47 protein-coding genes and 2 pseudogenes (1 of these 49 running past the window's edge) are annotated in these 48821 nt (G+C 57.7%); 14 read left to right on the top strand and 35 right to left on the bottom strand.

The genetic code is table 11. The annotated features are described in order from the left end of the window. The 3 genes from NTD82_RS13225 to aroC all read right to left on the bottom strand — a co-directional run. Positions 1-540 (bottom strand): acireductone dioxygenase (locus NTD82_RS13225; protein WP_262129045.1); only part of this gene is annotated, 540 nt, incomplete at its 3' end. A gap of 36 nt (positions 541-576) precedes the next feature. Beyond that, on the bottom strand, positions 577-1722 hold the full coding sequence (locus NTD82_RS13220; RefSeq protein ID WP_175653689.1) for an MFS transporter: 1146 nt from the start codon (positions 1720-1722) through the stop codon (positions 577-579). Between the two features lie 37 nt (positions 1723-1759). After that, positions 1760-2851 (bottom strand): chorismate synthase, encoded by a 1092-nt coding sequence (aroC, locus tag NTD82_RS13215; protein WP_095155548.1) that lies wholly within the window; start codon positions 2849-2851, stop codon positions 1760-1762. 133 nt (positions 2852-2984) lie between these two features. Between aroC and NTD82_RS13210 the strand changes: the two genes are divergently transcribed. Both NTD82_RS13210 and NTD82_RS13205 read left to right on the top strand, forming a co-directional pair. Further along, positions 2985-3947 carry an alpha/beta hydrolase gene (locus NTD82_RS13210; protein WP_262129044.1) on the top strand — a complete coding sequence of 321 codons (963 nt, stop codon included), beginning with the start codon at positions 2985-2987 and terminating at the stop codon, positions 3945-3947. 94 nt (positions 3948-4041) lie between these two features. Next, a complete protein-coding gene (locus tag NTD82_RS13205; RefSeq protein ID WP_095155546.1) occupies positions 4042-4839 on the top strand; it encodes a hypothetical protein in 798 nt (265 codons plus the stop codon). 48 nt (positions 4840-4887) lie between these two features. Here NTD82_RS13205 and prmB read toward each other — a convergent pair whose 3' ends face one another. Then, the gene (gene prmB / locus NTD82_RS13200; RefSeq protein ID WP_262129043.1) at positions 4888-5796 is read right to left on the bottom strand and encodes a 50S ribosomal protein L3 N(5)-glutamine methyltransferase; all 909 of its coding nucleotides are present in this window, start codon (positions 5794-5796) and stop codon (positions 4888-4890) included. A gap of 187 nt (positions 5797-5983) precedes the next feature. Between prmB and NTD82_RS13195 the strand changes: the two genes are divergently transcribed. From NTD82_RS13195 to NTD82_RS13175, 5 genes are all read left to right on the top strand, one after another. Next, complete coding sequence (locus tag NTD82_RS13195) at positions 5984-6574, top strand: cysteine hydrolase family protein (RefSeq protein WP_175653694.1); 591 nt, start codon at positions 5984-5986, stop codon at positions 6572-6574. A gap of 67 nt (positions 6575-6641) precedes the next feature. After that, the gene (locus NTD82_RS13190) at positions 6642-6962 is read left to right on the top strand and encodes a hypothetical protein (RefSeq protein ID WP_262129042.1); all 321 of its coding nucleotides are present in this window, start codon (positions 6642-6644) and stop codon (positions 6960-6962) included. A gap of 53 nt (positions 6963-7015) precedes the next feature. Next, positions 7016-7573 carry a Smr/MutS family protein gene (locus NTD82_RS13185; RefSeq protein ID WP_110969306.1) on the top strand — a complete coding sequence of 186 codons (558 nt, stop codon included), beginning with the start codon at positions 7016-7018 and terminating at the stop codon, positions 7571-7573. Between the two features lie 69 nt (positions 7574-7642). Beyond that, positions 7643-8188, top strand: a complete 546-nt coding sequence (folE, locus tag NTD82_RS13180) for a GTP cyclohydrolase I FolE (RefSeq protein WP_095155541.1) — start codon at positions 7643-7645, stop codon at positions 8186-8188. A gap of 59 nt (positions 8189-8247) precedes the next feature. After that, positions 8248-8619, top strand: coding sequence for a glutathione S-transferase N-terminal domain-containing protein (locus NTD82_RS13175; protein WP_262129041.1), 372 nt, complete (start codon positions 8248-8250; stop codon positions 8617-8619). Between the two features lie 52 nt (positions 8620-8671). Here the strand turns inward: NTD82_RS13175 and NTD82_RS13170 are convergent, their stop codons facing one another. Then, positions 8672-9274 carry a glutathione S-transferase family protein gene (locus tag NTD82_RS13170; protein ID WP_095155539.1) on the bottom strand — a complete coding sequence of 201 codons (603 nt, stop codon included), beginning with the start codon at positions 9272-9274 and terminating at the stop codon, positions 8672-8674. A 146-nt stretch (positions 9275-9420) separates the two neighbouring features. Here NTD82_RS13170 and NTD82_RS13165 point away from each other — a divergent pair, with 146 nt between their 5' ends. Next, the gene (locus tag NTD82_RS13165; RefSeq protein WP_262129040.1) at positions 9421-10614 is read left to right on the top strand and encodes a benzoate/H(+) symporter BenE family transporter; all 1194 of its coding nucleotides are present in this window, start codon (positions 9421-9423) and stop codon (positions 10612-10614) included. Positions 10615-10629: 15 nt separating this feature from the next. Here NTD82_RS13165 and NTD82_RS29340 read toward each other — a convergent pair whose 3' ends face one another. From NTD82_RS29340 to NTD82_RS13155, 3 genes and pseudogenes are all read right to left on the bottom strand, one after another. After that, complete coding sequence (locus NTD82_RS29340) at positions 10630-11334, bottom strand: methyl-accepting chemotaxis protein (protein WP_410017051.1); 705 nt, start codon at positions 11332-11334, stop codon at positions 10630-10632. A gap of 207 nt (positions 11335-11541) precedes the next feature. Continuing rightward, positions 11542-11715, bottom strand: a pseudogene (locus NTD82_RS29335) (methyl-accepting chemotaxis protein); the annotation flags it as partial. 989 nt (positions 11716-12704) lie between these two features. Then, positions 12705-14117, bottom strand: coding sequence for a PLP-dependent aminotransferase family protein (locus tag NTD82_RS13155; RefSeq protein WP_262129038.1), 1413 nt, complete (start codon positions 14115-14117; stop codon positions 12705-12707). On the opposite strand from NTD82_RS13155, the gene NTD82_RS13150 reads away from it, so the two are divergent. Next, a complete protein-coding gene (locus tag NTD82_RS13150; protein WP_262129037.1) occupies positions 14116-15402 on the top strand; it encodes an MFS transporter in 1287 nt (428 codons plus the stop codon). The genes NTD82_RS13155 and NTD82_RS13150 overlap by 2 nt on opposite strands. On the opposite strand, the gene NTD82_RS13145 is transcribed toward NTD82_RS13150, so the two are convergent. Continuing rightward, positions 15395-16156, bottom strand: coding sequence for an SDR family oxidoreductase (locus tag NTD82_RS13145; protein ID WP_262129036.1), 762 nt, complete (start codon positions 16154-16156; stop codon positions 15395-15397). The genes NTD82_RS13150 and NTD82_RS13145 overlap by 8 nt on opposite strands. Positions 16157-16385: 229 nt before the next feature. On the opposite strand from NTD82_RS13145, the gene NTD82_RS13140 reads away from it, so the two are divergent. Beyond that, positions 16386-17390: an NADP-dependent oxidoreductase gene (locus NTD82_RS13140; RefSeq protein WP_262129035.1), complete on the top strand. Its 1005-nt coding sequence runs from the start codon at positions 16386-16388 to the stop codon at positions 17388-17390. Between the two features lie 193 nt (positions 17391-17583). Further along, the gene (locus tag NTD82_RS13135) at positions 17584-18666 is read left to right on the top strand and encodes an acyltransferase family protein (RefSeq protein ID WP_262129034.1); all 1083 of its coding nucleotides are present in this window, start codon (positions 17584-17586) and stop codon (positions 18664-18666) included. Between the two features lie 45 nt (positions 18667-18711). Here NTD82_RS13135 and pyrF read toward each other — a convergent pair whose 3' ends face one another. After that, complete coding sequence (gene pyrF, locus NTD82_RS13130) at positions 18712-19419, bottom strand: orotidine-5'-phosphate decarboxylase (RefSeq protein ID WP_262129033.1); 708 nt, start codon at positions 19417-19419, stop codon at positions 18712-18714. A gap of 177 nt (positions 19420-19596) precedes the next feature. Between pyrF and NTD82_RS13125 the strand changes: the two genes are divergently transcribed. Further along, positions 19597-19764 (top strand): DUF2897 family protein, encoded by a 168-nt coding sequence (locus tag NTD82_RS13125; protein ID WP_262129032.1) that lies wholly within the window; start codon positions 19597-19599, stop codon positions 19762-19764. A gap of 57 nt (positions 19765-19821) precedes the next feature. On the opposite strand, the gene NTD82_RS13120 is transcribed toward NTD82_RS13125, so the two are convergent. Together NTD82_RS13120 and NTD82_RS13115 are read right to left on the bottom strand one after the other, a co-directional pair. Further along, a complete protein-coding gene (locus tag NTD82_RS13120; RefSeq protein ID WP_262129031.1) occupies positions 19822-20139 on the bottom strand; it encodes a ComEA family DNA-binding protein in 318 nt (105 codons plus the stop codon). 207 nt (positions 20140-20346) lie between these two features. Then, positions 20347-20689, bottom strand: a pseudogene (locus NTD82_RS13115) (hypothetical protein); the annotation flags it as partial. A gap of 91 nt (positions 20690-20780) precedes the next feature. On the opposite strand from NTD82_RS13115, the gene tnpB reads away from it, so the two are divergent. Both tnpB and tnpC read left to right on the top strand, forming a co-directional pair. Then, positions 20781-21140 carry an IS66 family insertion sequence element accessory protein TnpB gene (gene tnpB / locus NTD82_RS13110; RefSeq protein WP_262129030.1) on the top strand — a complete coding sequence of 120 codons (360 nt, stop codon included), beginning with the start codon at positions 20781-20783 and terminating at the stop codon, positions 21138-21140. A gap of 18 nt (positions 21141-21158) precedes the next feature. Further along, complete coding sequence (tnpC, locus tag NTD82_RS13105; RefSeq protein ID WP_262129046.1) at positions 21159-22703, top strand: IS66 family transposase; 1545 nt, start codon at positions 21159-21161, stop codon at positions 22701-22703. Positions 22704-23039: 336 nt separating this feature from the next. On the opposite strand, the gene NTD82_RS13100 is transcribed toward tnpC, so the two are convergent. From NTD82_RS13100 to serC, 23 genes are all read right to left on the bottom strand, one after another. After that, on the bottom strand, positions 23040-25064 hold the full coding sequence (locus NTD82_RS13100) for a polysaccharide biosynthesis protein (protein WP_262129029.1): 2025 nt from the start codon (positions 25062-25064) through the stop codon (positions 23040-23042). Between the two features lie 60 nt (positions 25065-25124). Then, positions 25125-26135 carry an MraY family glycosyltransferase gene (locus NTD82_RS13095; RefSeq protein WP_095155526.1) on the bottom strand — a complete coding sequence of 337 codons (1011 nt, stop codon included), beginning with the start codon at positions 26133-26135 and terminating at the stop codon, positions 25125-25127. Then, positions 26132-27097, bottom strand: a complete 966-nt coding sequence (locus NTD82_RS13090; protein ID WP_095155525.1) for a UDP-glucose 4-epimerase family protein — start codon at positions 27095-27097, stop codon at positions 26132-26134. The genes NTD82_RS13095 and NTD82_RS13090 overlap by 4 nt, the downstream gene beginning before the upstream one ends. Continuing rightward, the gene (locus NTD82_RS13085) at positions 27097-28350 is read right to left on the bottom strand and encodes a glycosyltransferase family 4 protein (protein ID WP_262129028.1); all 1254 of its coding nucleotides are present in this window, start codon (positions 28348-28350) and stop codon (positions 27097-27099) included. Before NTD82_RS13085 ends, NTD82_RS13090 begins: the two co-directional genes overlap by 1 nt. A gap of 14 nt (positions 28351-28364) precedes the next feature. Beyond that, positions 28365-29495, bottom strand: a complete 1131-nt coding sequence (gene wecB / locus NTD82_RS13080) for a non-hydrolyzing UDP-N-acetylglucosamine 2-epimerase (protein WP_262129027.1) — start codon at positions 29493-29495, stop codon at positions 28365-28367. 22 nt (positions 29496-29517) lie between these two features. Continuing rightward, complete coding sequence (gene wbjC / locus NTD82_RS13075; protein WP_262129026.1) at positions 29518-30636, bottom strand: UDP-2-acetamido-2,6-beta-L-arabino-hexul-4-ose reductase; 1119 nt, start codon at positions 30634-30636, stop codon at positions 29518-29520. A gap of 3 nt (positions 30637-30639) precedes the next feature. Further along, complete coding sequence (locus tag NTD82_RS13070) at positions 30640-31677, bottom strand: polysaccharide biosynthesis protein (RefSeq protein ID WP_262129025.1); 1038 nt, start codon at positions 31675-31677, stop codon at positions 30640-30642. Then, the gene (locus NTD82_RS13065; protein WP_262129024.1) at positions 31674-32885 is read right to left on the bottom strand and encodes a glycosyltransferase family 4 protein; all 1212 of its coding nucleotides are present in this window, start codon (positions 32883-32885) and stop codon (positions 31674-31676) included. The genes NTD82_RS13070 and NTD82_RS13065 overlap by 4 nt, the downstream gene beginning before the upstream one ends. Before the next feature lie 3 nt (positions 32886-32888). After that, positions 32889-34088, bottom strand: a complete 1200-nt coding sequence (locus NTD82_RS13060; RefSeq protein WP_262129023.1) for an EpsG family protein — start codon at positions 34086-34088, stop codon at positions 32889-32891. Beyond that, the gene (locus NTD82_RS13055) at positions 34088-35554 is read right to left on the bottom strand and encodes a flippase (protein ID WP_262129021.1); all 1467 of its coding nucleotides are present in this window, start codon (positions 35552-35554) and stop codon (positions 34088-34090) included. The genes NTD82_RS13060 and NTD82_RS13055 overlap by 1 nt, the downstream gene beginning before the upstream one ends. Before the next feature lie 301 nt (positions 35555-35855). Then, the gene (locus tag NTD82_RS13050) at positions 35856-37181 is read right to left on the bottom strand and encodes a Wzz/FepE/Etk N-terminal domain-containing protein (RefSeq protein WP_262129019.1); all 1326 of its coding nucleotides are present in this window, start codon (positions 37179-37181) and stop codon (positions 35856-35858) included. A 192-nt stretch (positions 37182-37373) separates the two neighbouring features. Further along, the gene (locus tag NTD82_RS13045) at positions 37374-38426 is read right to left on the bottom strand and encodes an LPS O-antigen chain length determinant protein WzzB (protein ID WP_262129018.1); all 1053 of its coding nucleotides are present in this window, start codon (positions 38424-38426) and stop codon (positions 37374-37376) included. 790 nt (positions 38427-39216) lie between these two features. Then, positions 39217-39660, bottom strand: a complete 444-nt coding sequence (locus NTD82_RS13040) for a hypothetical protein (protein ID WP_262129017.1) — start codon at positions 39658-39660, stop codon at positions 39217-39219. A 738-nt stretch (positions 39661-40398) separates the two neighbouring features. Then, on the bottom strand, positions 40399-40494 hold the full coding sequence (locus NTD82_RS29330) for an MBL fold metallo-hydrolase RNA specificity domain-containing protein (RefSeq protein ID WP_410017049.1): 96 nt from the start codon (positions 40492-40494) through the stop codon (positions 40399-40401). Positions 40495-40555: 61 nt separating this feature from the next. Continuing rightward, positions 40556-40654, bottom strand: a complete 99-nt coding sequence (locus NTD82_RS29325; protein WP_410017050.1) for a hypothetical protein — start codon at positions 40652-40654, stop codon at positions 40556-40558. Between the two features lie 238 nt (positions 40655-40892). Beyond that, positions 40893-41198, bottom strand: coding sequence for an MBL fold metallo-hydrolase (locus NTD82_RS29320; protein ID WP_410017048.1), 306 nt, complete (start codon positions 41196-41198; stop codon positions 40893-40895). Between the two features lie 135 nt (positions 41199-41333). Then, positions 41334-41564 carry a lipopolysaccharide assembly protein LapA domain-containing protein gene (locus tag NTD82_RS13035; RefSeq protein ID WP_175653721.1) on the bottom strand — a complete coding sequence of 77 codons (231 nt, stop codon included), beginning with the start codon at positions 41562-41564 and terminating at the stop codon, positions 41334-41336. Between the two features lie 21 nt (positions 41565-41585). Continuing rightward, on the bottom strand, positions 41586-41885 hold the full coding sequence (gene ihfB, locus NTD82_RS13030) for an integration host factor subunit beta (protein WP_095155499.1): 300 nt from the start codon (positions 41883-41885) through the stop codon (positions 41586-41588). Positions 41886-42109: 224 nt separating this feature from the next. Further along, the gene (gene rpsA / locus NTD82_RS13025; RefSeq protein ID WP_095155498.1) at positions 42110-43783 is read right to left on the bottom strand and encodes a 30S ribosomal protein S1; all 1674 of its coding nucleotides are present in this window, start codon (positions 43781-43783) and stop codon (positions 42110-42112) included. A 122-nt stretch (positions 43784-43905) separates the two neighbouring features. Next, positions 43906-44595, bottom strand: a complete 690-nt coding sequence (cmk, locus tag NTD82_RS13020) for a (d)CMP kinase (RefSeq protein ID WP_095155497.1) — start codon at positions 44593-44595, stop codon at positions 43906-43908. Continuing rightward, entirely contained in the window at positions 44592-46832 is a 2241-nt protein-coding gene (locus tag NTD82_RS13015; RefSeq protein WP_095155496.1) for a bifunctional prephenate dehydrogenase/3-phosphoshikimate 1-carboxyvinyltransferase, read from the bottom strand. The genes cmk and NTD82_RS13015 overlap by 4 nt, the downstream gene beginning before the upstream one ends. Before the next feature lie 40 nt (positions 46833-46872). Then, entirely contained in the window at positions 46873-47967 is a 1095-nt protein-coding gene (gene pheA, locus NTD82_RS13010) for a prephenate dehydratase (RefSeq protein WP_095155495.1), read from the bottom strand. Then, positions 47967-48821, bottom strand: the 3' portion of a protein-coding gene (gene serC, locus NTD82_RS13005) for a 3-phosphoserine/phosphohydroxythreonine transaminase (protein ID WP_095155721.1). The gene runs 231 nt beyond the window's last position; 855 of the gene's 1086 nt are visible here — the last part of the coding sequence; its start codon lies off the right edge, out of view; its stop codon occupies positions 47967-47969. The genes pheA and serC overlap by 1 nt, the downstream gene beginning before the upstream one ends.

Here is a 48821-nt window from a genome sequence, read left to right as displayed (position 1 = left end):
GTCATCCAGCCCCGGATACAACCGGGCGTTCTCATCACCCGTCAGGTGCACCGCCCGTCCTTCCTCGCTTTGGAACAACCGCACCAGCACCAGGTTCGGCTGCTCGCCGATATCGAACCAGTGCGCAGTCCCCGCCGGAACGCTGACCAGAGCGCCCCGCTCCGCCACCAGCGCATACACGTAATCGCCGATTCGCAGATTCAGCAAGCCGCGCCCGCTAATGACAAAGTGCGCGCCCTTTGCCGAATGACGACGCTCGTCGATCCAGCCAGCGCGCAGTTCATCCTTCTGAGGATGCTCGGGATTGACGCTGAATACCTCCACCACCGCGCCACACTCGGTTTTCAGCGCCTGGAGCTGTTGATCCAGCAGCGCGATCACCTCCTCTGCGGCAGTCCCGGGACGAATCCGCTCGGCCACTTCCCGCTGTTCGAAGTGCACGCCCTGTTCGGCCAGTGTCGCGCCGATATCGTCATCGTGGGTCAGGACTTTGTTGGGGGTATCCGGGGTGGACTGGTGATAAACGCTGAGGATGCTCAAGGGCAACTCCTGTTCTTTCAAGACGTGATGCGGACGCTAGATAGCGTCCTCTTTCAACCGGGTCGCAATGATAACGGCTGCGGCCAGCGCCGCGACGGCGGCAATACTAAAGGTGATACCCGGGCCCAGGGCCTTCCAGCTATAACCCGCATATAGGGCACCCAAGGCGCCACCGGTGCCGGACAACGCAGCGTAGAACGCCTGGCCCTGGCCCTGTTGGCGCGCGCCGAAACTGCGCTGGACGAAGGCGATGCAGGTGGCGTGGAAACTGCCGAAGGTCGCCGCATGCAGCAGCTGGGCGAACAACAGCACCAGCAAGTGCTCGGCAAAGCTGCCCAGCAACAGCCAGCGCAGCGCCGCCAACAGGAAACTCGCCAGCAGCACCCGGCGCAATGACACCCGCGCCAGGATCCGGCTCATCACCATGAACAGCAGCACCTCGGCCAGCACTCCCAGCGCCCACAGCATGCCGATGGTGCCGCGGCTGTAGCCGAGGCTTTCCAGGTGCAGGGTCAGGAAGGTGTAGTACGGGCCGTGGCTGAGCTGCATCAGCGCCACGCAGGTGTAGAAAGCCAGCACGCCGGGGCGGGTCAGTTGCTTGAGGAAGCCGCCACCGGACGGCCGCTCGGCCTGCTCCACCGGCTGGGCGTTGGGCACCCAAAGGCTGGCAAGGACGATACCGGCCATGATGCACACCAGCGCCACCGGGTAGATATCCAGGCTCAACCACTCGAACAATCGGCCCAGGCCGACCACGGTGAGGATAAAACCGATCGATCCCCACAGCCGCACCTGGCTGTAGCGGCCGGTCTGGCCTTGCAGGTGCGCGAGGGTAATGACTTCGAACTGCGGCAGCACCGCGTGCCAGAAGAACGCATGCAAGGCCATGACCAGCGCCAGCCAGGCGTAGCTCTTGTCGACGAAGATCAGCGCGAAACTGGCCAGGGTGCACAGCGCGCCGAGGCGCACGATCAACAGGCGCTGGCCGCTGCGGTCGCCCAGCCAGCCCCACAGGTTTGGCGCCACGCAACGCATCAGCATGGGAATGGCCACCAGCTCGCCGATGCGTGCGCTGGAAAACCCGAGGTGATCGAAATACAGCGCCAGGAACGGCGCGGTAGACCCGAGCAGGGCGAAATAGAAGAGGTAGAAACTGGACAGGCGCCAGTAAGGCAACGCCACGGCTAAAAAGCCGTGGCGCGATGGGCAGTGCGGGGCATCAGAGCTGGCCCAGTACCGGGGTGCTCACACGTACGTCAGCGTTCTGCCCGCGGTGGCGCAGCAGGTGGTCCATCAACACGATCGCCATCATCGCTTCGGCGATCGGCGTGGCGCGGATCCCGACGCATGGGTCATGGCGGCCCTTGGTGATGACTTCAACCGGGTTGCCATCCTTGTCGATGGAACGGCCCGGCGTGGTGATGCTGGAGGTCGGCTTGAGCGCCAGGTGAGCGACGATCGGCTGACCCGAGGAAATGCCGCCGAGGATGCCGCCAGCGTTATTGCTGAGGAAGCCTTCGGGCGTCATCTCGTCACGGTGCTCGGTGCCGCGCTGGGCGACCGAGGCGAAGCCGGCGCCGATTTCCACGCCCTTGACCGCGTTGATGCTCATCAGCGCATGGGCCAGTTCGGCGTCCAGACGGTCGAAGATCGGCTCGCCGAGGCCCGGCATCACACCCTCGGCGACCACGGTGATCTTCGCGCCGACCGAGTCCTGGTCACGGCGCAACTGATCCATGTACGCCTCCAGTTCCGGGACCTTGTCCGGGTCCGGGCTGAAGAACGCGTTCTGCTCCACCGAGTCCCAGGTCTTGAACGGGATTTCGATCGGGCCGAGCTGGCTCATGTAGCCGCGAATGCGAATGCCCTGGCTGGCCAGGTATTTCTTGGCAATGGCACCGGCCGCCACGCGCATGGCGGTTTCGCGTGCCGAGCTGCGGCCACCGCCGCGGTAGTCGCGCTCGCCGTATTTGTGGTGATAGGTGTAGTCGGCGTGGGCCGGGCGGAACAGGTCCTTGATGGACGAGTAGTCCTTGGACTTCTGGTCGGTGTTGCGGATCAGCAGACCGATGGAGCAGCCGGTGGTGCGGCCTTCGAAGACGCCGGAGAGAATCTCGACCTCGTCGGCTTCCTGGCGCTGGGTGGTGTGGCGGCTGGTGCCGGGCTTGCGCCGGTCCAGATCGCGCTGCAGGTCTTCCAGAGAAATCTCCAGACCCGGCGGGCAGCCATCGACAATGGCGACCAACGCCGGACCATGGCTTTCGCCAGCGGTGGTGACAGTGAACAGCTTGCCGTAGGTATTGCCGGACATGCAGGACGCTCCGCGAATCAGCCTGATTTGAACAAGGCCGCCAGTATACGCAGGCTAACCATTCAGTTCATCCCTGCTGGCGAACCTTCTGCACGGGGTCAGGTCCAACCGGCATCCCCCCGCATGTAGCCCGATGATGTCGCGCCTCGCCGTCCTGCTCCTCCTGATCGTTTCCGGCTTCGCCCAGGCCGCCGCCCCCGCCGTGTTCCAGCGCCCGGTCAGCCTCGACACCGGCCAGGGCATTCTTCATGGCAGCCTGCTGCTGCCGCGCGGCGACACCCCGCCGCCGGTGGTGCTGATCATCGCTGGCTCCGGCCCCACCGACCGCGACGGCAACAACCCTGCAATCGGGCGCATCGACATTCTCAAGCGTCTGGCCCTGCAACTGGCTGCTCAGGGCATCGCCAGCGTGCGCTATGACAAGCGCGGCGTTGCCGAGAGCCTGGCGGCGACCCCGGACGAACGTCAGTTGAGCGTCGAGCGTTATGTCGCCGACGCCGTGGCCTGGAGCCACAAGATCAAGGCCGACCCACGCTTCGGCCCGCTGATCCTGCTCGGTCATAGCGAAGGCGCACTGATCGCCAGCCTGGCTGCGGAACCGGCCGGCGCCAGCGCGGTGATCGCCCTGGCCGGCAGCGGCCGGCCGGTAGACCAGGTGCTGCGCGAACAACTGGCCGAACGCCTGCCACCGGCCCAACTCAAGCAAGCGCAACAGGTGATCGATCAACTCAAGGCCGGCCAGCCGAGCAGCGATGTGCCGCCGGCACTCGCCAATACCCTGCGCCCCAGCGTGCAGCCTTATCTGATTTCGTTGTTCAGCCAAGACCCGGCGGCGGCCTTCGCACGCTTGCAGATTCCGGCGCTGATCATTCAAGGCCGCAACGACATCCAGGTCAGCCCGGCCGACGCCAAGGCCCTGCAGGCGGCCAAGCCCGATGCGCAGCTTGCGCTGATCGATGGCATGAACCACATGCTGCGCATCAGTCCGCCAGGCATGGGCCAGCAGCGCGACAGCTACACCAATCCGGCACTGCCCCTGGCCAGCGCACTGGGCGAACGGATCGTGGTTTTTGTGCGGCAGTTGACATCCGCCTGAGCAAATCGGGCTCCAGTCCTCGGCGAATCGGCCGATAAATCCGATGCAGGCGCTGTCACCGTAGACGGCCTGTTGCGCACACGAGGACCCTGTGATGACTGATGCACCCACCCAGGACGCTACCGCAGCGGCCGACGAACCGGTTGTTCCGGAAGCCGCCCCGCTGCCCTGGGCGGACCTGGCGCCCGAACATTTCCAGTTGCTGCGCCTGGCGCCGCTGCCGACCGACCGCAACAGCGGCGCGCGTCCGTTGCGTTTCGTCGAGTTCGGCCATGCCGAGCGCCACAGCAAGGAACACAGCCTGCTGCGCATGGAAATCCGTCTGCCCGGGCAAAAAGTGCGCAAAGAACAGAACGTGCTGGATATCCGTGTCGACCACGACAAGCGCCTGGTGACCATCGGCCCCGACAGCGGCTTGCAGATCGAACCACTGAACCGCGGAATAGGCCGCTTCATGCTGGCCCAGGCCGTGCAGTGGGCACAGCGCAAGTGGTCGCACTACCGGCTCGAGGGCGGCGCCCTGGCGAACAAGGACGCACTCAACGAAGACACCCGCCTGCGCCGCGACCATGTGCTGCGTAGCCACGGCGTGGAAGTCGAATACGCCGACGCCCAGCACCTCAAGGGGCGCTACGTCGAAACCCAGGTGGGCGAGCTGAAAGGCGGCTGGAATACCGACAAGCTGCAGCGGGTCGAGATCATCGAAGCGGCCAACATGTTGCAGCAGGCCGATCAGAAGTTGCAGGAGAAGGAATCGCAACTGCGCGAGCGCGACGAGCGGGTTTCCAAGTACCGGCGCGAAGACAGCGGCCTGCGGTTCACTATCACCTGCCTGGTGGCGTTCGCAGTGTTCCAGGCCGGCTTGCTGATCTGGATCGCCACCCACCGCTGAGGGCGAAACGCGGGACTGGCTGACACGCCGTCCCGCGCAACAACACCATCAGACCCGCGAAGCGAACAGCGCCTGGTGCTGGCGGCATTGCTCGGCAGTGAGCATGAACACGCCGTGACCGCCGCGCTCGAACTCCAGCCAGGCGAAATCCACTTCCGGGTACAACTGCTCGACATGCACCTGGCTGTTGCCGACCTCGACGATCAGCAAGCCCTTCTCGGTGAGGTGGTCCGCCGCCTCGGCCAGCATGCGCCGCACCAGATCCAGACCATCATTGCCACAGGCCAGGCCCAGTTCCGGTTCGTGCTGATACTCGGCCGGCATGTCGGCGAAGTCCTCGGCATCGACATACGGCGGGTTGGACAGGATCAGGTCGAAACGCTGCGCCGGAAGGCCGGCGAAGCCGTCACCCTGGACGGTGTAGACGCGTTGCTCCAGGCCATGTCGCTCAATGTTCTGGTTGGCCACTTCAAGCGCTTCGAAGGACAGGTCGGCCAGCACCACTTCGGCTTCGGGGAAGACTTCGGCGCTGACGATACCGATGCAACCTGAACCCGTGCACAGGTCGAGAATGCGCGCCGGCTCGTCGGCCAGCCACGGCTCGAAGCGCTTTTCGATCAGTTCGCCGATCGGCGAACGCGGCACCAGCACGCGTTCATCGACGATGAACGACATCCCGCAGAACCACGCCTCGCCCAGCAGGTAAGCGGTGGGCACGCGGTCTTCGATACGGCGCTTGAGCAGGCGTTGCAGCTTCACCAGTTCGTCGTCTTCCAGGCGGCAATCCAGATAGCTGTCAGCCACTTCCCAAGGCAGGTGAACCGCTCCCAGCACCAGCAACCGAGCCTCGTCCCACGCGTTGTCGGCACCATGACCGAAGAACAACTCATGCTCGTGGAAGCGGCTGACGGCCCAGCGAATGTGGTCGCGCAGTGTGCGCAGGCGGGAAGTGATCACGGCAGACTCCTTGGAAGACGACCGGCGATTCTACCAGCCTCGCGCAACAAGTGGCCGCAATTGCATCGACGGGCGATTGGCTGACATGGCTGAGAGCCACTAACCACGCCACTTGTACGCTAAGCGATTCACATAAGTGTCCAAGCAGGGGAGAATAGGTAAAAAGCCCTACCCGAAGGAGCCCCTGATGTCTGTTCCAATGACGATGTTCCACCTCAGCGGACGTGGCTATCCGCCCGCCAAACTGAGCAACGCCAGCCTGATCATTATCGATGCGCAGAAAGAGTACCTGAGCGGTCCCCTGGCGCTGTCGGGCATGGACGAGGCAGTGGCGAACATCGGCAAACTGCTCGACGCGGCGCGCAAGGCCGGTCGTCCGGTGATTCACGTGCGTCACCTGGGCACCGTCGGCGGTCTGTTCGATCCTCAGGGTGCGCGCGGCGAATTCATCCCCGGCCTGGAGCCACAGGGCGATGAAGTCATCATCGAGAAGCGCATGCCCAACGCCTTCAAGAACACCAGCCTGCATGAAACCCTGCAGAACCTCGGCCACCTGGATCTGATCGTCTGCGGCTTCATGAGCCACTCCAGCGTCAGCACCACCGTGCGCCGCGCCAAAGACTACGGCTACCGCTGCACCCTGGTCGAAGACGCCTGCGCCACCCGCGACCTGCCGTTCAAGGATGGCGTGATCCCCGCCGCGCAGATCCAGCAGACTGAAATGGCGATCATGGCCGACAACTTCGCCTGCGTGACCCCTACCAACAGTCTGATCTGACCCTTGGCGCGCGGAACCACCTCCACGACTTTCGGTCCAAAACCGGATATTCACTGAGGAAATCGGAATGAAAATATCCGACGGTTTCGACGCCAAACGCCTGCGTCCGCGCCAGCCGGGCAATTGGCGTTCGCGCCTGGCCGCGGCGTTTTCGGCCCTGCTGGCAAGCGTCGGCGTGCTGCTGGCCATGGCTGGAACCGCCAGCCTGCTGGGCCACCCCGCCGCACTGGGCGAGCTCAATGCCAACCCCGCCGCCGCCAGCCTGGTGCTCGGTGGCGGTTTGCTGGTGCTGTACCTGGGCGTGTGGCTCTGGCGCCGACGTCGCCTGCGTCTGCGCCGCGGCCGCGAACTGAACCTGTCGCCCCACCTGATGAAAAAACACGATTGACTGCAACGGCGTGTGGACTCGCGTAAACTGCGCCGCTCGCGGCGGAGACCTACATGCAAGACGACGATTTTTCCCTGTTCAAGAGCGAGGTGCGCGGCGTCAAGCCGATCAAGCATGATCGCGCCGACACCGGCAAACCCAAGACTGATCGCAAGCAACTGAACAACCTGCGGCAGAACGCGACGGTGCGCAGCGACCAGACCGTGGTTGACGGTCTGTCCGATCAGTTCGTCATCGACGTGGGCCCGGAAGACGATCTGCACTGGAGCCGCGACGGCGTCCAGGAAAGCCAGATGCGCAAGCTCAAGCTCGGCCAGATCGGCTTTGAAGGCAGCCTCGACCTGCACGGCATGACCGTCGAGAAAGCGCGCGAAACCCTCTGGGCCTTCCTCGCCGAGGCCACCCGCTTCGAAATCCGTTGCGTGCGCGTCACCCACGGCAAGGCCGTGCGCCTGGATGGCAAACGCCCCATGATCAAAAGCCACGTCAATACCTGGCTGCGCCAGCACGCCCAAGTGCTGGGCTTTACCTCGTGCCAGGCAAGACACGGCGGCACCGGCGCGGTGTATGTGATGCTGCGCCGGACCATGCTCGAAGGTCGCGACGAGTAACGCCGGACTTGCGGCGCCGCCACAGCCGCCGTACCCTTCGCGTTTGCGAAATACACCACAGGTAGATCCATGTCCCTGGAACAGAACTACACCGCAATCCTCGGCCAGCTCGGCGAGGATGTCTCCCGCGAAGGCCTGCTCGACACGCCGAAACGGGCCGCGAAGGCCATGCAGTACCTTTGCCGCGGTTACACCCAAACCCTGGAAGAAGTGACCAACGGCGCCCTGTTCAGCTCCGACAACAGCGAGATGGTCCTGGTCAAGGACATCGAGCTGTACTCGCTGTGCGAACACCACCTGCTGCCTTTCATCGGCAAGGCGCACGTCGCCTACATCCCGAGCGGCAAGGTGCTGGGCCTGTCCAAGGTGGCACGGATTGTCGACATGTATGCCCGTCGCCTGCAGATCCAGGAAAACCTGAGCCGCGAAATCGCCGAGGCGGTGCAGACGGTTACCGGCGCCCTGGGCGTCGCCGTCGTCATCGAAGCCAAGCACATGTGCATGATGATGCGCGGCGTCGAGAAGCAGAACTCGTCGATGATCACTTCGGTGATGCTCGGCGAATTCCGCGATAACGCCGCGACCCGCAGCGAGTTTCTCAGCTTGATCAAGTGATCTGGAGCGTTACGCGAGCCGACCTGTCCAGGTCGGCTTTTTCATTTTGAGGAGTTGCCATGATCGTCAAAGCACTGCGGGTCGGCCTCGGCCAGGTGATCGTCTTTCTCGACTGGATCAGCCGCCCGGCCAAACGCAAGCGTGACCCCGCCGCCCAGGCGCGGGTCGAGCAGGAAGCCCGCGGGTTGAGCCTGTACCAGTTCCACGCCTGCCCGTTCTGCGTGAAGACCCGCCGCACCCTGCACCGCCTCAACGTGCCGGTCACCCTGCGCGACGCGAAGAACAACGAACAGGATCGTCAGGCCCTGCTCACCGAAGGCGGCAAGATCAAAGTGCCGTGCCTGCGCATCGAAGAAGACGGCAAGACCACCTGGATGTACGAGTCCAAGGCGATCATCGCGTATCTGGACCAGCGTTTTTCGGCTGCCTGATCCTTTCGGGGCCTGCTGTGCAGGCCTTCGCGAGCTCGCGCCTACAAGAACGTCAGCCTTCCATCGCTACATGCCGCGGATGCTCTGCCACCCGCGCCAGCCACTCCCGCACTTTCGGATAAGCGCTCAGGTCGAAGCCGCCCTCATGCGCGACATGGGTGTAGGCATACAACGCCACGTCGGCGATCGAATAGCGGTCGCCCACCAGATACGGCGTCACTTCCAGTTGCCGCTCCATCACCTTGAGCGCCTTGTGCCCGCCCTTGTGCAGCTTGCGGTATTCCTCCAGGCGCTCGTCTGGCAGTCCCAGATAGAACTGGATGAAACGCGCCACCGCGATATAGGGCTCGTGGCTGTACTGCTCGAAGAACTGCCATTGCAGCACCTGGGTGCGCAACCGCGGCTCAGAGGGCAGGAACTCGCTGCCGTCGGCGAGGAAATTGAGAATCGCGTTGGACTCCCACAGGCAGGTGCCATCTTCCAGTTGCAGCACCGGAACCTTGCCATTGGGGTTCATCGCCAGGAATTCCGGCGTCTGCGTCTCACCCTTGAGAATATCCACCGGCTGCCAGGTGTAGGGCAGATCGAGCAGGTGCAGCATCAGCTTGATCTTGTAACAGTTGCCCGACTGGTAATCCCCATAGACCTTGTACATCTTGCCCCTCCCCCTTTTCTGCAAAAGCGAACCGACCTTCATGGTTGGCGACTGTACGGTTAAATGCAACGGTTGCTGTATTGCAATCGACACCCTGTCGCACGGTAGTCTGAAAAATCTGCTGACACCCGTATAAGGATTTCGCCATGCCCGACGCCACCTCCGCACAATTGCGGCCGCTGGCCGACTCGTCACCCTCCGCGGTGGTCGCCGGTTTCATCGCCATGCTCACCGGCTACACCAGCTCATTGGTGCTGATGTTCCAGGCCGGCCAGGCCGCAGGGCTGACCAGCGCACAGATTTCCTCGTGGATCTGGGCGCTGTCCATCGGCATGGCGGTGTGCAGCATCGGCCTGTCGCTGCGTTACCGCACGCCGGTGACCGTTGCCTGGTCGACGCCGGGCGCAGCATTGCTGATCACCAGCCTCGGCGGCGTGACGTACGGCGAGGCCATTGGCGCCTACATCACCTGCGCCGTGCTGGTGGTGATCTGCGGCCTGACCGGCAGTTTCGAACGCCTGGTCAAACGCATTCCCGCGTCGCTGGCCTCGGCGCTACTGGCCGGGATCCTGTTCAAGATCGGCAGTGAAATCTTCGTCGCCGCCCAGCACCGCACCACCCTGGTACTGGGGATGTTCTTCAGTTACCTGCTGATCAAGCGGGTGTCGCCGCGCTACTCGGTGCTCGCCGCGCTGGTGGTGGGTACGGCGCTGTCCGGCGCGCTTGGCCTGCTGGACTTCAGCGGTTTCAAGCTGGAAGTGGCGACACCGGTGTGGACCACGCCGAGCTTCTCCCTCGCAGCAACCATCAGCATCGGCATTCCGTTGTTCGTGGTGGCGATGACTTCGCAGAACATGCCCGGCGTCGCCGTGCTCCGCGCCGACGGCTATCAAGTGCCCGCCTCGCCGCTGATTTCGGTTACCGGCCTGGCCTCGCTGGTGCTGGCACCGTTCGGCGCCCACGGGGTCAACCTGGCGGCGATCAGCGCGGCAATCTGCACCGGGCCGCATGCCCATGAAGACCCCAAGAAGCGCTACACCGCAGCGGTCTGGTGCGGGATTTTCTACGGCATCGCCGGGACCTTCGGTGCCACCCTGGCGGCGCTGTTCGCCGCCCTGCCCAAGGAACTGGTGCTGTCGATTGCCGCCCTGGCACTGTTCGGCTCGATCATGAACGGCCTCAGCGTGGCGATGAACGAAGCCAGGGAACGCGAAGCGGCGCTGATCACCTTCATGGTCACCGCCTCGGGCTTCACGCTGTTCTCCATCGGCTCGGCCTTCTGGGGCATCGTCGCTGGCGTGTTAACGCTGCTGATCCTCAACTGGCGTAAAAGCGCCTGACAGGCATTTCCGGACTCAGATCCGGAAATGCCCGACCATCCCTTTCAACTCCGCACCCAACTGCGCCAGCTCGATACTCGAGCTGGCGTTGCCTTGCATGGCCATCGCCGACTGATCGGCGCTGCTGCGAATCTGGGTCACGCTGCGGCTGATCTCCTCGGCCACCGAACTCTGCTGTTCCGCGGCCGCGGCAATCTGCTGGTTCATCTGCTGGATCACCGACACTGCCGCAGCGATGCTGCCTAGCGCACTTTCAGTTTGCAGCGCATCAGCCACCGCCAGCTTGACCAGTTCGCCACTGTTCTGGATCTGCGTCACCGATGACTGGGCATTGGCCCGCAGACTGCTGACCAGGCGCTCGATTTCTTCGGTGGACTGTTGGGTGCGCTTGGCCAAGGCCCGCACTTCATCCGCCACCACGGCAAAACCGCGCCCCTGCTCACCCGCGCGGGCAGCTTCGATGGCGGCGTTGAGCGCCAGCAGGTTGGTCTGCTCGGCGACGCTCTTGATCACTTCCAGCACCGAGCCGATGTGCTGAATCTCGGCACTGAGGGTCTCGATGCTGTGGCTGGCCGAATCGGCGGCACTGGCCAGTCGCTCGATGCGCTGCATGCTCTGGCGCACCACCTGCTGGCCGTTTTCCACCTTGCCGTCCGCCGATTGCGCGGCTTGCGCAGCCTCCTCGGCATCACGGGCAACGCTGTGCACGGTGGCCGTCATCTCCTGCATGGCGGTGGCAACCTGATCCGTTTCTTCTTTCTGGCTGCTGACTTCGCGGTTGGTCTGCTCGGTCACCGCCGACAAGGTGTGGGCGTTGCTGGCCAACTTGTCGATCCCGGACTGCAAACCACTGACGATGCCGCTCAGGCCGCTGCCCATCTGCTGCATGGCCAGCAGCAACTGCCCCACCTCATCACGGCGATCGACGTTGATTTCGCCGCGCAAATCCCCTGCGGCAATTTCCTGGGCACGGCTGATCACCCGGCGCAGCGGCAGCACGATGGCCCGGGTAATGAGGATCGCCGCGACAATGCCCACCAGCAGTGCCAGCAATGACGACAGCAGAATCAGCAAGGCATTGCGCTTCAATTCGGCCTGCATTCCGGCATCGATGGCCGCGTTGATCTGCTCGACCCGCGCCGTGACCTGTTCGGCGCGCGCCTGCAACTGCTGGCGTAGTTGCTCCTCGCGGGCCAGCAGGTCCGTGTATTCACCAAGCTTCTCGCCAAAGCTGGCGATGTGGGTGGTCACCTCGCCGAGTACGCTCTGATAACCGGGGTCTTCGATACTGCCCTTGAGTTGCGCGGCCAGTTCCGCTGCCTGGTCAGCCTGCTCGATGCGCCCCTGACGCACATCATCGGCGCCCTTGCGGCTCTGCTCCAGGCGCACCCGCGCCTCATCCATCGCCTGCAGCATCAGCCGCGCCACCTGACCGACCTGGCCGGCCTGCTCGACGAACTCGGCGCCCTTCTGGCCTTGGGAGTCCTTCAGCGTCCAGGTGCCATCGTCCGCCAGCCCGGACTGCAACACGTCCAGGTTGTTGGCAACGCTCGACACCGACCAACTGGCCATGTCCAGCGCCAGCTCCTTGGCCTGGGTCAACTCGACGAATTGGTCGAAGGCCTGGCGGTAGGCATTCAGCTCGGCGCCGACATCGCTGCTGGCAAGTTCCGGCAACTGCCCGGCCTGGGCGCTCAAGGCCTCCACGCCCTTGCGCAGTGCTTCGGCGGCCTTGGGATCAGAACGCTGGGCGAAGCGCTGTTCGTCCAGGCGCAGGGCCAGCACCCCGTTGTTGAACGTGGTCATCTGCTTGAGCCCATCGACGCGTTGGCCGAGGCCATACAGCGCGGCAATACCGATCGCGGCCACGACCGCCGTCAATAACAGCACCAGGGTGAATCCCAGCCCCAGCTTGCGGGCCATGCCCAGGTTGGCGAAACCACCATTTGCGCCCGATTTCATTGCTCGCTGCCCCCTTCTGCCCCTGGAAAACTCGCCGCATCGCCAAGGGTGCAGAGTGGCAATGGCGCCCGTGGCAGCACAAGACACCGGCGCCGGAATAATGGCAAAAAGCTACGGAGCCGTCGTTTTCAGGAAACTGAAGGTCGTCGCGACGATAGTTGGCCAACCGTCTGAAAAAACGCTTGAGCACGCACATCCTGGGTGTAGGCAACATTGATCCGCAGCCAGTCACTGTCGGCGCCCTCCGGATCGAATGCCGAACCCGGCGAGAGCACGACGCCTTCGCGCTGGGCGATCTGTTGCAGCGCGCTGGAGTCGACACCCGGGCAGCGGGCCCAGACGAACATGCCGCCGTAAGGCTCGGCAAAAACCTCCCAGCCGGTGGCCTCGAGCAGGCGCAACGCAGTGGCCATATGCTGGGCCAGACGCACGCGCAAGCGCTGCACGCTCTTGCGGTACACCCCGCTGGCCAGCAGTTGCGCCAGCACCTGCTCGGCAAACCGCGACGTGCCAATCCCGGTGATCATCTTCACCTCGGCGAGGCGTGCGATCAGCCCCGCATCGGCGACGAGGTAACCGACCCGCAGCGAACTGCTTTGGGTCTTTGAAAAACTCGCGAGGTAAATCACCCGCTGCTGACTGTCGAGGGTCGTCAGGCGGGTAGCCTGGCTGTCCTGAAAGTCGGCATAGATATCGTCCTCGATGATCCGCACGTCGAATTCGCCGGCCAGTTCCAGCAAACGCTGGGCGGTGCGCGGGCTCAGGCTGGTGCCGGTGGGATTGTGGTAGAGGCTGTTGATGAACAGATAACCCGGGGCGTGCTCGCGCAGCAGATCAGCCATCACCTCAAGATCGGGGCCGTCCACCGTGCGCGGCACCGGCAGCATGCGCACACCGTGCAGGCGCAGCAGGTTGTAGAGGTTGTAATAGCCGGGCGTTTCCACCAGCACGGTATCGCCCGGCTTGAGCAAAGTGCGCACCAGCAGGTCGAGGGCCTGGCTGGCACCCTGGGTGGTGAGAATCTGCTCGGGCCGTACCTGGATACCCAACAATCCGAGGCGCTTGCGCACCTGCTGGCGCAGGGCCGTGAGCCCCAACGGCGGCCCGTAGCCGAACAGATCCTGCTCCGCACCGCGACTGACCTGACGAATTGCCAGGGCAATTTCCTCGCTTTGCCGCCAGTTGTCCGGCAGCCAGCCACAGCCAAGCCTGAGCAACGCGTCACGGTCGTCGCTGAACAACCGCCAGCGCCCGTCGATGCCTTCTTCCCAGTGCGGTTCTTCGGCGAAAGGCGCCTGGCCCTTACGCTCGGCGACGAAAAACCCGACACCGTGACGCGCCTCCAGCCAGCCTTGCGATACCAACCGGTCGTAGGCCTCGATGGCACAGGACTGGCTGACGCCCTGCTCTTTCGCCAAATGACGAATCGACGGCAGACGGCTGCCAGGACGTAGCCGCTGGGCGGCAATCCAGCCCTGCAGGCCATCCGCCAACTGCTGTACCAGCGGGGCCGTCAATTGCCGATCAAGGTTCAGTTTCATGGTTCAGGTGTTTGGTTATTTTGGCCGAACAGTTAATCACAAAAGACCCGGAGGTGTGCCTTTCCCCCTGCCAACGGTCACCCGAAAATCGCCTTGTCACTACAAGGAGTCCCCCATGATTACCCGCCATGCGTCCGCCATACTGGCTTTCGCCCTGTGCCTGGTCACCTTTGCCGTCAATCTCCAGGCCCCGCTGTACACCGCCTACGCGGCGCTTTCCGGCCAGGGAGCGGCGGCGACAGCGGTCGCTTTTTCCGGTTATGTCGTCGGCGTCCTGCCGGTACTGCTGTTGTTCGGCGGACTGGCGGACCGGGTCGGCCACAAGCCGCTGATCATTGCGGCGCTCTGCCTGTCGATGCTGGCCACGGTGCTGACGATGCTCGCGCCCGGCCTGACCACCCTGGCCTTCGCCCGCACCCTGCTGGGCGTCGGGACTGCGCTGGCATCGGCTACCGGCACCGCGTACATGGGCGAATTGATGCGCAACGGCGACAACCGCGCCGCAGCCAATCGGGTCACTGCCAGCACCTCGCTCGGCTTTGGCCTCGGCGCGGCGGTCACCAGCCTGTTCCTGCTACAAGGTCCCACACTCGTACCCGGCAGCTTTGCGCTGCACCTGGGTCTGGCGTTGGTTGCGCTGCTGGCGGTACTGGGGTTGCCGGATCCTGGCGTCCGTCGCCAAACCGCGCTGCTGCGCCTGCCGTTCTACCCGACGGGAAGCCTTCCCTACGGCCTGGCGATCCTGCTGGCCTGGGGCTGTGTCGGCCTGGTCATCGCTCTGATGCCGTCGATCCTGGCACGCCATCAACTGGCCAACTGGTCGGGGATGTCGACGTTCTGTGTCATCAGTTGCGGCCTGCTGTTCCAGCCACTGGCACGACGCATGACACCAGCCCGCTCGACCGGACTGGGCTTGCTGGTGCTGCCATGCAGTTACGCACTGCTGGCGTGGGGCGCGCATAGCGGCACATTGCCGGCTGTGTTGCTGGGAGCAATCGGGGCCAGCAGTGCCTGCTACGGGTTTATCTATCTGGGCGGGCTGTCGGCGGTCAATGCGCTGGCGAGAACAGAAAAAACCCGCGCCAGCGCCGGATTCTTCCTGCTCGCCTATCTGGGCTTCAGCCTGCCGGTGATCTTCACCGGCCTGTTGGCTGACCGCTTCGGTGCCGGCACCGCCTTGACCTTGTTCGGCGCCTTGTTGCTGGTGGGTTGCCTGGTGGTCGCCGGCGCCCTGCTGCGCTCCAGCAGAAACGCCGCGGTCCAGGCCATGCTGGCCGTCAAATAGCCGTGGCACCACCGTCCACCGCCAGGGCCTGGCCGGTGGTGAACGCAGCGCCGTCGCTGCACAGGTAGAGCACGGCACTGGCGATTTCCTCGACCTTACCGATGCGGCCAACCGGGTGCATCGCCGCGGCAAACTCCGCCTTACGCGGATCGGCCTCGTAGGCACGGCGGAACATATCGGTATCGATTACCGCCGGGCAGACGGCGTTGACCCGGATCTGCTTCTTGGCGTATTCGATCGCAGCGGACTTGGTCAGGCCAATCACCGCGTGCTTGGAGGCGCTGTAGATACTCATCTTCGGCGCCGCACCAAGGCCGGCAACCGAAGCGGTATTGACGATCGCGCCGCCGCCCTGGGCAAGCATCAGCGGCAACTGGTACTTCATGCACAGCCACACGCCTTTGACGTTGACGCCCATGATCGCGTCGAACTCCGCCTCGCTGCCTTCTGACAGGCGGCCCTGCTCAATCTCGATACCGGCGTTGTTGAAGGCGTAGTCCAGGCGACCATAGGCTTCGACGGTCCGCGCCAGCAACTGCTGCACCTCGCCATCCTTGGTCACGTTGCAGGCGACGAAGATAGCCTCGCCACCTTCTGAGCGGATCAACGCCACCGTGGCCTCGCCACCCGCTACGTCCAGATCGGCCACCACCACCTTCAGCCCTTGCCGGGCAAACGCCTGCGCCGTGGCACGGCCGATACCTGCGGCGGCACCGGTGACCAGAGCGACCTGGCCGGAAAACGTCATACTCATCGAAAGCTCCTGCAACAAGGTGAGGAAAGTGGCGTGAGTCTAGTCAGCCGATAGAGCGGATGGGCAGCATCATCAGGGTTCCGGTTGATGCACTATGAGAACAGGTGATTATCAACACGGCGCTTCATCACCTTGCTCGATAGTCAGGTATTCGCCGCGAACACCGAACTTGCCGAGCGCGCCGCGAAGGTCTATCACAAAGCTTTTGCCCAACCCTTGCGAGGCTCCCATGACTGCCCAGACCAACCGCCGCTTCCTGCTCGCCAAACGCCCGGTGGGCGCCGTGAGCCGGGAAGATTTCAGCTACGAGCAGGTGCCGGTAGGCGAACCCGCCGACGGCCAGGTGCTGGTGAAGAACCTTTATCTGTCCCTCGACCCGGCCATGCGCGGCTGGATGAACGAAGGCAAGTCCTACATCCCGCCGGTCGGCCTCGGCCAGGTCATGCGTGCACTGGGTGTCGGTGAAGTAATCGCCTCGCGTAACCCGAAGTTTGCCGTGGGCGATCACGTGAACGGTGCACTGGGCGTACAGGACTATTTCCTCGGCGAGCCGCAGGGCTTCTACAAGGTTGATCCAAAACTGGTGCCGTTGCCCCGCTACCTCTCGGCGCTGGGCATGACCGGCATGACCGCGTACTTCGCCCTGCTCGACGTCGGCGCGCCCAAGGAAGGCGAGACCGTGGTCATTTCCGGTGCCGCCGGCGCAGTGGGCAGCATCGCTGGGCAAATCGCCAGGATCAAAGGCTGCCGCGTGGTGGGCATCGCCGGTGGTGCGCAGAAATGCGCTTACTTGAAAGAAGAACTGGGCTTTGACGGGGTGATCGACTACAAAGCCGAAGACGTGCTGGAAGGCCTGAAACGCGAGTGCCCGAAAGGGGTGGACGTGTATTTCGACAACGTCGGCGGCGACATCCTCGACGCCGTGCTCAGCCGCCTGAACTTCAAGGCCCGCGTAGTGATCTGCGGTGCCATCAGCCAGTACAACAACAAACAGGCGGTAAAAGGCCCGGCCAACTACCTGTCGCTGCTGGTCAACCGCGCCCGTATGGAAGGCTTCGTGGTGATGGACCATGTCGCGCAGTATGGCGCGGCCGGCCAGGAAATCGCCGGATGGCTGGCAAGCGGCAAGCTCAAGAGCAAGGAAGACATTGTGGAGGGGCTGGAAACCTTCCCCGAGACGCTGTTGAAGCTATTCAGCGGTGAGAACTTCGGCAAACTGGTGCTGAAAACTTGAACATCGTCTCAGTACAACCAATTACCTCCCAAGCATAAAGCCCCAGATGCCCTCTATTTATTTACTGTCGGAGAATCAAATAGAATACTCGACAACCGCCAGCATTGAGCTATCATTCCCGCTCCCCGGCGAGGCTGAAAACGACTCGCCCCCTACATAGACATCCACTATTCAGCCTATAACCGAGACATTCATGAGTGACAGGATTATATTTGCAAATACGTTGCGTGGTTTTGCAGCCATCTCTGTACTCCTGTCACACTTTGCCGGAATATTTTGGGTAATGAACCCATTGATATGCCACTTATTGGGGGTCCCCAAGCTAACCAACCTACCGGAGATACCCAAAGTCTTATCGTTCTTTGCCAATCACTGCATCATCCTAGGCCAGTTCGGAGTGGGTGTTTTCTTTATCGTCAGCGGCTTGGTAATCCCGTTCTCACTGAAGAATAGCAGCAATAAAATTTTTTTATATCGGCGAGCACTCCGGATATACCCCGTATATATAGCTGGCTTTTCGTTTACTATGGTAATGCTATATGTGCTTGCCGCTTATAAACATAGCACCTACAACTTCTCATTGTTTGACATCCTTGCCCACTTCGGTGTGATAACCCGCGCCCCATTGGGCGTATCGAGAATAGACGGTATAAGTTGGACTTTGGAAGTTGAAATATATTTCTACCTAGCTCTCTGCGTACTGGGTGCGCGAACGATGCAACTCGATTTTAGGCGCTACATTATCGCAATACTGGTGATCTCACTCTTAGCGGCATTGACATTCAGGCTCAAAGATTATCTCGTCGGCGTACAGATGGCATCGGGATTGATGTTGTTGCTTGGCATGACCTACTACTCACTACTAAACAACAAAGTTAGCACAGCTCAGTTTTGGATTATTCAATTGCTAGTGTGCTCCCTGATTCCAATACTTTGGCTGCTAGTTGCAACACCTGCTGGATATACCTATCAATGGATGTCAGGATACCTCTTGGCTATCGCAGCCTTCCATATCTGCTACCTGCTGAGAAATCGCTTCACCAACAACAAGCTACTTTCCCACTTCGCTGATATCAGTTATCCACTGTATGTCGTCCATGCACTATTTGGCTATGCCATCATGTATGTCCTGGTAGAGAAGGGGGCTGGGGCTCTAACAGCCATAGCCGCTGCATCATTGACCTCCTACCTCGCAGCGCTCAGTATTCATCTGGTGATCGAGAAGCCTTCCCTACGCTGGAGCAAACTCATGCGCCATAACCCAATCACAATCTGAACCCAGATTGGATTGCACTCCTTGCACACCCGCGGTTGATGGGATTCACCCATCAGCCCTGATTTGTGCAACCACAGTTGCTAGCGCCTGTGACGGGTCTGCAGCTTGGCTAATTGGCCGCCCGATAACTAAATAGTCAGAGCCAGCATCCAGAGCCTCGCGTGGAGTCATGATTCGCCGCTGGTCATCCTGAGAGCTTCCGGCGGGCCGAATGCCTGGAGTCACGAGCTTCAAAGATGGATGAGCTATTTTGAGTGCCGAGGCCTCCAGTGCAGAGCACACGAGACCGTCCATTCCCGCCTTCTCGGCCAATGCAGCAAGACGCAGGACTTGCTCTTCTGGCTCTACACTCAGCCCAATGCCCGCCAGGTCCTCACGCCCCATACTCGTCAGCACCGTAACACCAATTAACAGAGGTTTCGGTCCACTGCGTTTATCCAGCTCTTCGCGGCAGGCAGCCATCATGCGCAACCCACCGGAGCAATGTACGTTGACCATCCACACTCCCATCTCGGCAGCCGCCTTGACGGCCATCGCCGTGGTGTTGGGGATATCGTGGAATTTCAAGTCGAGGAAAACCTCGAAGCCCTTGCTGCAAAGGGTCTCGACGATGCCCGAAGCGCTGCTGGTGAACAGCTCCTTACCGACCTTAACCCGGCACAGGGTAGGATCCAATTGGTCAGCCAGTTTCAGCGCAGCGTCACGAGTGGGAAAATCCAGGGCGACAATCAGGGGTGTCTGGCAGAAGATCATGGGCAGGGTCTCATGGCGAGTCGAAAACGGCGCGCATTGTAAACGATGCAGCGGCGTAGCGGGGGCCAGTGATAGCGAATTCCCACGCAGCGCTCTCACCCTATAATTGAACCAACACAGAGAACTTATACTCGAAATTACAGATACGGCCATCTTCGCCGTACAAAGGAGAATGCCATGCCTTGGTATGCTTGGTTGATTCTGGTGGTGGCGATGGGCTCTATCGTCGGTGGCCTAATGATGCTCCGGGACACTGCCAAAAGGTTGCCCCTTACGGAAGAGCAGCTCAAGCGGGTTCATGAAAGGAATGCGGAGATGGATGCGAAGGAAGCACAGGACCGCTGACAAGCTTCTACAAAAAAGGCCGATCTATTCAGATCGGCCTCATCCTTTTTTATAGGTTCAGTTCACGTTCAGTTTGTCCCGGTTGCGCTCCAGCAACGCTTTGCCAATACCCTTGATTTCTAGAAGCTCATCCACCGAAGTAAAGTCCCCATGCTTTTCACGATAGGCAACGATTGCTTCGGCCTTGGCTTTTCCAATACCGCTCAGTTGGCTTTGCAGCGTTGAAACATCGGCCTTATTCAGGTCGATCAGAGGCTGTTGAGGCTCCACCATCACGGTTGTCGCCGGCACCGGGGCAGACGGAGCCGCGTTGATGGACAGGGAGAAGATGCCGAGGCAGCCCAACAGAAGCGAAGCAAGATAAGCGTGGCGCATGGGTGAAACTCCTTGGGTTATCGATAACGAAGGCAGCGTTTCCTTGACTGCCTCTCAAACCTAGATCGTAACTCTGGAGAGTCAAACATCTGGCGGAACGGATTCTTTACCAAATCTGAATTTCTCACGCCTCAAAAAGGGCTGTCACCATGGCTGATGCCTATACGGTTTGCTCGCACTTACGGCTGAGCCGCCGTAAGCATCCGCTCAACTCACCTTGCGCCAGTCAGGCCGACACCCATCAAAGTGGCGGTAATTGGCTCGCTTTGGCGGCAGACGAGTCAAAACGTCCTTGAGTTAAGCCACGGGTCATGTACGTTTATCCGTGTCGGCTGGGTCAAGCTCATGATCGCCGCCACCCGTTGCCACTACGTAACAACCCGGCAAATAACCAGTTCGAGCATCCAAGCGCCCACGAGTTGATCTGGTTCTCGGCTTGGTTGTGGTTGATGGGACAGCGCTATCTAGCACTCAAGGCTGTAGTCGGGGCTTTGGCAGTTGCAGAGCCGTTGGGCACAAGGTCGTGCTGGGCCAACATCCAGTCGTGCAATGTTTTGTAACCGCTCCATGAACTACACATTCAAAGCGTTCCCCTGACACCGGATGCTGTGCTCCCGTTTTTCTCCGGAGCCAGCCCCGCCATGATGAGACCCGACGCCAAAGTCGAAAAAGTCTATCTCTACCCCAAGCCCGTCGACTTCCGAAAATCTATCGATGGCCTCGCCGCTCTGGTCGAACTGGACATCAAGGTCGCGGTGTTTGACCCGGTGCTTTTTGTCTTCCTCAACAAATCCCGGAACCGGGTGAAGATCTTGTACTGGGAGCGCAACGGCTTTTGCCTTTGGCTCAAGCGCCTAGAATCCGAGCGCTTTAAAACATCGCCCGATGCCAGCGACGAGGCGATAGTTCTGACGGTTCAGGAACTCAACTGGTTACTCGACGGTTTCGACCTCTGGCGCAACCGCCCTCATCAGGTTTTGACGCCGCGCTACGTGGCGTGACCCGGTATAATCCGGGCCATATTTTCTCTGCCCGATGACCTTCCTGATGATCCTGTTTTGCTCAAGCAACTGCTGCTTGAGGCACTCAGTCGCCAAGAGGAATCGGCCCAGGCTTATCAGACCCACATCGTCGACCTGAAAGAGCAGATCAAGCTGTTGCGCGACCGTCTGTTCGGGCGTAAGTCCGAGCAAAGCATCGAGCCCAACACGCCACAATTGGCCTTGTTCAACGAGCCCGAAAGCGAACCCATGCCGTTGGTTGGCGACGCTGATGAAGAAGTTGTTGCCGCGACACCGCGCCGAGGCAAACGCAAGCCACTGTCGGCCAATCTGCCGCGTATCGAAGTCATCCACGAACTACCCAAACACGAACTGACCTGTGCCTGCGGTTGCCGCAAGCATGTGATCAGTGAAGAAACCAGCGAACAGCTGGATATCGTGCCGATGCAGATCCGCGTCATCAAACATATCCGCAAGATCTACGGTTGCCGTGGTTGTGAAAGTGCACCGGTCACCGCCGACAAACCGGCGCAATTGATCGAAAAGAGCATGGCCAGCCCGAGTGTTCTTGCCATGCTGCTGACCACCAAGCACGTCGATGGCTTGCCGTTGCACCGGTTTGAAACGGTACTGAGCCGACATGGCATTGATATTCCTCGTCAGACGCTGGCGCGCTGGATCATCCAGTGCAGCGAACACTTTCAGCCGCTGCTGAATTTGATGCGTGACCGGCTGCTGGAAAGTACGGTGATCCACTGCGATGAAACTCGCGTTCAGGTCCTCAAGGAACCGGATCGAGACTCGACCAGCCAATCCTGGATGTGGGTGCAGGCCAGCGGCCCGCCAGATCGCAAAGTAGTGTTGTTTGACTACACGTCCAGCCGTGCGCAGGAGGTGCCGTTACGACTGCTGGAAAGTTATCGCGGTTATGTCATGACCGATGATTACGCCGGCTACAACGCCTTGGCATTGCAATCGGGTGTGGAGCGCCTGGCGTGCATGGCCCATGCGCGCCGCAAATTTGTGGACGCGCAGAAGGTTCAGCCCAAGGGCAAGATCGGGCGGGCCGATATTGCACTGACGATGATCAACAAGCTGTACGGGATCGAGCGTGAACTTAAGGAAGCCGATGATGAACAGCGATTTATCGCTCGCCAGGAAAAGAGCCTGCCGATCTTGGGGCAACTGAAAGTCTGGCTGGATAAAACCCAATCCCAGGTGACGCCGCAAAGTGCATTAGGCAAGGCGGTGCATTATTTGGCGAATAACTGGAGCCGACTGGAGCGCTATGTCGAAGCGGGTTATTTGCCCATCGACAACAACGCGGCCGAAAGAGCGATCAAGCCGTTTGTCATCGGACGCAAGGCCTGGTTATTCAGCGATACCGTCAACGGCGCCACTGCCAGCGCAAAGATCTACAGTCTGGTCGAGACCGCCAAGGTCAACGGCCAAGAGCCCTATACGTGGCTGCGCCACGTACTGGAGCGGTTGCCGCACGCCTCATCGGTCGAAGAGTACGAAGCGTTACTACCGTGGAACTGCTCGCCGCAGATGCCACGGTAGACCGTTGCCCCACCACTGGGTAGGTGGGGTTTATGGATCGCATACAATGTTTTGATAATCGGTGCCGCTTTTTCCTGGCGTATTCGCCAGCGTTCTTTATCGCTCATGCCCCAAGTTTAGCGTTCGACTTCATATAGTCCGCCAATCGAGTGCAGTGCCTATTCGACCAACCCTTACCTTGCGACGCCATGTGGCTGTGAGACCAGTCCATGGTGAGGGGCTCTGTTTTTCAAAACCAATAAAAAACTGATGCATGTTTCCATGCATCGATTTTTTGTGTTGTACATATCAAATTTCAACGAATCAGCACCAAGCTTTACGATGCCGTTTTTGTTGTCAAGGATCGAGACGCCGCTGCTGATAGATCCAGTCGACGATCTCTCCATCAGGCGCATAGCCACTGACGGTTTCCCGCAGCAATTGCCTGACCCGATTGTAGTCATCCACTTCGATCGCCCTGAGCAGTTCGCTCAGGCGCTCCTTGAGAACATCCCAGGACAGGTAGTCCTCGTTGGCGGTCATGATCATAGGGTGTCGGGTAGCGGCAACGTTGTCGCCGATCAGCAACTCTTCGTAGAGCTTTTCTCCGGGACGCAAGCCGGTGAACTCGATAGCAATATCACCGTGCGGGTTGCGGTCAGAGCGTACGCTCAGGCCGGAAAGGTGAATCATCTTTTCCGCCAGCTCGGTTATGCGTACCGGCTCGCCCATGTCGAGGACGAAGACATCGCCGCCCTGCCCCATGGAGCCCGCCTGGATCACTAACTGGGCTGCTTCGGGGATGGTCATGAAATACCGGGTGATGTTCGGGTGCGTCACGGTGAGAGGCCCACCTGACTTGATCTGCTTGTGGAACAGTGGAATTACCGAACCGGACGACCCCAGTACATTGCCGAAACGGACCATGGTGAACCGGGTCTTGTTAACCTGGGACACATTGCCCTTGTCACCGAACAGGACCGGCGCCAACTCGCGGCTGAGCGCCTGCAGGGTCATTTCGGCAAGACGCTTGGTGCTGCCCATGACATTGGTCGGACGCACCGCCTTGTCAGTGGAAATCAGAACGAAGTTGGCAATGCCGGCCTGCAGCGCAGCCTGTGCAGTATTCAGGGTGCCGATAACATTGTTCAGCACACCTTCGGCAATGTTGTGCTCGACCATGGGCACATGCTTGTAGGCCGCCGCGTGATATACGGTATCGACGCGCCAGGTCTTCATAATGTCGAGCATCTGTCCCTGATTGCGCACGGACCCAAGGATCGGCAGGATCTTGGTCGGCAGCGACTCGCGACGGACCCGCTGTTCCAGTTCGGACAGGATGCTGTAGAGATTGAACTCGCTATGTTCGAACAACAGCAGTATCCGCGGGTGCAGACCGAGAATCTGCCGGCACAGTTCGGAACCGATCGAGCCACCCGCCCCCGTCACCATCACCGACTGATCGGATATGCAGCGTTCGAGCAGGTCTTCCTGCGCGGGAACCGCGTCACGCCCAAGCAGGTCGGCGATATCCACTTCCTGAATGTCGTCGACCTTGACCCGGCCACTGGCCAGGTCCATGAACCCGGGAACGCTTCGAACGTGCAAGGGAAACTCTTCAAGGAAACCGAGAATCTCGCGGCGTCGCACACGGGTCACCGAAGGAATGGCCAGAAGTATTTCTTGCGCCCCCGTTCGATCTATCATCTTTTGCAAATGACGGGGCTTGTACACCTGCAAGCCGGAAATAACACGATCGGCGATGCTGCTGTCATCATCGATGAAGGCGACCGGGCGCATCATCTTGCCCAGACGCAGAGCGGCAACCAGTTGATTACCGGCGGAACCGGCACCATAGATCGCGACCTTGGGCAATCCATCGTCCCGATTGGTGAACGGCACATGTTGCGCAGCGGTGAACCAGTCGCCGAGGAAATACTGGCGCATGGCCAGACGCAAGCCACCCACCAGAATCAGGCTCAACCACCAGTAGTTGAAGATGATCGAACGGGGTACGACATTCTGGTGGTTGCTGTACCAGTAAACCGCCACACCCAGGATCAGGGCTGAGAGACTGACCGCCTTGATGATGGCGATGAGTGCATCGTTGCCAAAATAGCGCATTACCGCCCGGTACATACCAAAGCGAATGAACAGGGGAATAGCGATTATCTGCGCGCTGATAAAGAGCCAGAGGTGGTCGCGGATGGGGTTCGCCATCTCGTCGATGCCCAGACGCACAACGAACGCCAGCCATAACGCAACCCAGACCAATACGACATCGGTCAACACCTGCAATAGGCGCTTTTGACGGCGGGGGAGCCCAAGCAGCACCGCCCGCAATCTATCCATAACCCCTTCAAACACCTTTACTGCTCCCATAGTGAATCCGTACCTGAAAACACGTGCCTCTGCGCATGCCCGCCAGAGAATCAATCCAGGTTATTCAAGCGCACCGGCGCGGTAACGCACGGCCAGTATGACCAGCGGTACATAAGCGATGATCACACCCAGCACCCCGTCCAGGCCCAGCAGCATGACGCACAAGGCAACGGGTAACAACCAGAACAGGTTGAGCGCGCCAACCGCGACGGTCACAGGCAAATGCTTGCCGTAAAGGCGCGACGCGAACTGGTAGGCATGGCTGCGATGAGCCTCATAGACTTTATCGCCCCTGGACAGACGGCGAATCAGGGTATAAGTGGCATCAACGATGAACACCCCAAGCAGGATCAGCCAACACCAGAACAATTGCGAGGATACCCAGGCAGCTTGCAATGACAGCACGCCCAGGGCGATACCAAGAAAACCACTACCTGCATCGCCCATGAAAATGCGCGCTGGCGGGAAGTTCCAGTAAAGGAAACCAGCGACGGCCATTGCCAGCAAAAGCGGCAGCATCAACAACTGCTCAAACCCTCCGAGCCAGTACAACAGGCAGGCCCCAAGACAGGCGCAGATCGCCTCGACGCTGGCAATTCCGTCGATGCCGTCCATGAAATTGTAGAGATTAAGCAGCCAGACCAGATAGAACGCCGCGATAATCGCGCCGAGCCAGCCAAGATCCAGCGTCGCGCCAAAGACCTCCAACGCAGGCAGTCCGCCCAGCCAGAACAGCGCCCATGCAGCGGCGAGGAAATGCCCCAGGAGACGCCAGCGCGCAGCGATATGACCGTGATCGTCCATGAAGCCGATGATCGCGATCAAGGCTCCCGCGCCCCCCAAGGCAATGATCCCGTGCAGCCCGGGGCCACTGTCCGTAACCAGTAATGCCAGAGCGAGGAGAAAGGCGAGCACGATTGCCACGCCACCACCTCGCGGTGTTGGCACCGCATGGGAGCTGCGCGCATTGGGGATATCCATGATGCTCCTGGCCAGCGCGTAGCGCCGAAGCACGGCGGTCAATATCAGGGACAGCCCCCCCACCAATGGAATCAGCCAGGCTTGAGTCATTTTCTTGTTTTTTCCTGATAGTCCCGGGCCGCCAGCCGAAGCGCGTCGTCAACGCTGATCGGTGGATTCCAGCCCAGCAAAGAACGCGTTTTTTCAATATCGACTTGCAAGGAGCCACACAACCGCTGCGACAAGGAGCGCTTGCCCAGCAGGCCTGCGCCCAGCTCCAGCAGGCTGCTGGGAACCGGCAACAGCCTCGCCGGCTTGTCCAAGGCCCGGGCCATGCGGCGCAGCAAGCCGCTAGTGGACAGATCTTCGCCATCGCTGACGAGGAAGGTCTGGTTGGCCGCCGCCGGGTGGGCGACGCAAGTGACCACGAGATCCGCCAGATTGCCCAGGGCTACCAGGCTGCGACGGTTATCGATGGCGCCGAATGGTAGCGGCACGCCCTTGTCCAGCCAGCGCATCATGGCCAGGAAATTGGCTTTCACCCCGGGGCCGTAAACCAACACCGGTCGCACGATAACCACCTCGAGCCCGGTCTCCTTGGCCAGCGAACGCAGCGCCTGTTCGGCTTCCATCTTCGACACACCATAGGGATCGGCCGGGGCCGGCATATCGTCGGCACCATAAGGGCGCCCCTTCGCTGTGCCCTCGCCGTTGACCTTGATCGAGCTGATGAACACGAAGCGACTGGCACCGGCCTGCACGGCCTGGCGCGCCAGGTTCAGGGTCCCATCGACGTTGACCTTGCGGAACGCTGCCAGCGGGTCCGTTTCGGTGTCGTTCATGACATGCACGCGCGCAGCGGAATGAATGACGGTACGCACCCCGACAAGAGCGGCCGCCCAGTCCATCGAGCCGTCCAGCGCCTCGAAACGGCTGACGGCCACGCGAGGGTCCAGATCGGCGGGCACACTGCGTAACGCCGCAACCACCGAATAGTCCCGCGCCAGAAGCCCTTCAAGGACAGCCTTACCTACAAAACCGGAAGCACCGGTCAACAACACGGTATGTGACATCACTTGCCTGCCTTGCGTAGGGTGGCTTCACGAAATAACGACTCCAGGCGAGCCATGAGCTTGGGCTTGGAATAATGTTCGAGGTAGTACTGACGCCCGGCCTCACCCATCGCGTTACGTTGCGCCAAGGCGGTATCCGCGAGGGTACTGGTGATTGCGGCAAGGCCTCGGGCGTCACTGGAGTCACAGGCAAACCCGGCGCCGGACTCGCGGATGACTCGAGCTGCCTCGCCGTTGATCATGCCCAGCAAAGGACGCCCGGACGCCAAGTAAGCTTGCACCTTGCCGGGAATCGTCCTCTGGAAGACATCGTTGGTTTTCAGGGTCACCAGCAACGCGTCAGCCTGGGCGAACAGGCCGGGCATCGCCTCCAGCGGGTGACGACCAAGCAGGTGCACGTTGTGCAACTGGCGCGCCTGTACCTGCTCGGCCAGCCAGGCGCTCATTCGACCATCGCCAACGATGACCCAGCGAATCGCCGCGGTATCACGCAGCGCCTGCGCCGCGTCGAGAACCGCCGGGAAATCCTGAGCCTCGCCAAGGTTGCCGGCGAAGACCACGGTGAACACCGAGGGATCCGCCGCTATCAAAGCACTCGTCGTCGAACCTGAGGAGGAAAAATCATCTTCCGCCCAACTGGGGAAATATACCAACCGCTCATCGGCGATCCGCCGTGTGCAATATTGCCTGACGTTGTCCAGGAAACCGTGGGACTGCAGCAGCAGGTAGTCGGTGCGGTTGTAGATCCACGACACCATCTTGCCTACCAGTGCCAGCAGGCGCGGGTTGCGTATAACACCAACGGCGCGGAGTGTTTCCGGCCAGAGGTCCAGCACCCAGACAAAAACCGGTGCTTTTTTCAAACGCCCGATGAGGAGCGCCGGTATCGCCGCCATGATCGGAGACACCGCGTAAACGAACAGTGCGTCGTACTGGCGGCCACGTAATTTGAAGGCACCAACCGTCGAGGCACTGAGAAAGAACGATGCGTAGTTGAGCATCAACTGGATACCGCGCTTACCCCGCGGCAGCATCGGCACCCTGACCACATCGGCGCCGTTATAGGCCGCAAAATTCCCTGGAGAAACGCAGTAACTTTCGAACACTTCACCCTCGGGATAGTTGGGCAGCCCAGTGAGGACGGTAACCTCGTGGCCCTTTTCCTTAAGGTCGCGGACCAAATCATTGATCCGCATGTTTTCCGGCCAAAAATACTGCGTGACGACAAGCACTCTCAGCTTTTTATCAGTCATGCATACAACTCAGTTCAGTAACGCTTCCATACGGTCCGATTTACATAGTCGGTATAACTATGAAGAATACGAACAACCTTATCCGAAACATTCGGCATGCTGTAGTCAGCCACCAAACGCAGAGTCCGCATATCCCCACGAGCCTGACCGTTGAGAATACTTAACCCTTGTAGAACACGATCGACCTCCAGCCCCACCATCATCGCTGCAGCTTCCTCCATCCCCTCAGGACGCTCGTGGGCTTCGCGAATATTCAGCGCAGGGAAATTGAGAATCGATGCTTCTTCGTTGATGGTCCCGCTGTCCGAGAGAACGGCCATCGCCTCGACCTGCAGCTTGTTATAGTCCTTGAACCCGAGTGGTTTCAACAAACGCACATTCGCGTGGAAGTTAACACCCATGGCATCGACCCGTTTCTGAGTACGAGGATGAGTCGATACAATAACAGGGAACTGAAACTGCTCGGCCAACGTATTGAGCACATCTACCAACTTCAGGAAGTTTTTGTCGGAGTCGACGTTTTCCTCACGGTGCGCGCTGACGACAAAAAAACGCCCTTTCTCGAGACCAAGGCGAGCGAGAACATCAGAAGCATCGATTCCGCTCCGATAGTGGTTCAACACTTCGAACATCGGGCTACCAGTTTTTATCACACGATCCGGAGGTAGGCCTTCACGGAGCAGATAATCCCGCGCGATGGTGCTGTAGGTGAGATTGATATCCGCAGTGTGGTCAACGATACGTCGATTGATCTCTTCCGGCACTCGCATATCAAAACAACGATTACCAGCCTCCATATGGAAAGTAGGGATTTTACGACGCTTTGCCGGAATAACCGCCATACAACTATTGGTATCCCCCAGAACCAGAAGGGCCTCCGGATTGACTTCGCTCAGAATACGATCAACGGCGATTATCACATTACCGATGGTTTCTGCACCACTGGCTCCTGCGGCATTGAGAAAATGGTCCGGCTTACGGATCCCAAGATCCTGAAAGAAGATTTCGTTCAATTCATAATCGTAATTCTGTCCAGTGTGCACTAACACATGATCGCAATGCTCATCCAGCGCGACCATAACTCTCGACAGGCGAATGATCTCCGGGCGGGTGCCCACCACGGTTACAACCTTAAGCTTCTTCATTTCAATATCCTATTAACAGCGACTAGGCCCCAGCACCCAGCGAACGAGCGTAGGTATCAGGGTGTTCGCGGTCAAAAATCTCATTAGCCCAAAGCATCACGACCATCTCGTCTTCACCAACGTTGGTAATGTCATGCGTCCAACCAGGGACGGTCTCGACAATTTCTGGCCTCTCACCTGTGGTGAACAACTCATAGAACTCACCTGAAACTATGTGGCGGAAGCGGAAACATGCCTTGCCTTTTATGACCAGAAACTTTTCGGTTTTTGAGTGGTGGTAGTGACCACCCCGGGTAATTCCCGAGTGGGCCGTGAAGTAAGAGAACTGGCCTGAATCCTTGGTCTTGAGCATCTCAACGAAAACACCACGCTGATCACCATACTTGGGTACTTCATAAGTGAAGCGTTCAGGTGGCAGATAGCTCAGGTAAGTAGAGTACAACGCCCGTACTAAACCAGTACCTACCGGCTCGGTGATAATTGTTTTACGGCTGTCGCTAAACGCATACAACTGATCAGCCACCTCTCCAACGGTGGTAGCATATTGTGGCTCCACCCTGACGAAAGGATCCCCGGCGAGTTTGCCGTCCATAACGGCGACAAAGTGGTTGATGACATCATCAATATAAACGAGGGTTACTGCAGCCTTCGGGTCGTTGATCGAAATCGGCAAGTCACGGGCGATGTTGTTGCAAAACGTCGCTACGGCCGAATTGTAATTGGGTCGTGCCCATTTACCGAATACGTTGGGAAGACGGAATAGATGCACTGGCACTGCATGAGCAGAGCACAATGCCAACAATGCTTCCTCAGCACCACGCTTACTATTTCCATACGGGTTGCCGAGTTCAGCTTGTATAGACGAAGTATACAAAATCGGCAACTGCCGACCGCTAGCTACGATAGCGTCACACAAAGCCTGAGTCAGATCGGTATTGCCGGATTGAAACTCTTGCGGGTCTTGTGGCCGATTCACACCCGCCAAATGGAAGATAAAATCCACCCCTGCCACTAACTCGGGAAGGTTCGAAAGCGGATCCTCACGAGTAAATCGCAGTACTTCCACGTCGTCCCGTTCGCCCAAGTGGGCGATCAGGTTCTGGCCGACGAAGCCATTGGCACCGGTAATCAGAACCTTCATCTGTCACTCCTCGGGTGCGGCGGTCTCACCACGTTGAATAGCGCGCATGAAATCCAACTTGAGCAGCAATTGCTGCATTCCTTCTACATTCAAGCGCTCGGTATTGTGGGAGTTATAGTCTTCAGTACGTGAAATCTTTGTTTCGCCTTCTTCGACGAATTTGGCATAGTTGAGATCGCGTAAATCAGGTGGAACACGGAAATAATCACCCATGTCTTCGGCGCAAGCCATTTCTTCACGGCTCAACAACGCTTCGTAAAGTTTTTCGCCGTGGCGGGTACCAATCACCTGAATAGGGTGTTCAGGCTTGCCCACCAAAGCGGTCAAGGCTTTAGCGAGGGTCTCGACAGTAGCAGCTGGCGCTTTCTGTACAAACAAATCGCCGTTGTTGCCGTGCTCAAAGGCGTACAGCACCAGATCGACTGCATCAGCCAGTGTCATCATGAAGCGGGTCATATTAGGATCGGTCAGCGTTAGCGGTTTGCCAGCACGAATCTGATCAATGAACAGTGGGATAACCGAACCACGTGAGGCCATCACGTTGCCATAGCGAGTACCGCAAATGACGGTTTTCTTCTCATCAACATTGCGAGACTTCGCTACCATGACCTTTTCCATCATCGCTTTGGAGATACCCATCGCGTTGATCGGATAGACCGCTTTGTCCGTGCTTAGACAAACAACACGCTTGACTTCGTTCTGGATGGCAGCTTCAAGAACGTTCTCGGTGCCCAGCACGTTAGTTTTTACCGCTTCCAGCGGATGAAATTCGCAAGATGGAACCTGCTTGAGAGCAGCAGCGTGGAAAATGTAGTCAACACCGCGGCTGGCAGCAAGAATGCTTTGATAGTCACGAACATCACCAATGTAGAACTTCAATTTTTCACTGGTGTAGCGCTTACGCATATCGTCTTGCTTTTTCTCATCCCGGCTGAAAATTCGAATTTCGCCAATATCGGTATCAAGGAAGCCCTTGAGCACGGCATTGCCGAAGGAACCGGTGCCACCAGTAATCAAAAGTGTCTTTCCCTTGAAGCTCATATATCCTCGCATGCAAAAAGAATTTTTTGGATAGCAGAATCGACTTTCATTTCCTGCTCATAATATTGACGACCGTTTTTAGCGCACTCTGACAAAAATACGCTATCCGAGTACATCCTTTCAAGTGCCTCAGCTAACGTCACAGGGTTCCCGGCCTCAACCCATAGACCGGCCTTCATGTCCCTAGTCAGGATCCCACCAAACTCTGTGTACTTGTCAATGGAGGCTAGAATCGGCAAGCCAACCTTCAAATAATCTATTGACTTTGAAGGGAAGCTAGGTACCGCATGATTTCCAGAAAGTGAAACCAAACCGAGGTCACAGGCAGCAATTATCTTTTCGTACTCATCACGCGGCACGTGATCGATAAACAACACGTTATGCAAGCTCTCATCTTGCACGCGAGCTTTCAGGCGAGCGAGTTCGCTACCCTTGCCAATAAGAACAAATTGGAACTGCGGCTTGGCTTTGGAATGTGACGCAAGATCAAGAATATTATCAAGCCCCTGCACGACCGACATGGCACCGCCATAAATAACGACAAATGCTTCATCGATAATTCCGTATTTAGCTCGAATCGAGGAGCGCTCAGACGCATCCAGAACAACCTGATGAAGCTGCTTGGTCCATAGCGGCAACAAACTGACTTTTTCCGGATCGATCTTATAGTGACTTTCAAGAAAATCAATGCTGCCCTTGGTCATACAACCAATGGCGTCGAATTTTCTATACAGGCGGTTCTCCCAACGCAGAAAGAACGAGAATAGCTTGCTCTTTCCCGCCCCCCATAGATCGCGCATATAATAAGGAAAAAAGTCCCAGAGAATAAGGTATTTTTTGGCCTTGGTTTTTTTCCAGAAGAAATCCAGCAGAGCCCAAATAACAATACATGGAGTGGTCGCTACAATAAGATCGGTATCACGCAACACCCGGCCATGGCGAAACCGCACCAACGCCGAAAATAGAAAAATCTTCAGCGTGGAGAATATAATATTTTTATTGTAAAAAATTTTCCACAAGCGCAGCCGATAAACCCGCACACCGTTCAGGTCAATGACAGCACTCTCACCATCACTGTATTCCCAGCTAAGTACCAACACCGACACCGATTTGCCCTCCTTAGCAAAGCAATCAGCCAGCTCGTTAGTAAGCCAACCCTCCCCGGCGCGACACGGGTACTTTGTGGTTAGCAGAAGGATTCTCTCCATTACCTAAACACCTTTCCAGAGCCAACGTAATTCGTCATACAACTCTTCTGTCCTCTGAGCGCCAGTGCTCCGCCGTTCAATATCATCAAAAAATACGCTCTGATAGGGAAAGTAAACCATAGAAATTTTGGTTAACACGAATTTCGCGTAAAGGCTGGCACTGATCGCGAGCACCAGCGAAAAAAGCAACAGCCTATTAGCGACCCTGAGCGAGTCGAATGCACGCAACACATAGAACAACAGAAAAAATATAAAAAACGCCTGAAATCTTGAAAGAAACGTCGGAAACGCCCAAAAAAAGAAACTTAGGAACACGGTGAAAAAACTCAAGTCGAACAAAAATTTCTCTTCTCGATTATAGCTATTTATTCGTTTGCGACATTGCCGCCGATAACATGAAAAGACAAACAACGTGAGGAACAACACAACAAATAGAATCTTGTAAATGGCATTTGAGCTCGGCGTATCCAGATTGCTATAGATTGCATACTTGCCAAAGAACTCCAACTGAACAAGAGCACGCAATAGTACACCCGGGACATTGATCTCCAGCAGATAAGCTACGGCGACAACCGCCACGCTCACTACCGCCACCATATAGCTAACGCCGACCATACGAATCAGCAATAAAGAGATAACGGCAAAAATGCTTGACGTATGGAAAAAAGTTGCCAGCAGCAGCAAAGACAGCGCCACAAACAATCGCCGCTCGATTAGATATATCGCCCCACAAAGAAAAAGCGCCAGCGCCAACCCCTGACGCATCAGCGAAAATGAATTGATCAAATAAAGATCGGGCACAGTGTAATAAACAGCCAGCCCGAGAAGAGCTAGCCCACCAAATAGCTTCCTAATGAACACAGTTGTTAGAAAAACTTGCAGAGCGCTCACAAACCCTTGGAACACTATGAACTCTAAATCAAATGCGCGAAACAAATGCGCTAAACCCAAAAAACCAATTTCAAAGTCATACTTATCCGATGGCTGTTTTAGCAGAATATAGAATTCTTTATATGCCGGCCAATCATACCCCGTCTCGTAGCGCGTGGCAGAAAACCAGATCAACACAGCTGAGAGCACAATATAGGTCACACTCTCGAGCCTAGAGCGCTCCCCACCACACACCCAGACCAGCAGCGCCCCCACCCAAACCGCCAAGAACACTAGGCTGTAGGCATCCAGAAACCGGCTCGCCAGTTCCATCAGCGCTGTATCTTCAACTTAAATGCGGAGGCCTTGAAGAACAGCCGCAGGATCACAACAGCGAATGCCAAGCAAACCAAACCGCTGAAAAAAATACGCGTCAATAACGCTCCACCTTCTATGATCCAATATATCAGCACTAGCCCAAGCACACCGAGTAGCGCTGTCACCGCGCGCGGCCAATAGCTAACTTCGAGCTTCAACGTAGCGAACTTAAGCATCACTGCCGTATCGAAAAGCGCGCGCAACACCCACGCCCATGCGGCTCCGACCACACCAAACTTCAACGTCAAGACCCACAGCGCAAGCAAGAATAGCGGAACCTCTATCAACTGTAGAACAGCAACACTCTTTGCACTACCCGTTCCCTGTAGCAGGGTTAAAGGCACGTGCGCCAAGCAGTTGACCAGAATTGCAAAAGCGAAGATAACTAACACGTGCTGACCTTCGCGGGCGAACTCTGAACCTACCCAGAACTGTAATAAGTCATAGGAGAACATCGCCAGAACCAACGATACAGGAGCCACTGCCAGATAAATCACCATTGAAAAAAAGTCAAACAACTCAACAGCGTTCTTTTTCGCGCCGCCGACGAAGTAACCGGAAAAGATCGGAAATAGCACTGCTGTCAAAGCTCCCGGCAGGATCCACAGCTTGGTCACCAGCTCATTGGGCGTCACATAATAAGCGACAGCATTGGCAGATACGAGAATGCCCAGAACAAAGCGATCCGCATAACCCATGATCGGGCTAACCACACTACCGACCGACAGCCAGCCTCCACAGACGCATAATTGTCTAACTTGGGCATTTCTCCAAGAAAGCTGTCTATGTTCGATACGGGCGATCCCCAACGCGAACCAGAAGTAGGCTAAACAACCAATTACCCGGCCAATTACTAGTACGATAGCGATGAGGTCAAGCCTAGCTCCAAACCAGAAGACCAATATCGCAGGCCCGGCGAAAGTAAAAATACCGAGTGGGAGGCGCACATAATTTACTTTCGCGAATTCTTGCCGGGCTTCGAGAAGCCCTTTGAACCCGGACGTTAAAATGATGAATGGCACAGACAGTGCCATCACTATAAAGGCCGCCTCAACCTCACGGATATCGGAAACACCCTTGATCAACGCAACAATAGATGGTGCGGCTAAGAATATCACGCCGGCTAGCGCGCCCCCTAACAACAGCATCAACACATACGCAGTGCCAAGAATACTGCCTAGCTCATGCCTTCTTTCCTGAGCGTCGCACGTAGCGACTTGCAGCGTCAATGCACGCCCCAAACCCAAATCGAAGATTCCGACATAGCTGACAACAGCCCAGATCAGTGCGAGAAGACCAAATTTTTCTGCGCCCAGCATCTGAATCAAATAGGGAATGGAAAAAAAAGCAACTATCATGGGAAGGCCAAGACCACCCAAATTCAATGCTGTGCTTTTTATAATTCGGGAAACTGAACTCATATCAACTCTGTCATATAAAAATTTATTTTTTTATCCCGAAAATATGGCGAACATCCTCATGGAAAAGTCAACCATAAGACAATTAAAACTTGCAGAGAAAATTCTTCATTCCCCCTAAAAAATGGCAAAAAAATTTGTCAGATTTTGCCTTAAATCAAGGCCTTTCCTTCGAAAGCCCTATGCCTCCTAACGGAGTCACAGCAAACCTACCATCACCTGAAATCCTTGCCTTTACCTCCTATCATATTTCTGAAACACAATCTGCTAACCGAGATGCAACTATCCTAGGGAATTAAAGCTGCTATCGCGAAATCGCCGGGGGCTGATCGGGGTCGATTGTATTGCCCACTGGCACCACCCGCACGCGACGCAAACGCAGCATATAACGCAAGATCATCAAAACGGTTCCCAGAAGCGCGCCGCCGAGGATACCCAAAGCAATGATCAGAGCTTTCTTCGGTTTGACGGGACTGACAGGTTCAAGCGCCTGACGGTCGATAACAACCAGGTTCAGGTGGCTTAGGTCTGTGGGGATATTCATCAACCGCGCTTTTTCCTCTCGAAGCGCATCCATACCCTTAAGAAACACGTCTTCGTTCTGCCGCCGCTCAAGCAGTTGCACCTTACGATTTACCTTAAGCAGCTGCAACTCCCTGTGAATTTGCGCGACACGAGGGTCGGCGAAATCATCAGAAACACGCTGACGCAAAACCCTGCGTTCCGCCTCAAGCGCGTCGACCCCCATGAAATACAGGGGAATTTGTTGGTTGGTCACCTCTGTCCGGATAACATTGCCAGACGGCTCAGCTTCGCGGGCCATGGAAGATGGCGTTGACGGCTTCTTGATTCCCAGGGAGCGAGCAATGGTGATCGCTTCATCGAGCGAGGAAATTCGGCTCTCACGCAACGACTTCAACTGAACCCTCAACGCTTTGAGCTCGTCTTGTAATTCAGCGCGTTTTAGGTTGTCTGCCTCCATCAAACCAGCAATTTCACCGGCCTTACCCAGCTGATAAGCATCCCGAGCAGCCTTGATCTGCTCATCAACCTCGACCAACCTATTACTGACCATAATTTTCAGGTCAGCGCTAATCTGACTACGTTCATGCTCAATGGCAAACTGGACAAAACCATTGAGGATGTCATCGCCTTGAATGCCTTTTGGATAGCGCATCTCTAAGCCCAAGAAAGTGCTCAGTAGATCTGTTTTTTTGGGGTCAGGCAGAACGATCGACAAAGCAGTCTTGTTGAACACTTCAAATGCTTGCTCAGGCGTCTGGCCAGGACCACTGAATGCCTTCAGCAACTCAGGGCTGGAGCGAAAATACGCTAAGCGCGTCTCGTAGGATTCAAGCGCAGCACCTACACGAGTAAGAGCCACACTTGGTGGTAGCGAATACACTTGGGAGCGGTTCAGTGCGTCCATGTCATTCAAGGCGGCAGGACGCAAGATGGTGCTGACCTCATACACAGGAGTAGCTGTGAATGCGTAGCCTGCGGCCAAGGCGCCCGATAACACCGCTACCGCAGCAATCAGCCCCCTTCTTCGCCATACAGACTGTATCAAGGCGAAAAGATCTATCTGGTCTTGGGTAACAACGGATGGGACCCGGGATACGATTGTCACGGCAACGGCCTATCTGTGTGAAAGTGAACCCTCCGCCCAACACAGAAATTCGCTCACTGCCACCAACATCAGAGTTGGTTAGCCCCCGAGAACAATCCCTGTCGCCAGACGACGAAGGGCGTCATTGTTGCATTTTGTAGCAGCAAGAGCTACATGTTGTCAGAATTCTCCGCTTCCTTTTAACCATTAGATTCAGCCAGATCTCCTTGCCTCAATTCGCCAGAAATGCCGAACAAGCACCAGCACAACACCTGACAGCATTCCGAACAGCCCCCCAATCAGCACAATCAATGCTTTACGTGGCTCTATCGGTTGATCCGGAAGCTCCGGATCACCATCTTGCCGATACACCGCCACGACTGAAGGGTCGATTCCCAGATTTCGATAGCTCGCCACCGCAGCTTGCTTCTGGCGCAGGCCCTCGATAAACGGATCGTCCGACGCCCGCTTCTCTAGATTATCTATTTCCGCCTCTAGCGCTTTACTTCCTCTCATATACGTAAGAGACCCATCCATTCCCGCAGATACCCCAGCCGACAAGGTCCCGGAAATTATTAGCGGCTTTTCAAGCCCGATGGATCTGGCAACCGTCAGCGCCTCCTCTAATTTAGCGATCTGGTCCTCGCGCTGCTTACGAGCACTGTATTGCGCACTGACCACCTGTTGCTGAAGGTTGTTTGCCTTGATTATCGCATCCCCCTTGACATCCTTAAGTACCTCATTTTTTGCCTGAGCTCCTGCCATTTGCGCATATAGCACCACCCAGCGAGCAACTTGTTGAGGATCAGATAAACGCGCCGTTATCACATAACTCGACGGCCGCTCTTTGCTTTCCACTTCGATCGCAAGAAGCTCATTGAAGCGGCGATACAAACCATCTTGCGAACTATTACGCTCCCCCTCTCCCAATGAAGAAAGATATACCTCACGAAAGAACTTCCGGCGCAGCGACTCTGACCGAAGGTTGTTAAGATAAACTCGATAAACATCCTCAGCACTTAAGGGCGCCAAGCCTGATGTACCTCCGCGCCCATAGTTTAAGTGCGAGATGTCGCTCTGACTAGGCGGCAGGATCATGACCCTTGCCTCATAAACGGGCGTCACCAGGAGAACGTAAGCAATAGAACCAACTGCAAAGAATGCGACCAAGGAGATTATTAGCAGCTTATTGCACAACAACACCCTGACCAATTCGATCAGGTCTACTTCATCACTATTGCCTAGGAGCTCACGGTCATTGTACATTTATAGTAGTCTTCCTCGGATCGTTTTTTCTGATTATTAGCGCTTGAAGTGCAACATATGTAGTTCGAAGAGAGCGGACATGAAGAGTCTAGCCTCCTCCCCTAAGCAGGCGTCCCGGCCCCTTCCTTGCTCACCACTCGTCAGATAAATTGTGTTTTTAAAAGCCAGCAGCGAAACCACCTCACAACCGCGCCAACAACCACACGGTTTTATAGATTTTCCGCTCAGGCTGAATCCCCTCACCCATCACATCAATTGCCTACCCATGCGGAACCGACGGTGCAACCTCACATCCAGTGCAAGCTGCTTCAAGCATAGCCCGCATGACGCACCTCGCACCCCCATAAACAAATTCCCCTTGAGGCATCCAGATGCCAAACCTACCAGTCCAGACTGATCAGCATTGACATGCTGTGGAATTCAATTTTCGCGGACATCAAGCCATCGCCCGCTCACAATGGTTGTAGAGCTTCACTTGTAATCCTAGGAATCTCTTATCGCTTCACCGTGACTGGTGTAATTCTTGCGCGAAGTCCTTTCCATTTTACGCTCAGGAAGAATCTCTCCTTACTGCGTTGCCCCGGTGGCTAGCCTATTAACTCATACTGCTAGTTGATATCTGCAGCGAGGACAGCTTAACGCCCTTTGGCATAAACTGGTGGTTGAGTCGATTTTCAGCCAATGGCGGGCCATGGTTTCTGTTAGTGATATGGCCAAACTTGCGAGCCGTAAGTCATCGCGTTTCATCAAGTGCCGAACCTTGAATAGGCCAATATGCTCCCCTATGGGGTCATGTGCTCTCCAACCTGCGGCTATCGTAGCAATCTGCAGATGACACGAATGCCGCCTTGAGCCCGATACCTGCGGAGAAGACTGATTTGGGTTTCGCTTGCCGCTGCCGGGTCTCATCGAGGCTCCAGTGAGTAATCCGGAGCAACAGACAAACACGCGTCACCGGGTGAGCGTTGTGTTGTAATTGGCGGACCATTTGATGGATTACTTCAATTCGCGGGCAAAGGAGGCTGTAGTTTTTTAGAGTGCCACTGCCCATCTTCAGCTCAATAGCTTGCTGCTCAATCTGACGGATTCGCTGCTGTTCGCCGGTCAACGGATTTCCTATTGGCCCGCCCAACTGCTCGGCCTTGTACTGGGCAAGCCAACAGCGTACGGCGGCATTGTTCAAGCTCCGGCCAACACAAACCGAGCTTGCGTTCGGACCTTGATCAACAATCATTTGGCAGACCTATAATTTTCTATGACTTCGGCTCATCGGTTACCTCTCAGTGGAGGTTCACCCATTGCCATCTGGGCGCGCCGTTTAATAGCCCAGACCACTTGAGCCTGCATCGTTCATGAATGGCCTTGAGATTTCGAATACTCCCCATACATCTACCACCACATACCAAAACGATTTATGACGAATAGCGCCCTACTAGCGTTCCGTTAGTTCGTTAATCAAAATCACCGAAATCATTGAATGGAGCAAGTTAAATACCTAAACCAATTAAACCCAGAGCATTGAGGTTTACTCTCCTTTCACATTGGCAGCCAGAAGAAGGCGCATTCCATGAAAATTAAGTTTTCATAGTTTATCTTGAACTTCTCGTAAAGCGTGGCCGCTGCCCGATCGCTTGAGCCAGGCAAGGGTATTTTCAATCAAGCGCCCGCGTCGATAGTCCTCGGCCTAAATCGACCTCTCCCTTCATCAAGCCACATCTTTGAGCACTTTTCCGCTCACTCTGTCCGCGCATCTTCAAGCTTTCATAGCCTTTGTTCGCAATAATCGTTTCTGCATCGAAAACCTTGTTTTTGAACAAAGAGACCGACCATAGATAATCATTGACCTGATCTCCAGTAACTTCGGAAGCAATGAGCCGATGAACCTCTGATAACTGCCATCAACGAAGTCAGGATCGACCACCAGCACCTCAGCACCTTGCCCCCCCCCCCGATCAGCCATTGAACCCAGCCATCAAGGTATACCTACCACAAACTCCACCAATCCAGCCTGGTCAGCATGAGCCGAGTAATCATCCACCGTGTTGATCTTTTCATTGACGTCGCGCATCTAGCCATCAAGCTCTACCATTACTCAACTCTCTGCCCGTTCACTCGCCTGAATTACCGCACTAGGCGTGCCCCGCCTGGCAACCAGCGAACATAACCTCATGCCTTAATTCGCCAAGCATGGCCTTCAGGTAGTTGCCGATTCGACCACTTATGCACATGCCATTGCCCACGATCATGATCGCCGGGCGGCCGGTACCCCTCAGATAGTTGACTAACTCAAATGCTTTTGATGCGGAACCGAGCAAATGCCGGCACGCTGGAGCCGCACCCGACGACGCGACAAGGAGGCACCAGCAACGTCGTGCCACTCACCAAACGCTAATGGAGCAGTACCAACACTCAGAAGAAGCCGGCAACGCTCGATGGCATCCGGCGGCCAGCGCCCGGAATCCTTCATCAAACTCTCCAGCACGACAGGGAGCAGCTCCGCAGAGAGGACGATGCAGAGAATCGGTCCACGATAGCCCGCAACCAACAGGTCGGTATGCGCCCCACGTGATCTAGATGAACGTGAGTCACCACCAGGGCCTTCAAACGTTCAACAGGGAAATCAATCACCGGGTACGGCTGTGTAGATGCTTCCACACCCTGAAACAGCCCACAGTCAATCAGCACGCTGCATTGCGCATCAAGATGAAGCTGATGACACGAGCCTGTGACACCCCGCGTGGCCCCGTGATGGGTAATGATGGGGAAAACCATGCTGCCTGCACTCCTTGGACCAGGAGCAGCATTACCCCACATCTAACTCGGAGCCATCAGCAGGAAAATTCCGTAGAGGCTGTAGGAGTCGTCTGGATTACAAGGTTTTTGTAAACCCAGAAGTCCAATGAAGGCTCAGCTCAGACCACGCCTGGCCTTGAGAACGATAAGGCCACCCAACAACGGGCCAACGGCCAGACCGGCAACAAGCGCAGCCAACACAAGTGCCGCGACAGGAACAGCTGGTGCAGTCCAACCAAAAAATACCAAAACTACAGACTGCTGGTTTTCCAGGACAAAGAATAAAGCCAGCGCCGCCAGCACGATCACAAATAGCACCAACAAAAGGCGCCTGATATTGCGCATGATCACATCCTCTTGCACAGATCAGTCTTCAGGAAGCTCATCTTCTTCATTGACTCTATCGCGCAGCTCCTTGCCAGGCTTGAAATGCGGCACGAATTTTCCGTCAAGGCTGACAGATTGCCCGGTCTTGGGGTTACGCCCCACGCGAGGAGCGCGATAGTGCAGCGAGAAGCTACCAAAGCCCCGGATTTCAATACGGTCGCCAGTAGCGAGGCACTGGGACATCTGCTCAAGCATGGTCTTGATGGCCAGCTCAACATCCTTCGATGAGAGCAGCCCCTGATGGGTGACAATACGTTCGATAAGCTCCGACTTCGTCATCTTTTTCCCTTCTGTATCAAGCAGCTAGGTCATTGCCTCCATTGGTTTTAGCATGGGCTGATGAATTTGAACAGTCCGGTTATTGACTTAAGAAAAAAATCCAGAATTGGATGATACCGCTTCACGCTGAAAGCCCCATATCTACAGGGTGTCGCGACTAAACAGCTGAAATAGCAGGCATAAAAAAAGGCGACCGAAGTCGCCTTTTTTTGATCAAGCAGAACTTAGTTCTGTTTGGCCATTTCCGCGCGCAGCAGGTCACCCAGGGTAGCGCCAGCGGCTTCTGGAGCCTTGGCGATTTGCTGGATAGCCTCTTTCTCTTCTTCAACGTCTTTCGACTTGATGGAGAGGTTGATTACGCGGCTCTTGCGGTCAACGCTGATGATCTTGGCTTCGATCTCTTCGCCTTCCTTCAGGACGTTACGCGCGTCTTCAACGCGGTCACGGCTGATTTCGGAAGCTTTCAGAGTAGCTTCGATATCGTCGGCCAGAGTGATGATGGCGCCTTTGGCGTCAACTTCTTTCACAGTGCCCTTGACGATAGCGCCCTTGTCGTTGACAGCAACGTAGTTGGAGAACGGATCGTCTTCCAGCTGCTTGATGCCCAGGGAGATACGCTCGCGCTCTGGGTCAACCGACAGGATGACGGTTTCCAGCTCGTCGCCCTTCTTGAAGCGACGTACGGCCTCTTCGCCGACTTCGTTCCAGGAGATGTCCGACAGGTGAACCAGACCGTCGATGCCGCCGTCCAGACCAATGAAGATACCGAAATCGGTGATCGACTTGATGGTGCCGGAGATCTTGTCGCCCTTGTTGAACTGGCCAGAGAAGTCTTCCCATGGGTTCGACTTGCACTGCTTGATGCCCAGGGAGATACGACGACGCTCTTCGTCGATGTCCAGAACCATGACTTCCACTTCGTCGCCAACTTGAACGACTTTCGACGGGTGGATGTTCTTGTTGGTCCAGTCCATTTCGGAAACGTGTACCAGGCCTTCAACGCCCTCTTCCAGCTCAGCGAAGCAGCCGTAGTCGGTCAGGTTGGTAACGCGCGCCATAACGCGGGTGCTCTCTGGGTAACGTGCCTTGATAGCAACCCATGGGTCTTCGCCCAGTTGCTTCAGGCCCAGGGATACGCGGTTACGCTCGCGATCGTATTTCAGAACCTTGACATCGATCTCGTCGCCAACGTTGACGATTTCCGACGGATGCTTGATACGCTTCCAGGCCATGTCGGTGATGTGCAGCAGGCCATCGACGCCGCCCAGATCCACGAATGCGCCGTAGTCGGTGAGGTTCTTGACGATACCTTTGACTTGCTGGCCTTCCTGCAGCGATTCCAGCAGAGCTTCGCGCTCGGCGCTGTTTTCGGCTTCCAGGACACTGCGACGGGAAACGACAACGTTGTTGCGCTTCTGGTCCAGCTTGATGACCTTGAATTCCAGCTCTTTGCCTTCGAGGTGGGTGGTGTCGCGCACTGGGCGGACATCAACCAGGGAGCCCGGCAGGAACGCACGGATACCGTTAACGTCGACAGTGAAGCCGCCTTTAACCTTACCGTTGATAACGCCCTTGACCACTTCTTCGGCGGCGAAAGCTGCTTCCAGAACAATCCAGCACTCGGCGCGCTTGGCTTTTTCACGGGACAGTTTGGTTTCGCCAAAGCCGTCTTCCACCGCGTCCAGCGCAACGTGAACTTCGTCACCGACCTTGATGGTCAGCTCGCCAGCTTCGTTGTAGAACTGCTCGAGCGGGATGACGCCCTCGGACTTCAGACCAGCGTGGACAGTAACCCAGTCACCGTCGATATCGACAACGATACCGGTGATGATCGCACCTGGTTGAAGGTTGAGGGTTTTCAGGCTTTCTTCAAAGAGTTCTGCAAAGCTTTCGCTCATTTTAATTCCTGTAGATTCGGGCGATAAATCCGCCCATCAGCCACATTCCAGACAATGTGGGTTTCGTTCATAGTAAGGGTCGTCTGCAGGACGTTGACTGGGTAATCCTGCAGCCTCCCTGGTCATCCGGTGATGTCGCGCAGCGCGACCTCACTCAAGATGCGTTCCAGCACCTGCTCGATGGACAATTCAGTGGAATCCAGCTGAATTGCGTCGGCGGCGGGCTTGAGCGGAGCCACCGAACGCTGGGTGTCGCGCTCATCGCGCGCACGTATCTCATCTAGCAGACTCGACAGACTAACATCATCGCCTTTTGCCTTCAACTGGAGGTAACGGCGACGAGCCCGCTCTTCGGCGCTGGCTGTCAGAAAAATCTTAAGCGGTGCATCCGCAAAAACGACCGTACCCATATCCCGACCATCGGCAATCAGGCCCGGCATTTCACGGAAGGCTCGCTGCCGCTGCAGCAGCGCCTCACGCACCGCCGGCAGCGCGGCAACCTGCGACGCCCCGGCGCCGATCTGCTCGTTGCGGATGTCATTGGTGACGTCGTCGCCTTCGAGAATGATCCGCTGCAGCTGACCCTCTTCCGCAGCCAGGAACTGCACATCCAGATGAGCGGCGAGCGCCTTCAGCAGTTCCTCATTGGTCAGGTCAACACCATGATTTCTCGCGGCGAAGGCCAACAAGCGATACAAGGCGCCGGAATCGAGCAGATTCCAGCCCAGGCGCCGGGCCAGCAGGCCAGCTATCGTGCCTTTGCCCGAGCCGCTCGGTCCGTCAATGGTGATGACTGGTGCGTGCGTGCTCACGACTTGCCCTCTTCAGCAACGCGAATACCCACTTGCGCACAAAGTGCGAGGAAGTTAGGGAAAGAAGTAGCGACGTTGGCACAATCGTGGATACGAATCGGCGCATTGGCACGCAACGAAGCCACGCTGAAGGCCATGGAAATACGGTGGTCGCCGTGCCCATGCACTTCACCGCCACCAATCTGGCCGCCGTCGATGATAATGCCGTCCGCAGTCGGCTCACATTTCACGCCCAGGGCCAACAGGCCGTCGGCCATGACCTGGATCCGGTCGGACTCCTTGACCCGCAGTTCTTCAGCACCGCGCAGCACGGTACGCCCTTCGGCACAGGCGGCAGCGACGAACAGCACCGGGAATTCATCGATGGCCAACGGCACCAGATCCTCAGGGATATCGATACCCTTGAGTTTCGCACCGCGAACACGCAAGTCAGCAACCGGTTCGCCACCCACTTCACGCTGGTTCTCGAGGGTGATGTCGCCCCCCATCAGACGCAGGATGTCGATTACACCGGTACGGGTCGGGTTGATGCCGACATGCTCCAGCACCAGCTCCGAGCCCTCGGCGATCGACGCCGCTACCAGGAAGAAGGCCGCCGAGGAGATGTCCGCCGGCACTTCGATATGCGTGGCGGTCAATTTTCCGCCAGACACCAGCGACGCAGTCGGCCCATCAACATTCACGTCATAACCGAAGCCGCGCAGCATGCGCTCGGTGTGATCGCGGGTCGGCGCAGGCTCGGTAACGGTGGTCTTGCCTTCGGCATACAGGCCGGCCAGCAGCAGACAGGATTTCACCTGGGCACTGGCCATCGGCAGGGTGTAGGTCAGCGCCTTGAGCGTGTGACCGCCACGAATGGTCATCGGTGGACGGCCTTCAGCCGCGGTCTCGATCACCGCGCCCATTTCCCGCAGTGGGTTGGCCACACGGTTCATCGGACGCTTGGACAGCGAGGCGTCGCCGGTCAGCACGGTGTCGAACTTCTGCGCGGCCAACAGACCCGACAGCAAACGCATCGAGGTGCCGGAGTTGCCCAGGTAGATCGGGCCAGGCGGCGGCTTGAGGCCATTGAGGCCCACACCGTGAATAGTGACGCGACCGTGGTGCGGACCTTCGATCACCACGCCCATGTCACGGAAGGCCTGCAGGGTCGCCAGAGCATCTTCGCCTTCGAGGAAGCCCTCCACCTCGGTGGTGCCCTCCGCCAGGGAGCCGAGCATGATCGAGCGATGGGAAATCGATTTGTCGCCTGGGACGCGAATGCGCCCGGACAGGCGGCCGCCAGGTTGTGCCAGGAAAATCAGGTCGTTGGAATTCATAGCGTCCACATAGGCCCGACGGGCCAGGATTTTACTGAAATGCTCGCGGGCAACCCGGGCGCGCGTAAATACGCCCAACAACTGGTGCCCATCCCCTGCATCGACCGCGTCGCGCAAGGCGTCGAGATCGCTGCGAAATGTATCCAGTGTGCGCAGAACAGCCTCGCGATTGGCGAGGAAGATGTCGTGCCACATGACCGGGTCGCTTCCCGCGATTCTCGTGAAATCGCGAAAACCACCGGCAGCGTAACGGAAGATATCCAGGTTTTCATTGCGCTTGGCCAAGGAATCGACCAGACCGAAGGCCAGCAGATGCGGCAAGTGACTGGTGGCGGCAAGCACTTCGTCGTGCCGCTCGACCTGCATGTGCTCGACATCGGCCTCCAGTGCGCGCCACAGCCGGTCAACCACGGCAAGTGCGAGCGGATCGGTTTCCGCCAGCGGCGTGAGAATGACCTTGTGACGGCGGAACAGCGTGGAATTGGAAGCTTCCACCCCGCTCTGCTCGGACCCGGCAATCGGGTGGCCTGGCACGAACCGCGACAAACGACCGGCCATCGCCTCGCGCGCCGCGCGCACGACATTGCCCTTGGCGCTGCCCACATCGGTCAATACGGCCGACCCAAGATCCATCCCAGCCAAACGTGCCAGGAGCTTTTCCATGGCAAGGATCGGGACCGCCAACTGGATGACGTCAGCACCGACGCAGGCAGCCTCGAGGTCTTCCTCGCAACGGTCAACCACGCCCAGCTCAACCGCCAGCTTGCGCGATTGCGGATCCAGGTCGACACCGACCACCTCGCGGCACAGACCGCTTTCGCGCAGGCCCTTGGCGAAAGATCCGCCAATCAGCCCCAGGCCCACCACCACCAGGCGGCCGACGAGTGGCCCGCCCTGTTGCGTTTCAACTTCAATCACGGCGCAGGACCCTGTTCAAAACATCATGCATTAACGCGCCTCAGAGTACTGCTTTCGGGTACGAGCCCAGCACTTTCAGGGCCACCGCCTCCTGACTGATCTTCTCCAGCACGGCCTTGATCAGCGGATCGCGATGATGGCCAACGAAATCAATGAAGAAGACGTAGGTCCATTTACCGCTGCGGGACGGACGCGTCTCGATGCGCGTCAGGTCGATACCGTTTTCATGGAACGGCACCAGCAGTTCGTGCAGGGCACCCGGCTTGTTGCTCATGGAAACGATGATCGAGGTCTTGTCGTCGCCAGTCGGCGGCACTTCCTGGCTGCCAATCATCAGGAACCGGGTGGAGTTGTCCGGACGGTCCTCGATTTTCTCGGCCAGGCGCGTCAGGCCATACAGGCCCGCGGCCATGTCACCGGCGATGGCGGCAGAGTTCCACTCACCCTTGACCCGCTTGGCAGCCTCGGCATTGCTCGATACCGCGACGCGCTCGACGTTCGGGTAGTGAGCGTCGAGCCACTTGCGGCACTGGGCCAGCGACTGAGCGTGGGAATAGATGCGGCTGATGCTGTCGGTCTTGGTGTTCTCGCCCACCAGCAGGTGGTGGTGAATACGCAATTCGACTTCGCCACAGATAACCATGTCGTGCTCGAGGAAGCTGTCGAGGGTGTGGTTGACCGCACCTTCGGTGGAGTTTTCCACCGGCACCACGCCGAAGTTCACCGCGCCGGCGGCAACTTCACGGAACACTTCGTCGATCGCCGCCATTGGCTTGCTGATCACCGCGTGACCGAAATGCTTCATCGCAGCGGCCTGGGTGAACGTACCCTCAGGGCCGAGATAAGCGACTTTCAGCGGCTGCTCCAGCGCCAGGCAGGAGGACATGATTTCGCGGAACAGGCGGGCCATTTCTTCATTGCCCAGCGGCCCCGGGTTGCGATCCATGACGCGCTTGAGCACCTGCGCCTCGCGCTCGGGCCGGTAGAATACCGGCACCTCGCCTTCAGCCAGGGAACCCATCTTGACCCGTGCGACTTCTTGCGCACAACGGGCACGATCACTGATCAGTTCGAGGATTTTCTCGTCGAGACTGTCAATGCGCACCCGCAGCGCCTTGAGTTCCTGTTCCGACATCAGGAATGTTCCTTCTCGAATTCAGCCATGTAGGCAACCAACGCTTCTACCGCTTCCAGCCCCAGGGCGTTGTAGATCGAAGCGCGCATGCCGCCCACGGAGCGGTGACCCTTGAGGTTGAGCAGGCCGCGCTCGTCGGCACCGGCAAGGAACGCCTTGTCCAGGCGCTCGTCCGCCAGGCGGAACGGCACGTTCATCCACGAGCGGGCGTTCAGGCTGATCGGGTTGGTATAGAAATCGCTCTTGTCGATGAAGCCGTACAGGCGATCTTTCTTCGCCCGGTTGCGTTGCTCCATCGCCGCGACACCGCCCTGCTCTTTCAGCCACTCGAAGACCAGGCCGGAGAGATACCAGGAGTAGGTTGCAGGCGTGTTGTACATCGAGCCGTTGTCGGCTGCGACTTTGTAATCGAGCATGGTCGGGCAGGCGCTGCGCGCGCGACCCAGCAGGTCTTCACGCACGATCACGACTACCAGGCCGCTCGGACCGATGTTCTTCTGCGCACCGGCGTAGATCATGCCGAACTGCGAAACATCGATGCCACGGGAAAGGATGTCCGAAGACATGTCGACCACCAGTGGAACGTCACCGGTTTGCGGAACCCAGTCGAACTGCAGGCCACCGATGGTTTCATTGGAGGCGTAGTGCAGGTACGCAGCGCCTGGGGTCAGCGTCCACTCGTTCTGGCCTGGGATGTTCAGGTAGTCGTAGGGCTTGGCCGAGGCGGCGACATTGACGTTGCCGAAGCGACGCGCTTCCTCGATGGCCTTCTTCGACCAGATACCGGTTTCCACGTAGTCGGCGGTGCCGTTCTCGGGCAACAGGTTCAGCGGAATCTCGGCGAACTGCTGGCT

The sequence above is a fragment of the Pseudomonas sp. 5P_5.1_Bac1 genome, assembly GCF_025466015.1.
In the GTDB taxonomy this organism is placed as follows: Bacteria; Pseudomonadota; Gammaproteobacteria; order Pseudomonadales; family Pseudomonadaceae; genus Aquipseudomonas.
Note: the sequence above shows the minus strand (reverse complement) of the source record. Positions and strands in the feature narration are given on the sequence as shown.

Coding starts and splice junctions, on each gene's coding strand:
- pheA (WP_095155495.1), bottom strand. CDS start 47,967: ATGTCGGAACAGGAACTCAAGGCGCTGCGGGTGCGCATTGACAGTCTC.
- NTD82_RS13090 (WP_095155525.1), bottom strand. CDS start 27,097: ATGTCACATACCGTGTTGTTGACCGGTGCTTCCGGTTTTGTAGGTAAG.
- NTD82_RS13055 (WP_262129021.1), bottom strand. CDS start 35,554: ATGAGTTCAGTTTCCCGAATTATAAAAAGCACAGCATTGAATTTGGGT.
- NTD82_RS13140 (WP_262129035.1), top strand. CDS start 16,386: ATGACTGCCCAGACCAACCGCCGCTTCCTGCTCGCCAAACGCCCGGTG.
- NTD82_RS13040 (WP_262129017.1), bottom strand. CDS start 39,660: ATGATTGTTGATCAAGGTCCGAACGCAAGCTCGGTTTGTGTTGGCCGG.
- wecB (WP_262129027.1), bottom strand. CDS start 29,495: ATGAAGAAGCTTAAGGTTGTAACCGTGGTGGGCACCCGCCCGGAGATC.
- NTD82_RS13135 (WP_262129034.1), top strand. CDS start 17,584: ATGAGTGACAGGATTATATTTGCAAATACGTTGCGTGGTTTTGCAGCC.
- NTD82_RS13125 (WP_262129032.1), top strand. CDS start 19,597: ATGCCTTGGTATGCTTGGTTGATTCTGGTGGTGGCGATGGGCTCTATC.
- NTD82_RS13095 (WP_095155526.1), bottom strand. CDS start 26,135: ATGACTCAAGCCTGGCTGATTCCATTGGTGGGGGGGCTGTCCCTGATA.
- NTD82_RS13205 (WP_095155546.1), top strand. CDS start 4,042: ATGACTGATGCACCCACCCAGGACGCTACCGCAGCGGCCGACGAACCG.
- NTD82_RS13070 (WP_262129025.1), bottom strand. CDS start 31,677: ATGAGCTTCAAGGGAAAGACACTTTTGATTACTGGTGGCACCGGTTCC.
- NTD82_RS13100 (WP_262129029.1), bottom strand. CDS start 25,064: ATGGGAGCAGTAAAGGTGTTTGAAGGGGTTATGGATAGATTGCGGGCG.
- folE (WP_095155541.1), top strand. CDS start 7,643: ATGTCCCTGGAACAGAACTACACCGCAATCCTCGGCCAGCTCGGCGAG.
- NTD82_RS29325 (WP_410017050.1), bottom strand. CDS start 40,654: ATGTGCATAAGTGGTCGAATCGGCAACTACCTGAAGGCCATGCTTGGC.
- NTD82_RS13210 (WP_262129044.1), top strand. CDS start 2,985: ATGATGTCGCGCCTCGCCGTCCTGCTCCTCCTGATCGTTTCCGGCTTC.
- NTD82_RS29330 (WP_410017049.1), bottom strand. CDS start 40,494: ATGCGCGACGTCAATGAAAAGATCAACACGGTGGATGATTACTCGGCT.
- NTD82_RS29340 (WP_410017051.1), bottom strand. CDS start 11,334: ATGACGGCCACCGTGCACAGCGTTGCCCGTGATGCCGAGGAGGCTGCG.
- NTD82_RS13035 (WP_175653721.1), bottom strand. CDS start 41,564: ATGCGCAATATCAGGCGCCTTTTGTTGGTGCTATTTGTGATCGTGCTG.
- aroC (WP_095155548.1), bottom strand. CDS start 2,851: ATGTCCGGCAATACCTACGGCAAGCTGTTCACTGTCACCACCGCTGGC.
- wbjC (WP_262129026.1), bottom strand. CDS start 30,636: ATGAAGGTTCTGATTACCGGTGCCAATGGCTTCGTCGGCCAGAACCTG.
- NTD82_RS13150 (WP_262129037.1), top strand. CDS start 14,116: ATGGTTCAGGTGTTTGGTTATTTTGGCCGAACAGTTAATCACAAAAGA.
- tnpB (WP_262129030.1), top strand. CDS start 20,781: ATGATGAGACCCGACGCCAAAGTCGAAAAAGTCTATCTCTACCCCAAG.
- ihfB (WP_095155499.1), bottom strand. CDS start 41,885: ATGACGAAGTCGGAGCTTATCGAACGTATTGTCACCCATCAGGGGCTG.
- NTD82_RS13185 (WP_110969306.1), top strand. CDS start 7,016: ATGCAAGACGACGATTTTTCCCTGTTCAAGAGCGAGGTGCGCGGCGTC.
- NTD82_RS13155 (WP_262129038.1), bottom strand. CDS start 14,117: ATGAAACTGAACCTTGATCGGCAATTGACGGCCCCGCTGGTACAGCAG.
- NTD82_RS13190 (WP_262129042.1), top strand. CDS start 6,642: ATGAAAATATCCGACGGTTTCGACGCCAAACGCCTGCGTCCGCGCCAG.
- NTD82_RS29320 (WP_410017048.1), bottom strand. CDS start 41,198: ATGGTTTTCCCCATCATTACCCATCACGGGGCCACGCGGGGTGTCACA.
- NTD82_RS13085 (WP_262129028.1), bottom strand. CDS start 28,350: ATGACTGATAAAAAGCTGAGAGTGCTTGTCGTCACGCAGTATTTTTGG.
- NTD82_RS13165 (WP_262129040.1), top strand. CDS start 9,421: ATGCCCGACGCCACCTCCGCACAATTGCGGCCGCTGGCCGACTCGTCA.
- NTD82_RS13045 (WP_262129018.1), bottom strand. CDS start 38,426: ATGTACAATGACCGTGAGCTCCTAGGCAATAGTGATGAAGTAGACCTG.
- NTD82_RS13120 (WP_262129031.1), bottom strand. CDS start 20,139: ATGCGCCACGCTTATCTTGCTTCGCTTCTGTTGGGCTGCCTCGGCATC.
- NTD82_RS13170 (WP_095155539.1), bottom strand. CDS start 9,274: ATGTACAAGGTCTATGGGGATTACCAGTCGGGCAACTGTTACAAGATC.
- NTD82_RS13175 (WP_262129041.1), top strand. CDS start 8,248: ATGATCGTCAAAGCACTGCGGGTCGGCCTCGGCCAGGTGATCGTCTTT.
- NTD82_RS13145 (WP_262129036.1), bottom strand. CDS start 16,156: ATGAGTATGACGTTTTCCGGCCAGGTCGCTCTGGTCACCGGTGCCGCC.
- rpsA (WP_095155498.1), bottom strand. CDS start 43,783: ATGAGCGAAAGCTTTGCAGAACTCTTTGAAGAAAGCCTGAAAACCCTC.
- NTD82_RS13060 (WP_262129023.1), bottom strand. CDS start 34,088: ATGGAACTGGCGAGCCGGTTTCTGGATGCCTACAGCCTAGTGTTCTTG.
- NTD82_RS13195 (WP_175653694.1), top strand. CDS start 5,984: ATGTCTGTTCCAATGACGATGTTCCACCTCAGCGGACGTGGCTATCCG.
- NTD82_RS13065 (WP_262129024.1), bottom strand. CDS start 32,885: ATGGAGAGAATCCTTCTGCTAACCACAAAGTACCCGTGTCGCGCCGGG.
- pyrF (WP_262129033.1), bottom strand. CDS start 19,419: ATGATCTTCTGCCAGACACCCCTGATTGTCGCCCTGGATTTTCCCACT.